The 56,196-nt window shown below is 66.5% G+C and carries 53 protein-coding genes and 1 pseudogene (1 of these 54 only partly in view); 22 read left to right on the top strand and 32 right to left on the bottom strand.

All coding sequences use genetic code 11. The features are described from left to right. The 3 genes in view from BST13_RS31590 to BST13_RS31580 are tightly spaced (at most 54 nt apart) and all read left to right on the top strand, a layout consistent with a single transcriptional unit that may run on beyond the window. Positions 1-804 carry the 3' portion of a phosphoribulokinase gene (locus BST13_RS31590; RefSeq protein ID WP_083169138.1) on the top strand. 72 nt of this gene lie to the left of the window's left edge, so only the last 804 of its 876 coding nucleotides appear in the window; its start codon lies beyond the left edge, outside the window; its stop codon occupies positions 802-804. Positions 805-858: 54 nt separating this feature from the next. Continuing rightward, the gene (gene gap, locus BST13_RS31585) at positions 859-1,866 is read left to right on the top strand and encodes a type I glyceraldehyde-3-phosphate dehydrogenase (protein ID WP_083169136.1); all 1,008 of its coding nucleotides are present in this window, start codon (positions 859-861) and stop codon (positions 1,864-1,866) included. Continuing rightward, the gene (locus tag BST13_RS31580) at positions 1,863-3,089 is read left to right on the top strand and encodes a phosphoglycerate kinase (RefSeq protein ID WP_245839882.1); all 1,227 of its coding nucleotides are present in this window, start codon (positions 1,863-1,865) and stop codon (positions 3,087-3,089) included. The genes gap and BST13_RS31580 overlap by 4 nt, the downstream gene beginning before the upstream one ends. Positions 3,090-3,433: 344 nt before the next feature. Here BST13_RS31580 and BST13_RS31575 read toward each other — a convergent pair whose 3' ends face one another. From BST13_RS31575 to rpe, 3 genes are read right to left on the bottom strand one after another with little or no spacing between them, the layout of a single operon-like run. Further along, positions 3,434-4,138 (bottom strand): HAD family hydrolase, encoded by a 705-nt coding sequence (locus BST13_RS31575; protein ID WP_083169135.1) that lies wholly within the window; start codon positions 4,136-4,138, stop codon positions 3,434-3,436. Beyond that, positions 4,135-6,066 carry a transketolase gene (gene tkt / locus BST13_RS31570; RefSeq protein WP_083169133.1) on the bottom strand — a complete coding sequence of 644 codons (1,932 nt, stop codon included), beginning with the start codon at positions 6,064-6,066 and terminating at the stop codon, positions 4,135-4,137. Before tkt ends, BST13_RS31575 begins: the two co-directional genes overlap by 4 nt. Continuing rightward, positions 6,063-6,752 carry a ribulose-phosphate 3-epimerase gene (gene rpe, locus BST13_RS31565; protein ID WP_083169132.1) on the bottom strand — a complete coding sequence of 230 codons (690 nt, stop codon included), beginning with the start codon at positions 6,750-6,752 and terminating at the stop codon, positions 6,063-6,065. The genes tkt and rpe overlap by 4 nt, the downstream gene beginning before the upstream one ends. A gap of 153 nt (positions 6,753-6,905) precedes the next feature. On the opposite strand from rpe, the gene BST13_RS31560 reads away from it, so the two are divergent. Both BST13_RS31560 and BST13_RS31555 read left to right on the top strand, forming a co-directional pair. After that, positions 6,906-7,583, top strand: coding sequence for a response regulator (locus tag BST13_RS31560; protein WP_083169130.1), 678 nt, complete (start codon positions 6,906-6,908; stop codon positions 7,581-7,583). Then, positions 7,580-8,773 (top strand): GAF domain-containing sensor histidine kinase, encoded by a 1,194-nt coding sequence (locus BST13_RS31555; protein ID WP_083169129.1) that lies wholly within the window; start codon positions 7,580-7,582, stop codon positions 8,771-8,773. The genes BST13_RS31560 and BST13_RS31555 overlap by 4 nt, the downstream gene beginning before the upstream one ends. Here BST13_RS31555 and BST13_RS31550 read toward each other — a convergent pair. Together BST13_RS31550 and BST13_RS31545 are read right to left on the bottom strand one after the other, a co-directional pair. Continuing rightward, a complete protein-coding gene (locus BST13_RS31550) occupies positions 8,770-9,765 on the bottom strand; it encodes a class I fructose-bisphosphate aldolase (protein WP_083169166.1) in 996 nt (331 codons plus the stop codon). The two genes, BST13_RS31555 and BST13_RS31550, sit on opposite strands and share 4 nt — an antisense overlap. Positions 9,766-9,800: 35 nt before the next feature. Then, complete coding sequence (locus tag BST13_RS31545) at positions 9,801-10,709, bottom strand: LysR family transcriptional regulator (protein ID WP_083169127.1); 909 nt, start codon at positions 10,707-10,709, stop codon at positions 9,801-9,803. Between the two features lie 108 nt (positions 10,710-10,817). On the opposite strand from BST13_RS31545, the gene BST13_RS31540 reads away from it, so the two are divergent. Genes BST13_RS31540 through BST13_RS31530 form a run of 3 tightly spaced genes read left to right on the top strand, consistent with a single transcriptional unit; the run spans position 10,818 to position 13,733 of the window. Continuing rightward, positions 10,818-12,287 (top strand): form I ribulose bisphosphate carboxylase large subunit, encoded by a 1,470-nt coding sequence (locus tag BST13_RS31540; RefSeq protein WP_083169126.1) that lies wholly within the window; start codon positions 10,818-10,820, stop codon positions 12,285-12,287. Between the two features lie 31 nt (positions 12,288-12,318). Continuing rightward, positions 12,319-12,744 carry a ribulose bisphosphate carboxylase small subunit gene (locus BST13_RS31535; protein WP_083169124.1) on the top strand — a complete coding sequence of 142 codons (426 nt, stop codon included), beginning with the start codon at positions 12,319-12,321 and terminating at the stop codon, positions 12,742-12,744. Between the two features lie 5 nt (positions 12,745-12,749). After that, a complete protein-coding gene (locus BST13_RS31530) occupies positions 12,750-13,733 on the top strand; it encodes an AAA family ATPase (RefSeq protein WP_083169123.1) in 984 nt (327 codons plus the stop codon). Between the two features lie 8 nt (positions 13,734-13,741). On the opposite strand, the gene BST13_RS39945 is transcribed toward BST13_RS31530, so the two are convergent. Both BST13_RS39945 and moaA read right to left on the bottom strand, forming a co-directional pair. Continuing rightward, positions 13,742-13,996, bottom strand: a complete 255-nt coding sequence (locus tag BST13_RS39945; protein ID WP_083169121.1) for a DUF6457 domain-containing protein — start codon at positions 13,994-13,996, stop codon at positions 13,742-13,744. A 26-nt stretch (positions 13,997-14,022) separates the two neighbouring features. After that, positions 14,023-15,156: a GTP 3',8-cyclase MoaA gene (moaA, locus tag BST13_RS31520; RefSeq protein WP_083169120.1), complete on the bottom strand. Its 1,134-nt coding sequence runs from the start codon at positions 15,154-15,156 to the stop codon at positions 14,023-14,025. On the opposite strand from moaA, the gene BST13_RS31515 reads away from it, so the two are divergent. Continuing rightward, positions 15,096-16,022, top strand: coding sequence for a hypothetical protein (locus BST13_RS31515; RefSeq protein WP_170064361.1), 927 nt, complete (start codon positions 15,096-15,098; stop codon positions 16,020-16,022). The genes moaA and BST13_RS31515 overlap by 61 nt on opposite strands. Positions 16,023-16,039: 17 nt before the next feature. Here the strand turns inward: BST13_RS31515 and fdhD are convergent, their stop codons facing one another. From fdhD to BST13_RS31490, 5 genes are read right to left on the bottom strand one after another with little or no spacing between them, the layout of a single operon-like run. After that, on the bottom strand, positions 16,040-16,876 hold the full coding sequence (gene fdhD / locus BST13_RS31510) for a formate dehydrogenase accessory sulfurtransferase FdhD (protein ID WP_083169117.1): 837 nt from the start codon (positions 16,874-16,876) through the stop codon (positions 16,040-16,042). Further along, positions 16,876-17,112 carry a formate dehydrogenase subunit delta gene (locus tag BST13_RS31505; protein ID WP_083169115.1) on the bottom strand — a complete coding sequence of 79 codons (237 nt, stop codon included), beginning with the start codon at positions 17,110-17,112 and terminating at the stop codon, positions 16,876-16,878. The genes fdhD and BST13_RS31505 overlap by 1 nt, the downstream gene beginning before the upstream one ends. A 1-nt stretch (position 17,113) precedes the next feature. Beyond that, positions 17,114-19,942, bottom strand: coding sequence for a formate dehydrogenase subunit alpha (fdhF, locus tag BST13_RS31500; RefSeq protein WP_083169114.1), 2,829 nt, complete (start codon positions 19,940-19,942; stop codon positions 17,114-17,116). Continuing rightward, the gene (locus BST13_RS31495; RefSeq protein WP_083169112.1) at positions 19,939-21,483 is read right to left on the bottom strand and encodes a formate dehydrogenase beta subunit; all 1,545 of its coding nucleotides are present in this window, start codon (positions 21,481-21,483) and stop codon (positions 19,939-19,941) included. Before BST13_RS31495 ends, fdhF begins: the two co-directional genes overlap by 4 nt. Further along, complete coding sequence (locus BST13_RS31490; protein WP_083169111.1) at positions 21,480-21,950, bottom strand: NAD(P)H-dependent oxidoreductase subunit E; 471 nt, start codon at positions 21,948-21,950, stop codon at positions 21,480-21,482. The genes BST13_RS31495 and BST13_RS31490 overlap by 4 nt, the downstream gene beginning before the upstream one ends. A 187-nt stretch (positions 21,951-22,137) precedes the next feature. Between BST13_RS31490 and BST13_RS31485 the strand changes: the two genes are divergently transcribed. Next, on the top strand, positions 22,138-23,460 hold the full coding sequence (locus tag BST13_RS31485) for an L-lactate MFS transporter (RefSeq protein ID WP_083169109.1): 1,323 nt from the start codon (positions 22,138-22,140) through the stop codon (positions 23,458-23,460). 34 nt (positions 23,461-23,494) lie between these two features. On the opposite strand, the gene BST13_RS31480 is transcribed toward BST13_RS31485, so the two are convergent. The 3 genes from BST13_RS31480 to BST13_RS31470 all read right to left on the bottom strand — a co-directional run bounded on the left by BST13_RS31480 (position 23,495) and on the right by BST13_RS31470 (position 26,797). Beyond that, positions 23,495-25,390 carry a glycoside hydrolase family 15 protein gene (locus tag BST13_RS31480; RefSeq protein WP_083169108.1) on the bottom strand — a complete coding sequence of 632 codons (1,896 nt, stop codon included), beginning with the start codon at positions 25,388-25,390 and terminating at the stop codon, positions 23,495-23,497. A gap of 115 nt (positions 25,391-25,505) precedes the next feature. Next, positions 25,506-26,165, bottom strand: a complete 660-nt coding sequence (locus BST13_RS31475) for an enoyl-CoA hydratase-related protein (protein WP_083169106.1) — start codon at positions 26,163-26,165, stop codon at positions 25,506-25,508. Further along, positions 26,162-26,797: a TetR/AcrR family transcriptional regulator gene (locus tag BST13_RS31470; RefSeq protein WP_083169104.1), complete on the bottom strand. Its 636-nt coding sequence runs from the start codon at positions 26,795-26,797 to the stop codon at positions 26,162-26,164. Before BST13_RS31470 ends, BST13_RS31475 begins: the two co-directional genes overlap by 4 nt. A 126-nt stretch (positions 26,798-26,923) precedes the next feature. Here BST13_RS31470 and BST13_RS31465 point away from each other — a divergent pair, with 126 nt between their 5' ends. Beyond that, positions 26,924-29,488 (top strand): ABC transporter ATP-binding protein/permease, encoded by a 2,565-nt coding sequence (locus BST13_RS31465; protein WP_083169103.1) that lies wholly within the window; start codon positions 26,924-26,926, stop codon positions 29,486-29,488. Continuing rightward, positions 29,485-31,221 (top strand): ABC transporter ATP-binding protein, encoded by a 1,737-nt coding sequence (locus tag BST13_RS31460; RefSeq protein WP_083169102.1) that lies wholly within the window; start codon positions 29,485-29,487, stop codon positions 31,219-31,221. Before BST13_RS31465 ends, BST13_RS31460 begins: the two co-directional genes overlap by 4 nt. An 89-nt stretch (positions 31,222-31,310) precedes the next feature. On the opposite strand, the gene BST13_RS31455 is transcribed toward BST13_RS31460, so the two are convergent. Continuing rightward, a complete protein-coding gene (locus BST13_RS31455; protein WP_083169100.1) occupies positions 31,311-32,573 on the bottom strand; it encodes an amidohydrolase family protein in 1,263 nt (420 codons plus the stop codon). A gap of 24 nt (positions 32,574-32,597) precedes the next feature. On the opposite strand from BST13_RS31455, the gene BST13_RS31450 reads away from it, so the two are divergent. After that, on the top strand, positions 32,598-33,434 hold the full coding sequence (locus tag BST13_RS31450) for an AraC family transcriptional regulator (protein ID WP_211296230.1): 837 nt from the start codon (positions 32,598-32,600) through the stop codon (positions 33,432-33,434). On the opposite strand, the gene BST13_RS31445 is transcribed toward BST13_RS31450, so the two are convergent. Together BST13_RS31445 and BST13_RS31440 are read right to left on the bottom strand one after the other, a co-directional pair. Then, positions 33,431-34,192, bottom strand: coding sequence for a DUF2127 domain-containing protein (locus BST13_RS31445; protein WP_083169099.1), 762 nt, complete (start codon positions 34,190-34,192; stop codon positions 33,431-33,433). The genes BST13_RS31450 and BST13_RS31445 overlap by 4 nt on opposite strands. A 36-nt stretch (positions 34,193-34,228) precedes the next feature. Next, positions 34,229-34,888, bottom strand: coding sequence for an O-methyltransferase (locus tag BST13_RS31440; protein WP_211296229.1), 660 nt, complete (start codon positions 34,886-34,888; stop codon positions 34,229-34,231). A gap of 57 nt (positions 34,889-34,945) precedes the next feature. Here BST13_RS31440 and BST13_RS31435 point away from each other — a divergent pair, with 57 nt between their 5' ends. Beyond that, positions 34,946-35,635, top strand: a complete 690-nt coding sequence (locus tag BST13_RS31435; protein ID WP_095533788.1) for a histidine phosphatase family protein — start codon at positions 34,946-34,948, stop codon at positions 35,633-35,635. Here BST13_RS31435 and BST13_RS31430 read toward each other — a convergent pair. Then, a complete protein-coding gene (locus tag BST13_RS31430) occupies positions 35,619-37,058 on the bottom strand; it encodes an NHL repeat-containing protein (protein WP_083169094.1) in 1,440 nt (479 codons plus the stop codon). The two genes, BST13_RS31435 and BST13_RS31430, sit on opposite strands and share 17 nt — an antisense overlap. A gap of 225 nt (positions 37,059-37,283) precedes the next feature. On the opposite strand from BST13_RS31430, the gene BST13_RS31425 reads away from it, so the two are divergent. Together BST13_RS31425 and BST13_RS31420 are read left to right on the top strand one after the other, a co-directional pair. Continuing rightward, positions 37,284-37,652, top strand: a complete 369-nt coding sequence (locus tag BST13_RS31425) for a hypothetical protein (RefSeq protein ID WP_425437079.1) — start codon at positions 37,284-37,286, stop codon at positions 37,650-37,652. A gap of 89 nt (positions 37,653-37,741) precedes the next feature. Next, positions 37,742-38,650: a DMT family transporter gene (locus BST13_RS31420; RefSeq protein ID WP_083169091.1), complete on the top strand. Its 909-nt coding sequence runs from the start codon at positions 37,742-37,744 to the stop codon at positions 38,648-38,650. Here the strand turns inward: BST13_RS31420 and BST13_RS31415 are convergent. After that, positions 38,640-39,794, bottom strand: a complete 1,155-nt coding sequence (locus BST13_RS31415) for an MCE family protein (RefSeq protein ID WP_245839886.1) — start codon at positions 39,792-39,794, stop codon at positions 38,640-38,642. The genes BST13_RS31420 and BST13_RS31415 overlap by 11 nt on opposite strands. A 339-nt stretch (positions 39,795-40,133) precedes the next feature. Between BST13_RS31415 and BST13_RS31410 the strand changes: the two genes are divergently transcribed. Next, the gene (locus BST13_RS31410) at positions 40,134-40,694 is read left to right on the top strand and encodes a carboxymuconolactone decarboxylase family protein (RefSeq protein WP_083169089.1); all 561 of its coding nucleotides are present in this window, start codon (positions 40,134-40,136) and stop codon (positions 40,692-40,694) included. A gap of 9 nt (positions 40,695-40,703) precedes the next feature. Here BST13_RS31410 and BST13_RS31405 read toward each other — a convergent pair whose 3' ends face one another. From BST13_RS31405 to BST13_RS31395, 3 genes are all read right to left on the bottom strand, one after another. Beyond that, entirely contained in the window at positions 40,704-42,881 is a 2,178-nt protein-coding gene (locus BST13_RS31405; protein WP_083169088.1) for an elongation factor G-like protein EF-G2, read from the bottom strand. Between the two features lie 73 nt (positions 42,882-42,954). Beyond that, entirely contained in the window at positions 42,955-43,374 is a 420-nt protein-coding gene (locus BST13_RS31400; protein WP_083169086.1) for a TIGR03668 family PPOX class F420-dependent oxidoreductase, read from the bottom strand. A gap of 27 nt (positions 43,375-43,401) precedes the next feature. After that, a complete protein-coding gene (locus tag BST13_RS31395; RefSeq protein WP_083169085.1) occupies positions 43,402-43,923 on the bottom strand; it encodes a hypothetical protein in 522 nt (173 codons plus the stop codon). A 296-nt stretch (positions 43,924-44,219) separates the two neighbouring features. On the opposite strand from BST13_RS31395, the gene BST13_RS31390 reads away from it, so the two are divergent. The 4 genes from BST13_RS31390 to BST13_RS31375 are packed head-to-tail and all read left to right on the top strand — an operon-like array spanning position 44,220 to position 47,989. Next, a complete protein-coding gene (locus BST13_RS31390) occupies positions 44,220-45,290 on the top strand; it encodes an ABC transporter substrate-binding protein (protein WP_083169152.1) in 1,071 nt (356 codons plus the stop codon). A 7-nt stretch (positions 45,291-45,297) separates the two neighbouring features. After that, positions 45,298-46,158, top strand: coding sequence for an ABC transporter permease (locus tag BST13_RS31385; RefSeq protein WP_083169083.1), 861 nt, complete (start codon positions 45,298-45,300; stop codon positions 46,156-46,158). Beyond that, entirely contained in the window at positions 46,155-46,925 is a 771-nt protein-coding gene (locus tag BST13_RS31380) for an ABC transporter permease (RefSeq protein WP_083169082.1), read from the top strand. The genes BST13_RS31385 and BST13_RS31380 overlap by 4 nt, the downstream gene beginning before the upstream one ends. A 35-nt stretch (positions 46,926-46,960) precedes the next feature. Further along, positions 46,961-47,989 carry an ABC transporter ATP-binding protein gene (locus BST13_RS31375; RefSeq protein ID WP_083169080.1) on the top strand — a complete coding sequence of 343 codons (1,029 nt, stop codon included), beginning with the start codon at positions 46,961-46,963 and terminating at the stop codon, positions 47,987-47,989. An 8-nt stretch (positions 47,990-47,997) separates the two neighbouring features. On the opposite strand, the gene BST13_RS31370 is transcribed toward BST13_RS31375, so the two are convergent. From BST13_RS31370 to BST13_RS31360, 3 genes are all read right to left on the bottom strand, one after another. Beyond that, the gene (locus BST13_RS31370) at positions 47,998-48,576 is read right to left on the bottom strand and encodes an orotate phosphoribosyltransferase (protein WP_083169079.1); all 579 of its coding nucleotides are present in this window, start codon (positions 48,574-48,576) and stop codon (positions 47,998-48,000) included. Positions 48,577-48,609: 33 nt separating this feature from the next. Next, positions 48,610-49,356, bottom strand: coding sequence for a HugZ family pyridoxamine 5'-phosphate oxidase (locus tag BST13_RS31365; RefSeq protein ID WP_245839885.1), 747 nt, complete (start codon positions 49,354-49,356; stop codon positions 48,610-48,612). A 109-nt stretch (positions 49,357-49,465) separates the two neighbouring features. Continuing rightward, positions 49,466-49,855, bottom strand: coding sequence for a hypothetical protein (locus tag BST13_RS31360; protein ID WP_083169150.1), 390 nt, complete (start codon positions 49,853-49,855; stop codon positions 49,466-49,468). 336 nt (positions 49,856-50,191) lie between these two features. Between BST13_RS31360 and BST13_RS31355 the strand changes: the two genes are divergently transcribed. Continuing rightward, complete coding sequence (locus tag BST13_RS31355; RefSeq protein WP_083169149.1) at positions 50,192-51,421, top strand: maltokinase N-terminal cap-like domain-containing protein; 1,230 nt, start codon at positions 50,192-50,194, stop codon at positions 51,419-51,421. 16 nt (positions 51,422-51,437) lie between these two features. On the opposite strand, the gene BST13_RS31350 is transcribed toward BST13_RS31355, so the two are convergent. From BST13_RS31350 to BST13_RS31325, 6 genes and pseudogenes are all read right to left on the bottom strand, one after another. Then, on the bottom strand, positions 51,438-52,538 hold the full coding sequence (locus BST13_RS31350; RefSeq protein ID WP_083169077.1) for an acyl-CoA dehydrogenase family protein: 1,101 nt from the start codon (positions 52,536-52,538) through the stop codon (positions 51,438-51,440). Between the two features lie 8 nt (positions 52,539-52,546). After that, a complete protein-coding gene (locus BST13_RS31345; RefSeq protein ID WP_083169147.1) occupies positions 52,547-53,707 on the bottom strand; it encodes an acyl-CoA dehydrogenase family protein in 1,161 nt (386 codons plus the stop codon). 97 nt (positions 53,708-53,804) lie between these two features. Beyond that, positions 53,805-54,557: an ABC transporter permease gene (locus BST13_RS31340; RefSeq protein ID WP_083169076.1), complete on the bottom strand. Its 753-nt coding sequence runs from the start codon at positions 54,555-54,557 to the stop codon at positions 53,805-53,807. Between the two features lie 52 nt (positions 54,558-54,609). Further along, the gene (locus BST13_RS31335; protein WP_083169075.1) at positions 54,610-55,437 is read right to left on the bottom strand and encodes an ATP-binding cassette domain-containing protein; all 828 of its coding nucleotides are present in this window, start codon (positions 55,435-55,437) and stop codon (positions 54,610-54,612) included. After that, positions 55,434-55,916 carry a MarR family winged helix-turn-helix transcriptional regulator gene (locus tag BST13_RS31330; protein WP_083169146.1) on the bottom strand — a complete coding sequence of 161 codons (483 nt, stop codon included), beginning with the start codon at positions 55,914-55,916 and terminating at the stop codon, positions 55,434-55,436. The genes BST13_RS31335 and BST13_RS31330 overlap by 4 nt, the downstream gene beginning before the upstream one ends. Before the next feature lie 95 nt (positions 55,917-56,011). Then, a pseudogene (locus BST13_RS31325) lies at positions 56,012-56,196 on the bottom strand (HNH endonuclease); the annotation flags it as partial.

The raw sequence follows: 56,196 nt of genomic DNA, 5'->3' as shown, positions 1-56,196 counted from the left end.
TTCGAGCAGATCTTCCGGCGCGAGGACGTCAACGCCGCATTCGTCGAAGGTGACAGCTTCCACCGCTACGACCGTGCAGGCATGAAGCAGGAGATGGCCCGGGCTCTGAACGAGGGCGATCACACCTTCAGCCACTTCGGCGCCGACGCAAACCTTTTCGAAGAATTGGAGGCACTGTTTCGCGTGTACGGCGAGACCGGTAGCGGAAAGGTGCGCAAGTATCTGCACGACGATCAGGAGGCGGCACCCTACGGCCAGCCACCCGGGACGTTCACATCCTGGGAGGACATTCCGGCCGGCACCGACCTGCTCTTCTACGAGGGGCTGCACGGCGCGGTGGTGACCGAGAAGGTCGACGTCGCCCAATACGCCGACCTGCTCATCGGCGTCGTTCCCGTGATCAACCTGGAGTGGACCCAGAAGTTGCACCGCGACAAGGCCAAACGCGGCTACTCGACCGAGGCGGTGACGGAGACGATCCTGCGCCGAATGGACGATTACGTGCACTACATGTGCCCGCAGTTCTCGCGGACCCATGTCAACTTCCAACGGGTGCCCGTGGTGGACACGTCAAACCCGTTCATCGCCAGGACGATTCCATCGGCCGACGAGTCGATGCTCGTCATCCGCTTCGCCGACCCACGGGGCATCGACTTCCCCTACCTGCTGTCGATGCTGCACGACTCGTTCATGTCGCGCCCGAACACCATCGTCTGCCCTGGCGGAAAGATGGATCTGGCGATGCAGCTGATTTTCACTCCGATGCTGTGGCGGCTTCTCGAGCGTCGCAACAAAGCGCAGTGACGGAACGTCGAAAAGCGCCGGGAAGCAATCAGATAACCGCAGAGGAGAGCTGACGTGACAGTCCGTGTCGGAATCAATGGCTTCGGCCGGATCGGCCGCAACTTCTACCGTGCCGTGCGTGCGTCGGGCGCCGACATCGAGATCGTCGCCGTCAACGACCTCACCGACAACACCACACTGGCGCACCTGCTCAAGTTCGACTCGATCCTGGGTCGGCTCGACGCCGATGTGACCGCAACCGGCGACGCGATCGAGGTCGGCGGCAGGCCGATCGTCGCGCTCGCCGAACGCGATCCGGCCGACCTGCCGTGGAAGGACCTCGGCGTGGAGATCGTCGTCGAGTCCACCGGGTTCTTCACCGACGCCGAAAAGGCAAGGGCACATGTCGATTCCGGTGGTGCGAAGAAGGTGGTCATATCCGCTCCGGCGACGCGCGACGACGTGACCGTGGTGATGGGCGTCAATCAGCAGCAATACGATCCGCAGACGGACACGGTGATCTCCAACGCCTCCTGCACCACGAACTGTCTGGCGCCGATGGCCAAGGCGCTCAACGACGGACTCGGCATCGTCAAGGGTCTGATGACCACGATCCACGCCTACACCGCCGATCAGAACCTGCAGGACAACCTGCACAAGGATCTGCGCCGGGCCCGCGCGGCCGCACTCAACGTCGTGCCCACCTCGACCGGCGCTGCCAAGGCCATCGGCCTCGTACTCCCTGAATTGAAGGGCAAACTCGATGGCTACGCGATCCGAGTACCCGTGCCCACCGGTTCGGCCACCGACCTGACCTTCGAGGCGCCGCGCGACACCACGGTCGAGGAGGTCAACTCGATCGTCGAGGCGGCCGCCGACGGTGATCTCAAAGGCTACCTACGTTATTCGACCGCACCGATAGTGTCCTCGGACATCGTGACCGACCCCGCATCGTGCATCTTCGACGCGCCATTGACCAAAGTGATCGGCAATATGGTCAAGGTGGTCGGCTGGTATGACAACGAGTGGGGTTACTCCAACCGACTGGCCGATCTCGTCGCCTACGTCGGGCGCTCGCTGTGAGTGAGATCGCGGACTTGGCGGCCGAGTTGGGTGGCCTGCGGGGGCGGACTGTGCTGGTGCGTTCGGATCTCAATGTGCCGCTTGACGAGAGCGGGACGATCACCGACGACGGCCGGATCCGGGCCGGCCTGCCGACCATCGAGCGGCTTTCCGCGCAGGGCGCACGTGTCGTCGTGATGGCGCATCTCGGCAGACCGCAGGGGGCGCCTGAGGCGAGGTATTCGCTGCGCCCCGTGGCTGAGCGCATGAGCAAGTTGCTCGGTCGACCCGTCAGCTTCGCCACCGACACCGTCGGCGAATCCGCGTGTAACACCGTGCTGGGCCTGGCCGACGGCGGGATCGCGCTGCTGGAAAACGTTCGGTTCAACGCCGCGGAGACCGCGAAAGACGACGGCACCCGGATGGCGTTCGCCACGCAACTCGCTGCGCTCGCTGATGCTTTCGTCAGTGATGGGTTCGGTGTGGTGCACCGCAAGCAGGCGTCGGTGTACGACGTTGCGCGCTGTCTGCCGTCGGCGATGGGCGGCCTGGTGGCGTCGGAGCTCGCGGTACTTGAGCAGCTGACCGGCGAGCCGGCGAAGCCGTACGTCGTTGTGCTGGGTGGATCGAAGGTTTCCGACAAGCTCGCGGTGATCGACAATCTGCTGCAGCGGGCGAACAAGTTGCTGATCGGCGGCGGGATGGCGTACACATTCCTTGCTGCACAGGGGTTCTGCGTCGGCACCAGCCTGCTCGAGCCCGATCAGATCGACACCTGCCGCACCTACATCGACAGAGCCCGCGAGATCGGTGTCGAATTGCTGCTGCCGGTCGACATAATGGTGGCACAGCGGTTCGCGGCCGACGCGGTCGCGTGGGCGGTGAACGCAGATGCTATTCCGGCCGATGCGATGGGACTGGACATCGGACCGCGCACGGCACGTATGTTCGCCGCCGCGCTCGCGGACGCCAAGACGGTCTTCTGGAACGGGCCGATGGGGGTGTTCGAATTCGACGCATTCGCCCGCGGTACCCGTGCAGTCGCGCGGGCGCTCAGCGAGGTTGACGGGCTGTCGGTGGTCGGCGGTGGCGACTCGGCCGCGGCCGTGCGGCGGCTCGGGTTCGCCGACTCGGCATTCGGGCACATCTCGACCGGCGGCGGAGCCTCGCTGGAATACCTTGAGGGAAAGAAACTTCCCGGTGTCGACGTGCTGACATCGCACAACGCGGCGCACGCCGGGTAATCAGGCCCGCAGCGAGCGGCGACGGTGGGCCCGCCGGCAGGCGTCGAAGCCGTTGTCGCACTTTGTCCTAACCACACGTTATGCCGAGGATTGCAGTCACCCAGTGGCTGCAATCCGAGACGTAAGCACCGCGACACCCACTGCCTACCGCGAGCGTGAATCCTCTGCGAGTCTGAGCGCCGGATTTCGCAGCCAGTTCACACTCGTGGAGACGAATTCAGTCCAGCGCACCTGACCAGCGACGGTTTCACTGATAGCCAGGCACGATAATGGTGTGACAACCTCGCCACCGTCGGGGCGGCAACACCGCCGAGATTGCAACAGCTACATGGTGACCGCAAACTTCAGACCAAGCGCGTCGGCACCCGGCTGCGGACCCACTCGAGCAGTGGTGGGTCGTCGAGCCCGTCAGCGATCAGCACCGCGCCGGACAGGTCGTCGTCGCGGGTGTACGGGTTGCGGGCCGCGAGGCAACGCAAACCGGCGGCGACCGCCGCGTGCACACCGTTCGCGGAATCCTCGATCGCGACCGTGCGCTCGCGATCACATCCGGTGCGGCGCAACACCTCCAGGTAGGCGGCCGGGCTCGGTTTGAGATCGGCCACCTCGGTTCCGGTGATCACCGTGCGAAACCTGTCGGGGCCGAACGCGTGGTCGAGGAGCGGCCCGACCCACGCGCGGGTTCCGGTGGTCGCCACGTGGATCTGCACCCCGGCCGCATCGAGCTCGTCGATGAGTTCGCGCGCCCCGGGCCGGGGTTGCACTCGGCCGTCGGCGATGAGCCTGCGCATAATCTGCGTCTTGCGTGTGTGCAGCCTGCCCGCAAGCTCGCGCGCCTCGTCGGGGTTGCGCCCACGCTCCTCGAACCAGTGTGCCAACCGCCGTGCGCCGCCGGTGATCTTCACCAGTCGCCCGTAGGTGTCGACATCCCAGTAGTCGGAAAGCCCGGCCTCCTCGAATGCCTCGTTGAAGGCGACGCGGTGGCCGTCCCGTTCGCTGTCGACGAGGGTGCCGTCGACGTCGAAGATGACGGCGTCGAGACGGTTCACGTGTCGTGTTCGGAGAGGTGCGCGCGGAGCCGGGCAAGCAGACCCTGCCCGGTGAAGCCGTGGTGGGCCATGACTTCGTCGCCAGGGCCGCTGTGGCCGAACCCGTCGATGCCGATGGCGAGGTCGACGAGCCCCTTCCAGCCGTCGGTACTGCCGGCCTCGATGCTGACGGTGGTCGCGGACGGATCCGGCGTGTAGTGCGAGCGGTCGAGTGCCGACACCACGCGGACGCCGTATCCGTCGGCCCGCAGGTCATCGGCGACCTGCGCGGCCAGCGACACCTCCGAGCCGGTGGCCACGATCTCGACCGACACGGCCCCGTCCCCGTCGAAGCGGTCGGGGTTCAGTTGCGGAAGTGCCTGGCGCGACAGGATGAGCGCTGTCGGGCCGTCGGTGCGTTCCAGCGCGTGCAGCCAGGCCTGCGCCGTCTCGCGGTCATCGGCCGGCCGCAGCACCTGCAGCCCCGGAATGATGCGCAACGACTCGATATGCGCGACGGGTTGATGCGTCGGACCGTCTTCACCCACGGCGATCGAGTCGTGGGTGAAGATGTAGATGACCGGTTGACCCATCAACGCCGACAACCGTAGTGCGGGCCGCAGGTAATCCGCGAACACCAGGAACGTACTGCCGAAAACCCGGAAGCCGCCGTGCAGGCTGATGCCGTTGAGGATTGCGGCCATGCCGAATTCACGGATTCCGAACGCGATTGCGCTCCTGGAGTAATCGTCGCGGGAGACCACGTCGCCACACGCGGTGCCGGTGGACCCGGCCAAGTCCGCTGACCCGCCGACCAATTCGGGCATCAACTCGCGCGCGACGTTCAGGCACGCCGGGGAGGACTGCCGGGTGGCCCGGGGTTTCTCGCCCGAGATGCGTTGCAACACGTCGGGCAGGCCACCCGGCAGTCTCCGTTCGCGGGCCCGGATGTACTCGGCGGCCCGCTGCGGGGAAGCAGCCTCGAAGTTGGCGAATTCCTCATCCCAGGCGGCGTGCTCGGCAGCGCCGATCTCGGCCAGCTTGGCGCAGGCAATCCGTACCGGCGTCGGCACGCTGAACGGTGGAAAACCCCACCCTGCAAGCTCTTTGGCTCGCGCGAGCAATTGCTCGCCCAGCGGCGATCCGTGCGCTTTCGATGTGCCTTCCACCCCGGGGGCGCCGCTGCCGATCACGGTGCGCACAGCGATGAAGCTGGGCCGCGGATCGGCCTTGGCGAGGGTGAGCGCCTGGTCGATCGCGGCGACATCGGTGCCGTCGAGCACGGCTTGGGTGTGCCATCCGTACGCCGCGAACCGGGTCAGCTGGTCGTCACTGCAGGAGCGATCGACGCTGCCGTCGATCGTGATCGCGTTGTCATCCCACAGGACAACCAGCCGTCCGAGACCGAGATGCCCGGCGAACGACGCGGCCTCGTGGCTGATTCCTTCCATTAGGCACCCGTCACCCACGATCGCGTAGGTGTGGTGATCGGTGATCTCGGGGTAGCGGGCCTGTTCCATGCGTTCGGCCAGCGCCATACCCACGGCCATTGCCAGGCCCTGACCCAACGGTCCGGTCGTGCATTCGACGCCCGGGGTGTGCCCGAACTCGGGATGACCGGGTGTGCGGGAGCCGAGTTGACGGAAGTTGCGCAACTCGGACTCGGGCAGGTCATAGCCGAAGATGTGCAGCAGCCCGTACAGCAGCGCCGAGCCGTGCCCGGCCGACAGCACGAAGCGGTCGCGGTCCGCCCAGTCCGGTGCGGCCGGGTCATGGCGCAGGTGCCTGCTCCACAAGGTCCAGGCCATCGGAGCGGCGCCCATCGGCATGCCGGGGTGTCCGGAGTTGGCGGCCTGCACCATATCTGCCGCCAGGAAGCGCAGCGTGTCGACGGCCAGCCGGTCGGTTTCGACCGACGGCACAAAGGTGGAGTGCAAAACGTCAGTCATCGGGCTGCCTCTCCGTTGGGTGCGTTCTCGAAAGCGATGGCGCGCAATTGTTTGACGGCCGCGGCCTTTCCGTCCGGGTACGCATACATCCAGGAGCCCGAGATGAACACGTCAGCGCCCGCGGCGGCCGCCCCCGCGATGGTCTTGTCGGTGATGCCGCCGTCCACCTCGAGCTCGATGTCCAGACCGGATTCGTCGATCATGCGCCGGATCTTGGCGACCTTCGGCTCCACTGCGGCGATGTACTTCTGGCCGCCGAAACCCGGGTTGACGGTCATGGCCAGCACCATGTCCGTCTCGTCGAGCACGTGCTCAACCACCTCGGCGGGGGTGTGCGGGTTGAGGGAGACCCCACTGCGCGCCCCGAGTTGGCGGATGCGCGCGAGCGTGCGGTGCAGATGCGTGCACGCTTCGGCGTGAACGATGACGAGTTCGCATCCCGCGTCGACGTAGCGCCCCAGCAGCTCATCGGGATTGACCACCATGAGGTGAGCTTCGAACCCCACGGTGCTGTGTGGCCGGCATGCTGCGATGACATCTGGGCCGAAGGTGAGATTGGGGACGAAGACGCCATCCATGACATCCCACTGGATGCGGTCTACGCCCGCATCGCACAGTTCGGCGACCTCATCGCCGAGACGCGAGAAGTCGGCAGGTAACACCGAAGGCACGATGAGCGGCTGCATGGTCGTGACCTTTCTGACGAGAAGCGTGCGTAGTTCATCCGACCGCGGCGGGCCCCGCGGACACTCACCCGCCCGGGTGGAGCGGCGGGTGAAATTCGGCAAAAGTGCTGTTGATGCCCCGATGCGCGCGTTCGCTCGCCGTACGCTGAAGACATGCTGGTGGCACATCCGGCTCCTGCGGCGCCGTTGCGTCTCGTGCTCGTCGACGACCACGAGATGGTTCTGCATGGTCTCGACACCATGCTCGGCCACTTTCCTGACGAGGTCGTGATCGTGGGGCAGGCGACCGCGGGTGCAGTGGCGCTGAGGATGGTCGCAGAGGAGAAACCCGATGTCGTGATGTCGGACATCCGCATCGGGAAGGAGAGTGGCCTGGATCTGTGCCGCCAGATCACCACGCAGTACCCGGACACCAAGGTCGTGCTGCTCACGGTGTACGACGACGAGCATTACCTCTATCAGGCCTTGCGCGTGGGTGCCTCGGGTTACATCCTCAAGCGGATCGACGGCCAGGAGCTCGTCAGCCACCTGCGTCGGATCCGGGAAGGGGAGATCGTCGTCGACCAAGGGTTGGCCGGCCGGGTGGCGCTGTCCGCGGCGCACTTGAATCGCGGGGAGTTCTGGTCGGGTGTGCACCTGGGTCTCACCCAGCGCGAGTCGGAAGTGCTGGAGCTCTTGGTTTCCGGGCACTCCAACAAGGCGGTCGCAAGCAAGCTCGTGGTGAGCGAGGACACCGTCAAGACCCATATCCGTGGGCTGTACCGCAAGCTCGGGGTGGCCGACCGGAGCGGCGCAATCGCTGTTGCATTGCGGGAAGGGCTGTTTCGTTGACCAGCGGGCCCGCACGCACAACCTCGCCCAACGCGGCGGTACCCACCGCGGCGGACTTGGTCGAGCGACTCGACGCCCGCGGCGTGCTGATCTTCGCCCTCAACGACCAGGACCTCACGGTCGTCGACATCTGGCCGGAGCACCCGGCGGCGGAGACGCTGACGCTGCCCATCGGCTTCGGGGTCACCGGCATGGTGGCGCGGACCGGCGACCCGGTGATGCTGCGGGCCGATTCGCCGCGCAATGAGCTGCACCGCCGGCTGATGGGCCTGGATTCGTCGACGCAGACCGTGGCGCGGTTGTGTGTGCCGCTTCGGGGTCTGAGCAACAACATCGTCGGTGTGCTGACCGCCCACCGCAGCCCGCATTATCCGTTCGACGAGTCCGATCTTGCCACTGCGGAGACGGTTGCACCGGTGCTCGGGTTGGGCCTGCACGCCGAGCAGTTGTGGCGGGCGGTCAACCATCACAGCACCGAACGCGACCGGCTCATCCGGCAGGCGGTGTCGGCTCAGGAGGCCGAGCGACGCAGGATCGCGTTCGATCTGCACGACGGCGTCACTACCGCGCTCGCCTCCATGGCATTTCACCTTTCGTCGGCGGATCTCACCGTCTCGGCGCTTGCCGCCCGCGACGATTCGGACGACCCGGCGCGTAAACAGAACTTCGAGCGTGCCCGAGCCGAACTGGTCAATGCCCGCGAGCTCGCCGACCTCGCCTACAACCAGACCCGGGCGGCGATCTCGGGCCTGCACAGCCTGGTGCTCGACGACCTCGGTCTCGTCGCCGCAATCGAGTCGCTGGTCCAGAACGTGGCCGGGGAGAGCGGTCCGTCGATCGAAGTGCACGTCGACCCCGCCGCCGGAGTCGAGGACATCCCTGACCATGCCGCTGCCGCGCTGTACCGCATCGCGCAAGAGGCTTTGGCCAATGCGATCAAGCACGCCGAAGCCGAGCGGATCGTGCTGTCGCTGCGCCGGGTTGGCGACTCGATCGTGCTCGGCTGCAGCGACGACGGGAAGGGTTTCGACCCGGCGGAACGCCGTGCCGCGCGGGCGGGAGACGCCGGCGGGGCGCAGCACTTCGGCATGAGCTCGATAGCCGAGCGTTGCGCCATCATCGAGGCATCGCTACGGGTCGAGTCCGGCCCGGACCGGGGCACGATCGTATTGGTCGAGCTGCCGATCTAGCGGGCCGCGCTTGCTGCCTCGGCGCAGTTGGCGAGCAGCACGTCCTGGGCGGCGCGAACATTGGCGGGGGACCCGGCCCACGTGTGCAGTGCTGCGCTGACCAGTGCCCGGCCGAACGAGAATGTGACATCCCAAGGGCGGTCGGGGATTTCGTGCAGTTCGTGCAGGAATGCGCACACGTCCGCCGTTCGGTGGCCGCCGGACAGGAACGCGATGCCGGGCACCGCTGCGGGCACGGTGGCACGCAGCACGTTGAACGTCGTTGCGGCGACGGTCGTTGCCGCAACAGGTGTGGCGTCCAGGCCGGGTGTGACAAAGTTCGGCTTTAGCACGATGCCGGTCAGGTCGACTCCCGCCTGGTCGAGTTCGTCGAACAGTGATCCCAACGCCATTCGTGATGCGCGCTCGGATGCTGCCAAGTCGTGGTCACCGTTGCAGAGGACTTCCGGTTCGACGATCGGGACGATCCCATGGTCCTGGCACAGCGCTGCGTAGCGGGCCAGCGCATGCCCGTTGGCTCGTGCGCCGTACGGCGTGACGGTGTTCACGTCGAAGACGGCTCGCCACTTGGCGAAAGCTGCTCCGCGCTCGGCATAGGACGCGAGCCGGTCGCCGAGCCCGTCCAGTCCCTCGGTGATGAGCGCACATGCTTGCCCCGGAAGAGGTTTGGTGCCGGTGTCGACTTTGATACCGGGCAGGATGCCGAGTTGGCTTGCGGCGGTGGGGAAGTCGCGGCCGTCGGCGAGCTGCTGACCGAATGTCTCGTCACACAGGATGATTCCGCTGACAGACTCCGAGAGACCCGCAGCGGTGAGCAGCAGCTCGCGATAGTCGCGGCGGGAGGTGGCGCTGGCCGCGATGCCTTCACCTTCGAGCCGGGCCGACATGGTCTTGATCGATTCGTCGGCGGCCAGGATGCCACGACCGCCGCTGGTCATCTGCACCGCGATCCGGCTGAGGTGGGACTGGTCGGTGCGAAGAGTGGTCGTCATGGCAACGAGCATGTGCCTGACGCAATTCGACGTACTCACCCCTGAGGGCGATGCCGGGTGTGAAACGCCGCCGCGCCAACCCGGCCTGGGTCGCACACATGTGCCAGGAACAGCCGGGTCGCCGAGGTCGGCTCCGACGTCGTGCACAACTGCCACGGGCGGTCCATCGGTGTGCCGGGAACGGTGTACGACACGAGCTCGCCCGAGTCGAGTTGCGCGCGTACCGCCGCCTCGTGCACCAACGTGACGCCCAGGCCCTGGCAGGCGGCGGCCACCACCGCGCCCGAGGTGCCGAGCGTGAGCAACGGCGGCGACGCCTGCAGCCGGGTGAGCAATGACAGCGCGGTGTCCCGGGTGCCCGACCCCAGACCGGTGAGCAACCACGTCGCGGTCAACGGATCTGTTTTCAAGCCCGGCCGGCCGACGAGCACAAGGCGGTTGGGCCGCCGCGCATTCGTCACGAGTCCGGACAGTCGCGGCGGTCGGCCGGCCAGTACCAGGTCGACAGCGTGGTCACGGGCGCGCGCGAACAGCTCGTCGCGGGGCAGCACCGACAGGGAGAGTTCGACGTGCGGGTGCTCGTCGATGAACGATGCCATCAACGGGGGAAGGACGTACTCGCTGGCGGTGGCCACGGCACCGATACGGACGCGCCCCCGATCGGCATCACGCACGGCGCCAGCGGCTTCGGCGAGCAGGCCGAGCATCTTGCGTACATAGCCGGCGAAGGTCTCCCCGGCGTCGGTGGGGATGATGCCGCGACCCGACTTGCCGAACAGCGGTGTGCCCAACGCCGCGTCCAGGGCAGCGATTGCCGCCGAGACCGCGGGCGGTGTGACGTGCAGTTGATCGGCAGCCGCGCGCACGCTTCCGGTCTCGTAGACCGCCAGGAACGTCGTCAGCCGACCCCAGGTGGCCGCCGCGGGGAGATCCAGGCCAGGCATCGTTAAATGATCCTTTATCAGTAATCAGAATAGTTTCAATTGTAGTTGATCTATTTGGCCCGCAGACTTTGTTTCGACCGCCGATTGAAACGGAAAGGATGCAACGCCATGACGATCACCGAGAACGGTGCAGACACCGGCACCGAGGCCAAGGAGCGCTGGGATCCGGGTGTGCAGAGCTACGCCGGGATGGGCTACTGGAATCCGGACTACGTCCCCAAGGACACCGATGTACTCGCGGTGTTCAGGGTGACTCCGCAGGATGGAGTCGACCCGATCGAGGCCGCGGCCGCGGTTGCCGGCGAATCATCCACTGCGACATGGACTGTGGTCTGGACCGACCGGCTCACCGCGAACACGCACTACCAGGCCAAGGCGTACCGGGTGGACGAGGTGCCGGGACGTCCCGGCGAGTATTTCGCCTACATCGCCTATGACATCGATCTGTTCGAAGAGCGGTCCATCGCCAACCTGACCTCATCGATCATCGGCAACGTGTTCGGGTTCAAGCCTCTCAAGGCACTTCGCTTGGAGGACATGCGGATTCCGGTTGCCTACACCAAGACCTTCCAGGGCCCGGCGCACGGGATCGTGATGGAGCGCGAGTATCTCAACAAGTATGGTCGCCCACTGCTGGGCGCGACGATCAAGCCGAAGCTGGGTTTGTCGGCCCGCAACTACGGCCGGGTGATCTACGAGGCCTGCAAGGGTGGGCTCGACTTCACCAAGGACGACGAGAACATCAACTCGCAGCCCTTCATGCGGTGGCGTGACCGCTTCCTGTTCGCGATGGAAGGCGTCAACAAGGCGATGGCCGAGACGGGCGAGAGCAAGGGGCATTACCTCAACGTCACCGCGGGCTCGATGGAAGAGATGTACGAACGAGCGGAATTCGCAAAGGAACTCGGCTCGGTGATCGTGATGATCGACCTCACGATCGGGTACACCGCCATCCAGTCGATGGCCTACTGGGCCCGTAACAACGGGGTGCTGTTGCATCTGCACCGCGCCGGTCACTCGACTTACACCCGGCAGAAGTCCCACGGCGTCAGCTTCCGGGTGATCTCCAAATGGGTTCGGCTCATGGGCGTCGACCACGTGCACGCAGGCACCGTCGTCGGCAAGCTCGAAGGTGACCCCGCCACCACCCGCGGCTTCTACGACACCCTCCGTGAGAACAAGGTGCCGACGAACCTGCAGAACGGCATCTTCTTCGACCAGGACTGGGCTTCCATGCCGGGCGTGATGCCGGTGGCCTCAGGCGGCATCCACGCCGGCCAGATGCACCAACTGCTCGACCTGTTCGGCGACGACGTGATCCTGCAGTTCGGTGGCGGCACTATCGGTCACCCCTACGGAATCGCTGCCGGCGCAGAGGCCAACCGGGTTGCCCTTGAGGCAATGGTCAAGGCCCGCAACGAAGGTCGCGACCTGTTGAAGGAGGGGCCAGGAGTGCTCCGCAACGCCGCCAAGCACTGCCAGCCCCTGGAGGCCGCCCTGTCCACCTGGGGCGACGTGACCTTCGACTACACCAGCACCGACGCGCCCGATTTCGTGCCAACGGCCACCCCGTCGTAACCGAACCCACCATCCAACAAAGGGAGCAATCATGAAACTCCGGTACGGGACCTTTTCCTACCTGCCCGATCTCACCGACGAGGAGATCGCCGCGCAAGTCCGTTACGCGCTGGACAACGGATGGCCGGTGTCGATCGAATACACCGACGATCCGCATCCACGCAACATCTACTGGGAGATGTTCGGCTTGCCGATGTTCGACCTGGCCGAGCCCGACGGTGTCGTGGCACCGATAAACGAATGCCGGGCCGCGTTCCCGAATCACTACATCCGGGTGCTGGCCTACGACGCGAGCCTGGGCCGACAGTCCACGGCGATGTCGTTCCTGGTCCAGACTCCGCCCGAGGAACCCGGCTTCCTGCTGGAACGCATCGAGGGACCTGACCGTACCCAGCGTTACGCGGTCAAGTCGTACGCGACGACCAGGCCTGCAGGCCAGCGGTACCCAGGCGAGTGATCTCAATGGAGAAGCCGAAAGGATTCGGGTACCACCGGCCGTCGACCAACGGTCCGGCGAACGCCACGACGGAAACCGAGGAGCCGGTCACCGAGCCGGCGATCCTTGACGACGACGCGGTGCTCGACCTGTCGGCGGACGAGGCGGCGGCCAGGGTCTCGGCGACCCTGGCCGCGCTCGACGCCGAGTTGATCGGCCTGACGCCGGTCAAGCGACGCGTCCGGGAGATCGCCTCCCTGTTGCAGGTCGACCGGGCGAGGCGCCAATTCGGTTTGGTGACATCCAAACCCACCCTGCACATGAGCTTCACGGGCGGCCCGGGCACCGGCAAGACCACGGTCGCCATGAGGATGGCGGCCATCTTGCATGCGCTCGGATACATCAGGGCGCCGCGCGTCCACGCGGTCACGCGCGACGATCTGGTCGGCCAGTTCATCGGGCACACCGCGCCGAAGACCAAGGAGGCCCTCGCCCGGGCTGCCGGAGGAGTGCTGTTCGTCGACGAGGCGTACTTCCTGTTCCGCCCCGAGAACGAGCGCGACTACGGACAGGAGGCCATCGAGATCCTGCTGACGGAAATGGAGAACGAACGAGGCGACCTCGTGGTCATCTTTGCCGGCTATCCCGACCGGATGGCCACGTTCTTCTCGGCGAATCCAGGCTTGAGTTCGCGCGTGCCCCATCACATCGCCTTCGAGGATTACAACCACGAGGAGCTGATGCACATCGCCGATCTCATGCTGGCCGCGGAGGGTTTCCAGTTCGAGGACAACGCCCGGCAGGCGTTCGCCGAATACCTCACGCGTCGGATGGAACAACCGCGATTCTCCAACGCCCGCAGCGTCCGCAACGCCATCGAGCGCTGCCGGCTGCGTCAGGCTCGTCGATTGGTCTCCCTGGACCGGCCGCTGGGCAAGCAGGACCTCGTCACGCTCACAGCCGAGGACATCTACGGCAGCAGTGTGTTCGCCGAGGAATCGAACGGCTGAGGCGCGATCTAATCGCCGTCGGTCGAGCCGCCCTGCCGTGCGGCCAGCGCGGCCGCCTTGCGGCTTGCCGCGACCACCGCCGCCGGGCCGCCACCGGCCCGGGCGGCGGCGTAGCCGACCAGGAACGCGGTGAGCGGGGCCGCGGGACGTGCCACGTTGTGGGCGACCTCCTTGGTCATGTCCAGCAATTCATCGACGTCGACCTCGATGTCGATCCCCAGCTCGGCCTTGGCGGCGACCAGCCATTGCTCCAGCGTGCTCATAACTGGCCCCTCCGGTAGGTCTGGCGTCAACCGCCGATGGCCGACATCGGCCGCTGCGGGCGGCGAAACGTTGCACTGTTGATGGTATGGCCCGGGCCCTTGCGGGCAACCGAAATCCGCCATGCGTGCTCGACCGCATCGTCGTGCGCGCCGCCACGCAGCAACGCGCGCAGATCGGATTCCTCTGTCGCGAACAGACAGTTGCGCACCTGTCCGTCCGCGGTGAGCCGCACCCGGTCACAGCTTCCGCAGAACGCGCGGGTGACGCTGGCGATGACACCGACGGTGCTGGGGGTCCCGACGATGCGCCACTCCTCGGCAGGCGCATTCCCGCGGCGCTCGATCGGCGCCAGCGTGAAACGTTCGCCGAGACGATCCAGGATCTCTTCGGCGCTGATCATGCTGTCCCGGTCCCACTCCTGCTGGGCATCCAGCGGCATCGACTCGATGAACCGCATCCGATAGCCGTTCTCGATCGCGAATTCGGTGAGGTCGACGATCTCGTCGTCGTTGACACCTCGCACCGGCACCGCGTTGATCTTCACAGGGTTGAGCCCCGCGGCCTGGGCCGCCCGCAGACCGGCAACGACATCGGTGAGTCGATCACGACGGGTGATCGCGGTGTACCGCTCGCGGCGGAGGGTATCCAGGCTGACGTTTACGCGCCGCAATCCGGCCGTGTGCAGCGCGGAGGCCATGCGCGCCAGCGCAATTCCGTTGGTCGTCAACGACAGCCCGATGCGTGGGTCAACCTGGTGGATCCGCGTGACGAGTTCCGGTAGCCCACGACGAAGCAGCGGTTCTCCCCCGGTGAGTCTGATCTTGCTGATGCCGAGACGCCGTACCGCTATCCGCACCAGCCGCAGCACCTCGTCGTCGGTGAGAATCTCCGAGCGCGGCAGCCATGTCAGCCCCTCGGCAGGCATGCAGTACGTACAACGCAGGTTGCATCGATCGGTCAGGGACAACCGAAGGTCGGTGTGTACGCGGCCGAACCGGTCGACGAGCGCGGGTGAAGACGCGCCTGTCACGGTGCGATCCCGTGATCGGTGATGCCTATTGTGTGATCTGCTGCCGCTCTTTGACAGTGACGGCGCACGTGACGGACGCTTGTCTGACTGTGGAACGCGAAGCCGGGTACCTGTACACCAATCTGACATCGGCGATCGCCGACAAGCACTCGCCGCTCCGACGGTACTTCGATGTGCGGTTCCCTCACGTGCGTGGAATCCAGGCGGCGTATCGGGCGGCGGCGGGACCGCTGCTGGTCCCCGGTGGCACCGCCAATCCCGGAATTCTCGGCGCTGCTTTCGATTTCATGATCAGGCTGACCTTGGACAGCACCTGCGTCCCCGATGTGGCCATCGCGGCGTTTCGGCACCATGCCAGTTGCGTGGCAGCCATCACCCGGGTAGCACACATCGGCGGTGCCGCCGCGTGTGGCTGCCGGGACTCGGTGCTGCCGGTCGAGACGGCCCGGGCGAGTTGGGCACTGGCCCTGTGTACCGAGATCTACCGTGCCGGACCGCAACCCGGCTCGCCGCTCCAAAGCTTGTACCGCCGAGGACGTTTCACCCCGGCAGGACTTCTCGACGCCGCGCCGAAGGACGCGATCGCGCAGCTGTGCGCGTTGCACACCGTCGCCGTCGAGCACCTGTATCCCGCCCTGCCGTATTCGAGAATGGTGCTGGGTCCGGTTTTCGCAGGGTCCGTGTTGTGCAAGGCGGATGCGGACCTCATCGCCGACGGGCATCTGATCGACGTGAAAACCCATCTCGGCGCGCTGAACAGGGCCACCGGTGCCCGGTCGGACCGTCTCCCGCTGAGCACCATCTACCAGCTTGCGGGCTATGCCCTGTTCGACTACGCCGACACCTACGGCATCACGGCGGTCGGCGTGTACTCCGCGCGGTACGGGGCGCTGTGGACCCGCGACTTCGCCGAGTTCCTGCAGGAACTCGCTGGAGGCGTGGTTGACATCGCTGCGGAGCGGGCCGCGGTCTGGAACCGATTGGGTGGCCGGTGAGTACCGCATCTTGGCCGTCACCCCACTGGAATCGGTTGTAGGCGCTCGCATCCCGTGTAGACGTTCATCGACGTGCCACGCAGGAAGCCGATGAGCGTCAGCCCGTTCTGTGCGGCGAGGTCGACCGCGAGCGACGATGGGGCGGATACCGCAGCCAGCATCGGGATTCCCGCCATGAGCGCCTTTTGTACGAGCTCGAATGATGCCCGGCCGCTGACCATGAGGATGGTCTCGCGCAGCGGCAGCATCGATTCCCGCAGCGCGTGGCCGACGACCTTGTCCACGGCGTTGTGGCGACCGACGTCCTCCCGCAGGAACACCAACTCGCCGTCTGCGGTGAACAGTCCGGCGGCATGCAATCCACCGGTGCTGTCGAACACCCGCTGGGCTGCGCGTAGCCGATCAGGCAGGGCAGCAAGGGTTTCCGGTGAGATGCAGATCGGGTCATCGGCGACGGCCCAGGTGGCGGAGGTCCGCACCGCCTCGAGGCTGGCTTTGCCGCACAGCCCGCAGGACGAGGTGGTGTAGAAGTTGCGTTCGAGCGAGGGGTCCGGCGGTGCGACACGGTCCGCAAGTGTCACGTCGACGACGTTGTAGGTGTTGGTGCCATCGGCGGTCGCGCCCGCACAGTACCGAATGCCGGCTATCTGGCCGGATTCCGACACCACCCCCTCGCTGACCAGAAACCCTGCGGCGAGGTCGAAATCGTGACCCGGTGTGCGCATGGTGACGGTGAGCGGGCGTGCGCCCACCCTGATCTCCAATGGCTCCTCGACGGTCAAGGTGTCCGGCCGACGTACCTGATGGCCGTCGCGGATGCGCAGGACCGGCCGGCGCGCGGTCACCCTGCCCATCATTCGCCCATGATCTCGGCGGGCTCCGAGTCGATCAAGCCGGTTGCCGCCGCGACGAGGGGGTCACAGTTCGCACCGGCCTGGGCTACCTGGACTTTCAACTGGGCCCGCATCCGGGGGTCCCAGAAGGAGTGGATGTGCTTGGCGATCGTGTGAGCCGCCTGATCCTGGGGTATGTGCCGGAACTGGGCGGCGATCTCGGTCGCAAGCCGCAATGATGTTGACGCGGTGGCCATCTCACCTCCCTTCGCCGGTGTGGACCAAGTCGTCGGATTCCGCGTGCTGCGGCGCGTCGGGAACACGTACGGAACGCAGGGCCACCTGCACGGCGGTGACCTTGTATTCCGGGCAGTTGGTGGCCCAGTCGGAGTTGTCGGTGGTCACCACGTTGGCGCCGCATTCGGGGTAATGGAACGTGGTGTACACGACGCCGACCGGCATTCGATCCGAAAGCATGGCGTGCAGACGGGTTTCGCCGACCCGGCTGGTCAGCACCACCTCATCGCCGTCGTCGATGCCGCGCACCTCGGCGTCGTGGGGATGGATCTCCAGGACATCCTCGTCGTGCCACAGGACATTCGGGGTGCGGCGGGTCTGCGCACCCACGTTGTACTGGGACAGGATGCGTCCCGTGGTGAGGACCAAGGGGAACTTCCGGGTGGTCCGTTCGGTAGTCGGCACGAAGGTGGTGACGATGAACCTGCCCTTGCCCCGGACGAATTCGTCGACGTGCATGATGGGCGTGCCCTCGGGAGCCTCGTCGTTGCACGGCCACTGGACACTGCCGAGCCGGTCGAGCTTGTCGAAGGACACGCCCGTGAACGTCGGGGTGACTGCGGCGATCTCCGCCATGATCTGGGCCGCATTCTCGTAGGACATCGGGTAGCCCATGGCGGTCGCGATCTCGCAGGGGATCTCCCATTCGTGCTTGCCGATCCGTGATGCCATCACCGGGCGCACCCGATTGATCCGGCGTTCGGCGTTGGTGAACGTGCCGTCTTTCTCCAAGAACGAGGTGCCCGGCAGGAACACGTGTGCGAACTTGGCGGTCTCGTTGATGAAGAGATCCTGCACCACCAGCAGGTCCAGCGATTCCAGCGCCGCGAAGACATGTCCCGTGTTCGGATCTGACTGCGCGATGTCCTCGCCCTGGACGTACAGACCGCGGAACGAGCCGTCGATGGCCGCGTCGAACATATTGGGGATGCGCAGACCCGGTTCGGTCAATACCGGCCGCTGCCATAGAGTTTCGAACACGTTGCGGACCGCGTCGTCGGACACGTGGCGGTAGCCGGGCAGTTCGTGCGGGAACGAGCCCATGTCGCACGAGCCCTGCACGTTGTTCTGTCCGCGCAGCGGGTTGACGCCGACTCCGTCCCGGCCGATGTTGCCCGTCGCTATGGCCAGGTTGGCCATCCCCATCACCATGGTCGAGCCCTGGCTGTGTTCGGTGACTCCCAGGCCGTAGTAGATGGCCCCGTTGCCGCCCGTCGCGTACAGCCGTGCGACGGCGCGCACGTCGGCGGCGGGCACCCCGGTGATGGGCTCGACGGCCTCGGGGCTGTGCTCCGGGCGGGCGATGAACTCCGCCCACACGTCGAACTCTTCGCAGCGGGCGTCGACGAACTCCCGGTCGACCAGCCCCTCGGTCACGATCACGTGGGCCAGCGCGTTGACCATCGCGACATTGCTGCCCGGCCGCAGCGGAAGGTGGTAGGCGGCCTCGATGTGTGGCGATCGCACCAGGTCGATCCGGCGTGGGTCGATGACCACGAGCTTGGCGCCCTCGCGCAGACGACGCTTCATGCGGGAGCCGAAGACGGGGTGCGCGTCGGTCGGATTGGCACCGATCACCACGATCACGTCGGCCTTTGCGACGGACCGGAAATCCTGGGTGCCGGCCGATTCGCCGAAGGTTTGCCGCAGACCGTAGCCGGTGGGGGAGTGGCACACTCGCGCGCAGGTGTCGATGTTGTTGTTGCCGAACGCTGCTCGCACCATCTTCTGCACCACGTAGACCTCTTCGTTGGTGGTGCGCGACGAGCTGATGCCGCCGATCGCCCCGGCGCCGTACCGCGCCTGGATTTCGCGCATCTTGGTGGCCGTGTAGTTGATCGCGGTGTCCCAGTCGACCACTTGCCAATCGTCGGTGATGTTCTCGCGGATCATCGGTTCGAGTTTGCGATCGGGGTGTGTGGCGTAGCCGAACGCGAACCGGCCCTTGACACACGCGTGGCCCTCGTTGGCCCCGCCGTTCTTGTCGGGAACCATCCGGACCAGTTCGTCGCCGCGCAGCTCGGCCTTGAACGAGCAGCCGACGCCGCAGTACGCGCACGTGGTCGCCACCGTGCGGGTCGGGATACCGAGCTCGACAACGGATTTCTCCTGCAGGGTCGAGGTGGGGCACGCCGCCACGCAGGCGCCACACGACACGCACTCGGAGTCGAGGAATGTCTCGGCCGCGCCGGCGGAGACCTTGGACGCGAATCCTCGTCCCTCGATGGTCAGCGCGAACGTGCCCTGGATGTCGCCGCAGGCCCGCACACAGCGTGAGCAGGCGATGCATTTGGCCGGATCGAAGTCGAAATACGGGTTGCTGGTGTCTTTTTGCGCGTCAAGGTGATTGGCGCCGTCGTACCCGTAGCGCACCTGGCGCAGGCCGACAACACCGGCCATGTCCTGTAGTTCGCAGTCACCGTTGGCCGGACAGGTCAGGCAGTCCAATGGGTGATCGGAGATGTAGAGCTCCATGACGCCTTGACGCAGCTTCTCCAGTTTCGGCGTCTGGGTGCGTACCTTCATGCCGTCGGTCACGGGGGTGGTGCACGACGCGGGAGTACCACGCCGCCCGTCGATCTCCACCAGGCACAGCCGGCAGGAGCCGAAGGCGTCGAGACTGTCGGTGGCACAGAGTTTCGGGATGTCGACACCGGCCAGCGCTGCCGCGCGCATCACCGAGGCGCCCTCGCCGACCGTCACCGGCAGGCCGTCGATCTCGACCGTCACGGGTTTAGCGTCGGCGGGTGGGGCGGGAGTGCCCAGGTCGCGGTCTACGGACAGGGTCATCGGTTCTCCTCTCGTGGTGTGAAGTCCTCGGGGAAATGCAGCAGCGCGCTACGTACCGGGTTGGGGGTCAGGCCGCCCATCGCACACAGGGAGCCTTCGGTCATCAACTCGCACAGGTCATTCAGCAGCGCAAGATTGCCGTCCGGATCTTCGCCGCCGACAATGCGATCGATCACCTCGACGCCGCGCACCGAGCCCACACGGCACGGTGTGCACTTGCCGCACGACTCCTCGGCGCAGAATTCCATCGCGAACCGCGCCATCGCGGCCATGTCCACCGTGTCGTCGAACACCACGATGCCGCCGTGTCCAAGCATGAAACCCGCGGCGGCGAACGCCTCGTAGTCGGTGGGCAGATCCAGCCGATCGGCCGGGATGTAGGCTCCGAGCGGACCGCCGACCTGGACGGCGCGCACCGGCCGGCCCGAATGGGTACCACCGCCGTAACGGTTCACCAACTCCGCGAGAGAGACACCGAACGCAGTCTCGAACACACCGCCCCGGGCAATGTTGCCCGCCAGCTGAAACACCTGTGTGCCACGCGAACGGTCGACTCCGAGTTCGGCATACGCCCTTCCGCTGTCGGCGAGCACAGCGGGGACGCTGACCAGGGTCAGCACATTGTTGACGGCGGTGGGCTTGCCGAACAGACCGGTGATCGCCGGTATCGGCGGTTTGGCCCGCACCATGCCGCGCTTGCCCTCGAGACTTTCCAGCATCGAGGTTTCTTCACCGCAGATGTAGGCACCGCCGCCGATGCGCAGGTGGATGTCGAAGTCGAATCCGGAGCCGAGGATGTTATGCCCCAGCCAGCCCTGGGCGCGGGCGATCTCGATCGCCATGTGGGTGGTGGCCGCGGCGTCGGGATATTCGGAGCGCAGATAGATGTAGCCCTCCGACGCACCGACCGCGTACGCGGCGATGGTCATCCCTTCCAAGAGACAGAACGGGTCGCCCTCCATCACGACACGGTCGGCGAACGTACCGCTGTCGCCTTCATCGGCGTTGCAGCAGACGAACTTCAGATCACCCGGGCATTCGGCAACGGTCTTCCATTTGATGCCCGCCGGGAACCCCGCGCCGCCGCGGCCTCGCAGGCCGGATTCGGTGACCTCGGCCACCACGGCTTCGGGGCCAAGCTCGAAGGCGCGCCGCAGCCCGGTCAAACCGCCATGGCGCACGTAGTCGTCAGGCGACAACGGATCGGTGACACCGACCCGGGCCAGGCACAGTCGCTGCTGGTCACGCATCCACGGAAGGTCCTCGACGACACCGAGATACAACTCGTTCGGGGCGCCTTCCAGCATTCCGGTGGCCACCAGTTCGCCGACGTCGTCAGACCGCACCGGACCGTAACCGACACGGCCGCTCTCGGTTTCGATCTCGACCAGTGGTTCCAGCCACAGCATTCCGCGGGTCCCATTGCGAACCAGCCGGATTTCTCGGCCCGCGAGGCCCGCCTCGCGCTCGATCGCAACCGCCACCTCGTTGGCCCCAACCGATATCGCGGCCGAATCTCGCGGCACGTACACCGTGATCATGACGTCTCCGTCAGCAGCAGGGCCAGCACTCGGTCGGCGTTGAGCCGGCCGTACACCCGGCCGTTGATCTGTGCGGACGGACCCAGAGCGCAGTTGCCCAGGCAGAACACTTGATCCAGCGTCGTCGTGCCATCCGCGGTGGTGCCGCCCACCTTGATCCCGAGTGCCTCCTCGAGGGTGCCGACCAGTCGCTCGGCACCCACCGACTGGCATGCCTCGGCGCGGCACACCTGCAGTGCCACCGAGCCCGTGGGCTCCGAGCGGAAGTCCTTGTAGAAGGTGACCACTCCGTGCACGTCAGCCCGGGAGAGGTTGAGTTCCTTCGCGATGAGCGGTACCGCGTCGGGATCGATGTAGCCGAGCCGGTGCTGAATGTCGTGCAAGATCTCGATGAGCGGACCGCGCTCGTCTCGGTGCTGATCAACGACGGCCCGAACCAACTCCGGCAGATTCACTGGGTTCGCCATCACTGGAGCACACCAGTAGTGCCTGCCCCGGCAATCACCCCGAGGGGTGAGCGCGTGGGTGTATCAGCCACACAGGTGCATCAGGTCAGCGGAGACGCTGCGTAGTTCACCCCACGCTTCACCCCTCGGTTGCATCCGCCCCTCTCCGCTGTGACATCACACTGAGTCGCCTGCTGAGGAGGTTCGCATGACAAGAAATGAATGGACAGCACGTTCGACCTTAGATCCTGACGCGGTACCTGCCGCCAAGCGATGGGTGATCCTCGTCGGCGCGGTGCTGGTGCAGTTGGCGCTCGGTGCGGTATACGCCTGGAGTACGTTCGCCAAGGCGATGACCAGTCCTGAGGCGTTCGGATGGGAGAAAGCGCATGTCGCAATACCTTTCGAGACTGCCATCGGCATGATTTTCGTCGGCGCGTTCATCGGCGGCCGGATCCAGGATGCGAAAGGCCCACGCACTGTTGCCATGACCGGCGGGGTGATCTATGCCGTGGGCGTCATCCTCGCCTCGTTCGCGCACAAGGATACGTTCTGGGTGCTCGTCCTGGGCTACGGCGTGCTGGCCGGATTCGGCCTCGGGATGGCATACATCGTTCCGATTGCCATGCTGCAGAAGTGGTTTCCCGACAAGGCTGGACTGATCACCGGGATCGCCGTCGGCGGCTTCGGCTTCGGCGCGGTGATCACCAGCCCGCTCGGACAGGTTCTGATCGACGCCGACAAGACCGTCCCCACCGAGGCATTCCTGTACCTGGGAATCGCCTACTTGATCGCCGTGCTGATCGGAGCGAGTACCTTCGCCAACCCGCCGACGGGTTACCGTCCGGCCGGTATGCCGGCACCTGCGCAGAAGCTCGTGGGCGCCGCCGACGACTACACCGTCGGCGAAGCGCTGAGCACCCGCCAGTGGTATCTGCTCACAGCAATCCTCATGCTCGCGGTTCTCTCCGGTATCTCGGTGATCGCGACGGCAGCTTCGGCGGCAAGCGACATAGCCGGCTTCTCCAAGGCCGGTGCCGCGACGTTGGTCGGTGTCATCGGCCTGATGAACGGCGGTGGCCGGATCCTGTGGGCATGGATCTCGGACAAGATCGGCAAGATGCCCACCTTCGCGACTTTGCTTGCGATCGAAGGCCTTTGCCTGCTGGCCCTGCCACACGCGTCATCGGGACTGGCGTTCGCGATCTTCGCATGCGTGACGATCCTCTGCTACGGCGGCGCATTCGGCACCATGCCGTCCACCGCCGGCAAGTTCTTCGGGGTATCGCGGGCCGGCGCCATCTACGGTCTGATGCTCGTGGCGTGGTCGCTGGGCGGCATATTGGGACCGCTGATCGCCAACGGACTCATCGGTCACGACAAGAACTACACCACCGCCTTCACGGTCGTCGGCTGCATCGCCCTGGCGGCGATCACCTTGACCGTCATCACCAAGCCTCCTCACCACGCCGCGCGCAAGCAGGCTGCCGTCGTGCGACCGGTCGCGCCTGCGCGCCCACCGGCGGGATAGGTAGGTAGAACACCGGCAGGCGCGGGTCACGGTCTCAATCGCGGTTGGCCGCCTGCGCCCGCTCCGCCTTGATGACTGCGGTGACCGCATTGATCAATGCCAGATGCGTGAACGCCTGCGGGAAGTTGCCGAGGTGACGTCCGCTGTGCGGGTCGATCTCCTCGGCGTACAGCTGCAGGCTGCTCGCCGCCGCCAACAGCTTGCCGCACAAGGTTTTCGCCCGGGCCAGCTCGCCGATCTCGACCAGCGCCGAAACCAGCCAGAACGAGCAGATGGTGAACGTACCCTCCTCCCCGGTCAGTCCATCCTCGGTCTCGTCGACCCGGTACCGCAGCACCATGTCGTCTTCGGTGAGCTCCTCGGCGATCGCGAGGACCGTGTTACGCACCCGTTCGTCGCCGGCAGGCAGGAAGCCGAACAACGGTATGAGCAACACCGAGGCATCCAGCGCCAACGTGTCGTAGTGCTGGGTGAACACCCCGCGTTCGTCGACGGCATTGAGCAGGACATCTGCGCGGATTTCTTCTGCGGCGGTGCGCCATTCGGCGGCGAGCTTGCCTTCGCCTCGGCCTTCGGCGATCCGCGCGCCGGAGTCGGCCGCCACCCAGCACGCCACCTTGGAGAAGGTGAAATGCTGGGGTCCGGAGCGCACCTCCCAGATGCCCTGATCTGGTTCGCGCCAGTGCGTGAGCGCGCGGTCCACCTGAGTCCGCACAATGCGCCACAGCCGGTCGTTCACGCGATGATGCGGGCCGGTGTGCACGTCGATTGCGCGCACCATCGCACCCCACACGTCGTGCTGACGCTGGTTGTACGCCGCATTGCCGATCCGAACCGGTCGGGCGCCTTCGTAACCCGACAGATGGTCGAGTGTCGACTCGGGCAGGACCCGCTCCCCGTCGACGCCGTACATCAGTTGCAGGTCGCCGTTCTCGGCTTCGGCGACATCGGCGACGAAGCGAAAGAAATCGTGGGCTTCCCAGTCGAGACCCAGTTCGTTGAGCGCCCACAACGTCTTGGCGGTATCGCGTATCCAGGTGTAGCGGTAGTCCCAATTACGTTCGCCACCAGGCGTTTCTGGAAGAGAGGTGGTGGCAGCCGCGACCATGGCGCCGGATGGGGCAAAGCTCAGGCCCTTGAGGGTCAAGGCACTGCGTTGCAGATGCCCGCGCCACCGATGGTCGGGGAACGTACCGCGATCGAGCCAATGCTGCCAGTGATGGCAGGTCCACCGCAGCTGGGTTTCCGCGTCCTGCAGGGTTGCCGGCGGAGGGTGCTTGCTCCACGACAGTGCGACGAATCGACGTTGCCCCTCTTTGAGGAGGGTGCGAGCGGTGGCGGTCGGCCCCTCGAACCCGATGTTGAGATCGGTGGTGAGCCGCAGCCGCGGTTCCTCGCCTTCGGGTGCGGCGACCGCCTCGTGATAGGTGTCGCCGGTGTACGACCATTGCGGGGACAGCCGGCCGTAATCGAACGCGGGTGTGCAGTCCATGTCCACCTGCACCTGACCGTTGACGCAGCGCAGCACCCGCAGCAGCACGTGCGCCGCGTCGTAATCGGTTGGCGCGCGGCGATGTGTGCGGGATCGCTCGTCTTCGTGGTGCCACGGTCCCATGAGCAGCGCGTCGGTGACGACGAGCCAGCCGCCGGGCGTCCACCAGCTGGTCTCGACCGCCAGGGTGCCGGGGATGTAGCGGCGCGCCGACGGCACGTCGACTCCGGCTGGGCCGATCCGGAAGTGCCCGGCGTCGCGATCGAGCAGGGCACCGAACACGCTCGGGGAGTCCATGCGTGGCAGGCACAGCCATTCGACCGAACCGTCGGGTGCGATGAGCGCCGTTGTCTCGCAGTCGGAAAGAAACGCGTAGTCCTCGATCGGCGGGAAATGGCTTGGGTCCATCCCCGGCTCGTGTGTCAAAGAATCGGTCATCGCGGTGCACCTCCGTAGAGAATCAGGCTGCATGACCGCGAAACTGCGGGTCAAGCGGAATTACCGACCCTCTGATCGGCCGCGCCTATCACCGTCGGCGGACGGTGCAAACCGGCTATTGACCAGCCTTGAGCGCCTGCGCGGCAACGCCGAACATGACGTCCTTGATGGCACCGAGAGTGCCGGTGTCCTTGCCGTGCAACGGGCGCAACAGATCGGTGGCCGCGACGGTGACCCCGCCCTCCGGCGCGGTGGCGTCCACCAGTCCGTGCGTCAGAGCATCGTGGCCACCGAAGCGGCGGCCCGTTGTCATCGACGCGACGGCGGCCTGTGGCGTCAGTTTGGCTTGGATCAACGCTGCCATCCCTGGCGTGAACGGAATCCGGATGTCGACCTCTGGGAAGCAGAAGAAGCCGCGGTCGGCGCGCATGACGCGGAAGTCGTGTGCGATGGCCAGCATCGCTCCGGCCCCGAACGCGTGTCCGACCACCGCCGCCGCAGTCGGCAGCGGGAACGTCAGTAACCGGGCCAACAGGCCCTGGACGCGCCCGACATACCACGCGCCCTGATCACTATGTGCGCCAAGCCAATCCAGGTCGAGGCCGTTGGAGTAGAACTTGCTGTCGGCAGTGGTCACGAGGCCGTGTGCCTTCTTGGCGAGCACATGGTCCAGCTGGGCGTCGACTTCGTCGAGGAATTCGGGCGAGAACCGGTTCTCGTCATCCCCGAGGTCGAGGACCGCGATCTCGCCGTCGAAGTCGAGTGTTGTTGTCATGGTGCACCTTTCGTTGTGGTGGGGCTGCTGTGTCGGATGAGTGGGCTTGGGCCGATTTCGAGTACGGCCTGCACGGCGGCACGCAGGTGACGCAATGCGGTGGGATCGCCGAGGCGGTCGCGGTGCAGCAGCACGGCGGTGGGCAGATCGACGATGCAGGTGGTGACGGTGTCCACGGCGGCGCGGTCGCGCCGGCCCCACGCGGACTCCGCCAGCTCGATCATCAATGCCAGCAAGTGCTTTTGGAGCGCGTCGAGTTCGTAGGCGAGATCGTCGGGTAATCCGACGGCGGCGATCTCGTGTGGTGGGAACAGCAGAACCAGCCGGGCTGATGCCGGGTGGTCCTCGGCGAATTGGGCGGGTGTCCGGGCGGCGGCGAGGATGGCGTCGGTACCGCTGGCCGCGGCGTCGACCAGCTCGCGTTGCAGAGCCAGGAATCTGCGACCCGCCCGCACCCAGGCGCGACCCAGCAGGCCGCCGCGGGATCCGAACTGGTGGTAGAGCGCGCCATTGGACACGCCGACGGCCGCGCTCACCGCGCGGATGGTCACCGAGGCGAGGCCCGAAGTCACCGCCAGCGATTCGACGGCGTCGAGCACCGTATCCGGATCGTGGACACGCGGGCGCGGCATGCCGCCACAGTAACAGAGCATGCGCTCTGTAACCGAGAGGTGGCCGCAGGGCCGTGTTGACAGTAGGTAAGGCTACCCATACTTTGTGGGATATCGTGGTCAGGACCAACTGGGAGGGGACCGTCGATGGCACGCGGATTCCAGGGCGCGATCATGCGGGGCTTCGGCGCCCGTGATCACCAGGCCACCGTCGTCGGAACCGAATGGCGAACACCGAATCTCCTGCGCATCCGCATGGTTTCACCCACGCTGTTCGAGGACGCGGTCGCGGAGCCGACGTCGTGGTTGCGCTTCTGGTTTCCGGATCCGGACGGGTCCAAGACCGAATTCCAGCGGGGCTATACGATCGTCGACGCCGATGCCGGCACCGGACACTTCGCCATCGACGTCGTGCTGCACGAGCCGTCCGGACCGGCGTCGCACTGGGCAAGGAGTGCGGCACCGGGCGCGACCGTGCCGGTGACGACCCTGGGCTCCGCCGGGTTCAGCGTGCCCGAGGAGCCCCCGGCCGGGTACCTGCTGATCGGCGATGCCGCCGCGACCCCCGCGATCAACGGCATCATCGAAGCCGTCCCGCACGACATCCCGATCGAGGTCTACCTCGAGCAGCACGACGAGTCCGACCTGTTGATCCCGATCGCTGCACATCCCAGGATGAGGGTGCGGTGGGTCGCCCGCACCGACGCCACGTCGCTCGCGGCCGCCGTGGAGGCCAGGGACTGGTCGGACTGGTACTGCTGGGTCACGCCCGAGGCCGGATCGCTCAAGCATCTCCGGGTCCGGCTACGCGACGAATTCGGATTCCCCAAGACGGAGATTCACGCGCAGGCGTACTGGACCGAGGGTCGGGCCATGGGGACCAGGCGCGGTGACACACCGCCAGAAGCAACCAAAGACGTTGCGGTACAACCCGACAAGCAACCGGAACCAGAACCGAGCGCACCGCGGGGGAACTGGCGGGCGCAGGCCGCGGGCCGCCTGCTGGGCCCCCTGCGCACCCCGCTGATCGTCTCCGGCGTGCTGCAGGCCGTCATCACGCTCGTTCAGTTGGCGCCCTTCGTGCTGCTCGTCGAACTGGCCCGGCTCCTGCTGGCCGGAGCCGACCGCGACCGCCTGTGGGCCTTGGGGCTCACGGCCGTCGGGCTGCTCGGCACAGGCACCTTCCTGGCCGCGGTGCTCACGTTGTGGCTGCACTGGATCGACGCGAACTTCGCTCGTGAGCTGCGCACCCGGTTGCTGACCAAGATGTCCCGGTTGCCGCTGGGCTGGTTCACCGCCCGGGGATCGGGCTCGATCAAGCAACTGGTGCAAGACGACACCCTGTCGCTGCACTACCTGGTCACCCATGCCATACCCGCCGCTGTAGCGGCGGTGATCGCACCACTGGCGGTGTTGATCTATCTGTTCAGCGTGGACTGGCGGCTGGCCGCGGTGTTGTTCGTCCCGGTGCTGGTCTATCTCGTGTTGATGTCGGTGATGACGATCCAATCCGGTCCCCGCATCGCGCAGGCGCAGCGCTGGGCCGAACGGATGAACGTCGAGGCCGGTGCCTACCTCGAAGGCCAGCCGGTGGTGCGGGTGTTCGGTGGTGCGGCAGCCTCGAGCTTCCGGCGTCGGCTCGACGAGTACATCGGGTTCCTGGTCGCCTGGCAACGGCCGTTCACCGGCAAGAAGTCGCTGATGGACCTGGTCACCAGGCCGGCCACGTTCGTGTGGTTGATCGTGGCCGTCGGCACCCCGATGATCGTCAACGGCTGGCTGGACCCCGTCGATATACTGCCGTTCCTGTTGCTGGGCACCACATTCGGCGTCCGGCTGCTCGGCATCGGCTACGGCCTCGGCGGGATCCGCGGCGGGATGATCGCTGCCCGGCGTATCCAGAACGCGCTGGACGAACCGGATCTTGCCATCGCAGATCCGGTGGCAGCTCAGGATGATTCCGGCGCGGTGGTGTTCGACCACGTGACGTTTGCATACCGCCCGGGTGTTCCGGTGATCGATGATGTCTCATTGACGCTGCGGCCCGGCACGGTCACGGCCTTGGTCGGGCCGTCCGGATCGGGCAAGTCCACGCTTGCTGCGCTGCTGGCTCGTTTCCATGACGTGGCCGACGGGTCGATCCGCGTGGGCGGCAGGGATATTCGCACCTTGCCCGCCGACGAGCTGTATCGCCGGGTCGGGTTCGTGCTGCAGGACACCCAATTGGTGGCGGGCACCGTCGCGGAGAACATCGCCCTCGCCGACCCGGAAGCGACCTTCGACCGGGTGCAGGAGGCGGCACGCGACGCGCAGATCCACGATCGGGTGCTGCGCCTGCCCGATGGCTACAACACGGCGCTCGGCGCGATGCCGGCCCTCTCCGGTGGTGAACGGCAACGACTGACCATCGCGCGGGCGATCCTGGCCGACACGGACGTACTGATCCTCGACGAAGCCACGGCGTTCGCCGATCCGGAGTCGGAATACCTTGTGCAGCAGGCACTCAACAGGTTGACCCGGGACCGCACGGTGCTCGTCATCGCCCACCGGCTGCACACCATCACCCATGCCGATCAGATCGTCGTGCTCGACGCGGGCCGGATTGTCGAAACCGGCACGCATGACGATTTGCTCGCCGCGGGCGGCCGCTACCACCAACTGTGGGAGACCGGACACCGCGACACCGTGACCGCCGGAGAGGCCACCCGATGATCCGCACGCTCATCGCCCTCGTCCCCGCCGACAAACGTGGCAAGTTCGGCGTTTACGCCGTGCTGACACTGATATCGGTGGTGATCCGCGCAGCGGGCACAGTGCTGCTCGTGCCACTGGTCGCGGCACTGTTCAGTGACGACCCCGGCGGCGCCGTGCCGTGGCTGGGCTGGCTGACCGCCGCGACCGTCGTTGGCTGGGTGATCGATACCGCCACATCGCGGCTCGGATTCGACCTCGGCTTCGCCGTGCTGGACCACACTCAGCACGACGTGGCCGACCGGCTGCCGAGCATCAGGCTCGACTGGCTGGCCGGTGACAACGGAGCGAACACCGCCAACACCCGCCAAGCGATCGCGGCGACCGGGCCGGAATTGGTCGGCCTCGTGGTCAACCTGCTCACGCCGCTGGTCGGAGCGGTCCTGCTGCCTGCGGCCATCGCTGTCGCGCTGATCGCGGTGTCACCGCCGCTGGGGTTCGCCGCGCTGGCCGGCGTGGTCGTCCTGCTGGGCGCGCTGTGGGCGTCAGGGCGGTGCAGCCGCAAGGCCGACGCCGTCGCCGATGAGACCAACCGGGCATTCACCGAGCGGATCATCGAATTCGCCCGCACCCAACAAGCTTTGCGGGCCGCGCGGCGGGCGGAACCGGCCCGCAGCCTGGTCGGTGATGCGCTGGCCGATCAGCACGGCGCGAGTGTGCGGCTGCTGGGCATGCAGATCCCCGGGCAGCTGTTGTTCAGCCTGGCCAGTCAGGTGGCGCTGATCGCGTTGGCGGGTATGGCAACCGTGCTGACCATGCGCGGGGCGTTGAGTGTTCCCGAGGCGATCGCGCTGATCGTCGTCATCGCGCGCTACCTGGAGCCGTTCACGGCGCTGAGCGAACTGGCACCGGCCATCGAGTCGACCCGCGCCACCCTGCGGCGGATCGGCGGCGTGCTATCGGCGCCGACGCTTACCACGGGAACCGTTGCAGTTCAACATGATTCCATACCGCGCATCGAGTTCGACGAGGTGAGCTTCGGCTACGGCGACAACCCGGTGCTCGACAAGGTCAGCTTCGTGCTCGAACCAGGCGGAACGACGGCCATCGTCGGCCCGTCCGGATCGGGCAAGAGCACCATCCTGTCCCTGATCGCAGGCCTTCACCAGCCCACGGCAGGCCGCGTGTTGATCGATGGCGTCGACGCCTCGACACTGGATGCCGAAACCCGCCGGGCCGCAACGAGCGTGGTATTCCAGCATCCGTATCTGTTCGACGGGTCCATTCGCGACAACATTGCGGTGGGTGATCCCGCCGCCGACGCAGACCGGCTCGCCGCGGCCATGCGACTGGCCCGGGTCGACGAGTTGACCGGGCGGATGGCCGACGGCGACGCCACCACGGTCGGTGAGGCGGGCACGGCGTTGTCCGGCGGCGAACGCCAACGGGTCAGCATCGCCCGGGCTCTCGTCAAACCTGCCCCGATCCTGCTGGTGGATGAGGCGACCAGCGCACTGGATACCGAGAACGAAGCCGCCGTCGTGGACGCGCTCACGGTTGACCTGCAGCCCCGCACTCGCGTGATCGTGGCGCATCGGCTGGCCAGCATACGGCATGCCGACAGGGTCTTGTTCGTCGACGGTGGTCGCATCGTCGAGGACGGCAGCGTCGACGAATTGCTCAGCGCGGGTGGCCGGTTCGCCGAGTTCTGGCGCCAGCAGCATGCCGCCGCTGAATGGCACATCGCACACTGAGCGCGCGGCTTCCCACGGCGAGCAGACACTGGGGTACGCGACACGCCGCGTTTTGGGTACCGCAGTGACTGCTCGCGCTGGGAAGGCGATCAGGCCTTGGCGAGTTGCTTCTGCTCGTAGAGCCGCGCCCACTCGGCCCGCGGCCGGATGGACACGTCGACGTCAGCACCTTTGGCGCGCAACGCCTTTACCGTGGCCTGCTCGCGCGGGGTGCGGGCGAACGGGTCCCAGCCGAAGAACCGGCAGGAGTTCTCCCAGGTGATCTTGTTGATGTCGGAATCGCTTGCGCCTGCGGCATTCAGCTCGGCCAGCACCTGCTCGGGCGCGTCGGGCCAGAAGCAATCCGAGTGCGGGTAATCGCACTCCCACGCGATGATGTCGATGCCGATCTCGTGGCGCAGTTTCAGCGAGGTCTTGTCGGTCACGTAGCAGGCCAGGGAGTGCTCGCGGAACACGTCGGACGGCAGCTTGTCGCCGAAGTCCCGGCGTAGCCACTTCTGGTTGGTGTAGTGCCTGTCGCTGCGGTCCAGATAGAAAGGTATCCAACCGATTCCGCCTTCGGAGAACGCGAACTTCAGGTCGGGGTAGTTGCGCATGGCCGGTCCCCACAGCAGGTCCTGGGCGCACATCGCCGAGACCTGGGTGGCGAGGATGATCAGGTTGTCGATCGGCGCGTTGGGAGCCATGCTGATGGCCCCGAAGCCGGTGCCGATGTGCAGGCACATCACGACGCTCTCCTCGGACAGGGTGCGGAACACCGGGCCCCAGTATTCGTCGTCGTGGTAGCTCGGAAGTCCTTCCAGGTGCGGCAGTTCCGGCATGGTGACGGCACGGCACCCCTTGGCGGCGACACGGCGGATCTCGGCGCACATGGCCTCTGGGTTCCATGTCGGCAGGATCGCGATCGGGATGAAGCGGTCCGGGTAGGAGCCGGCCCACTCGTCGATGTGCCAGTCGTTGTAGGCCGAAACCATCACCAGCGTCGCCTCTTCGCGATGCATGTTGAGGTGACGTGCGGAGAACCCCGTGAAGGTCGGGAAGCACATCGACGCCAGGATGCCGTTGCGGTTCATGTCGCGGACGCGCTCGTGCACGTCGTACACACCCGGGCGCATCTCGGCGAAGCCGGCCGGGTCACGGCCCCATTCCTCGGCAGGCCAGGACACCACCGCGTTGAGCCCGCTCACGCCCTGCGGACGGCCCTGATACATCCATTGATCGACGCCTTTGTCGTCGGTCACGACGATGGGCGCCTCGTCCTTGTACTTGGCAGGCACGTGGCGCAGGAACATGTCGGGCGGTTCGACGACATGGTCGTCGATGCTCACGAGGATCAGGTCATCGGTTTGCATATCCAACTAGTACCCTCGGAGAACGTGACCGTCTCTGCGCCTTCGGACAGAGATTTAGCCGAATCGGCCAAGATCTCCAGGCCGGTCATCGAGCTGCGCCGCGGCGGCCGGGCGTTGGCCGGGAGCTACCTCTACCAGGGCGAAGGCCTGATCACCGGCTGGCACTCCCATGAGGTGCACCAGATCGAATACGCCCTGCACGGCGTGGTGGAAGTGGAGACCGACGCCGCTCACTATCTGCTGCCACCGCAGCAGGCCGCGTGGATCCCGGCCGGTCTCGAGCACCAGGCCGTGATGAGTCCCGACGTGAAGACCATTGCCGTGATGTTCGACGCCCAGCTGATCGCGGAACCGGGCGATCGCGCGCGCATCATCGCGGTCTCACCGCTGATCCGGGAGATGATGATCTACGGGCTACGGTGGCCGATCGACAGGGTCCACGGCGACGACACCTCCGACACGTTCTTCGCGACCCTGGCGCATCTGGTCGGCGAGGCGCTCGATCATGAGGCGCCACTGAGCCTGCCGACCTCTGACCACCCGATCGTGGCGGCCGCACTGGCCTACACCAAGGAACATCTGGCCTCGGTCACGGCCGAGGAGGTCAGCCGCGCGGTCGCGGTCTCCGAACGCACATTGCGAAGACTTTTCGCCGAGACGCTCGGAATTTCTTGGCGGACATACCTTTTACATGCCCGGATGCTACGGGCGATGGCCCTGTTGGCGGCGCCCGATCAGTCGGTACAGGCCACCGCGACCGCCGTCGGATTCGACAGCCTCAGCTCTTTCACCCGGTCCTTCAATCAGTTCTGCGGCGAAACGCCGTCGGCCTACCGGTCGCGTGCACGCGACGAGCACTAGCCCGACGCGAGCCCGGCGCGTTCGACGCTGAGCAGGCTTTCGGTGTGATGCTCGGCCCGGTAGGCCGCACCGCCGCCGTTGATCCCGAACAGCCGTTTGCTCCACAGCAGCCAGATCACCGCGGCAACATTGATGAGGAACGCGCCGAGCCGCACCACGGTCACCTTCTCGGTGAGCTCGTAGATCTCCAACGGCAGGAACACGCTGGTGGCGATCACTGCGAAGTACTCACCCCAGCGCTGCGTGAGCCACAGACCGACCGCTTCGATCAGTTCGATCAGAGCGTAGAGCGCCAAACCGACGGCGATCCACAGGAGCGTCGTCGCCGACAGTGAGAAGGCGTGATCGATGGTCCGGATGATTCTGGAATCGTCCATGTTCCAACCGATTTGGTCGGCAAGCGGACGGATCAGCGGGATGTCCTTCTGGAACGCGTCGTGCAGCTGCGACCGCGTAGAGCGGACCTTGAGCACTCCGATTGCCAGCGCCACGAAAACCACGGCGCGGATCGCACGTTCGACGGCCAGTGCGCGCATGATCGTGCGGTCGCGTAGCAGCCGGCCCCGCGGGACTTCCGGGGCGGTGTCGGCGGGCCCGCGACCTTTCGGCGGGCCGACGACGAACGTCTCGCACCGCAGACAACGCCACGCCTCTCCGACGGGTGTGTCTGCGCGGAGGCGCACCCGCAGCTCGGGCTCGTCGGGGGCGAACGTGGCGTGGCCGCGCAGGCCGCAGGACCGCAGCGCGAAATTCACCATTTCAGCACCGTAGCGGAGCCGTGGGCGACGACTGCGCTATACGCGGCAGCTGATTTCCATGCTGTCGCTGTCGCGGGCCGAGAAGTTCACGCTGAGGTAACCGTTGTCGCTGTCCCGGACGTAATCGAGGTACGGCTGGGTGTCGGCCATCGACGTGTTGTCCGCGACCAGCAGCGCACCCGTCGCCAGCTGTGGCTCAAGCAGTTTGACGACGGGAAGGTACAGCTCTTTCCAGCCGTCGAGCAGAACCAGTCCGATCTCGCCCTCGACGGTCTTGAGGGTTTCCAGCGCGTCACCGGCCAGCACTGTGATGACGTCATCCAGGCCCGTCTCGGCGAACGTCTTGGTGGCGGCCTCGACCTTGGCCGCGCTGAGTTCCGTGGTGAAGACGCGGCCGAAACCGTTGTCGCGCACCGCAGAAGCCAGATGCAGTGCCGACAGCCCGAACGACATGCCGAACTCGACGACGATCCGCGGCTTGGTGGCCCGCACCAGGGAGTAGAGCAGCCGGCCTGCTTCGGGCGTCACCGGCATGTAGATGTCGCTGAGGGCATCGGCGCGTTCCTGTGAGGTCGCACCGGTGAGGTCGGCGAACCGACCGCCTCTGCCCTCGCGCAGTTTGGCGAACTGTTCGTCGGACGCGGCGTACATCCGCTCCAGGGCCGCGGCGACTGTGACATCGTGGAGGGTAGTCATGCTAATGAAACTACGCCCGATGGGATGTGGATGGTTCGCTCCGTAGCTGCACGTTTCATGTGCGTCGTGGTCACCGCGGTGTTGGCCGGGTGGTGCGTCGTCGTCACCCCGATCGCGACGGCGGGCGGCTATCGCACCATCACTATGACGTTCGTCCGGCACGCCCAATCCGAAGGCAACGCAACGGGGCTCATCGACACGTCGACCCCGGGCCCGCCGCTCACCGAGCTCGGGCGCACCCAAGCCGTCGCCAGTGCGCAGCGGCTGGCGGGCAACCACTACGACGGCATCTTCGCCTCGACCATGATCCGCACCCAGCAGACCGCCCAACCGATGGCCGACGCCCTGCACGAGCCCGTCACCGTACTGCCCGGGCTACGGGAGATCGAGGCCGGAAACTACGAAGGCCAACCCGAAGCCGACGCCGTCGGCACCTACTTCGCGGCCCCGCAGCAGTGGCTGCGCGGCGACCGATCGGCGCGGATTCCCGGTTCGATCGACGGCGACGAGTTCGATGCGCGATTCGACGATGCAGTGCAGCAGATCTACGACAGCGGTGACGTCTCACCCGTTGTCTATTCGCACGGTGGCGCGATCATGCTGTGGGTCGCGATGAACGTCACCAACTCGGACCCGGGACTGCTGCTCGCGCATCCGCTGAACAACACGGATTACGTTGTGGTTGCCGGTAACCCGACCAACGGCTGGCGACTGGTCGACTGGAACGGCGTCAAGTCAGCGGCGTGATGCGCTGAATACCGGTGACGGTGCCTTGGTAGATCGTCCCGCCCGCTGCGGTTGTGCCCGCGGTCTGGATGGGATCCGACGCGGTCGTGACGCCGATGAACTGTTCGGTCAGCACGTCTCCCGTGCCGGGATCCACCGCGGCGTAGAAGAACTTGTCGGCGGGTGTGGTGCCCAACTGATCGTTCACCGGATTGTGCCGCGTGACGGTGACGATCGTGCCGTCGGCCACCGAGAGCTTCGGCACGGCGGCCGAGCGCACCGTGTTGTTCCACGCCACATCGCAACCGGAGTTGTCGGGCCGGACGTCGACGCGCGTCATACCTCCGACAAACGGGGCTGTGGCGGGCACGGCGGGACCGGCATCGCCCGGCACGGCGGGATACGGATAGCCGTAGGTGCTGGCCGCGATCACCGTGCGTCCGGCGCCGATCGGCGAGTTCTCCGAGCCCGCTCCGCCCGCCGTGAGCACCGGGGTGGTGCACAGCACCGCACCCGACGCCGTGCTCACCACCAGCAGATGAACTTGGTTGTCGGCGTTGTCGATCAGCGTCAAATATTCGCCGCCGGTCACCGGGCCGAAGAACGTGGGCGTCGAGCCGCTGCCCCAGCTCAATTGCCCCGGCTTGCGGGCTGAACCCCGGTCGTAGCCGACCCGGTACTTCACCACGGGGTTACCCGTCGCATCCTCGGTCAGCAGATACAGCGCATGCGTGGTGACCACTGCGGTGCCCTGGGGCGCGGTCGCGATGCTGTTGGCGACCCGCTCGCCGCCCGGCAGCGCGACTGACGTGACTTTGCGAGAGAGAGTGTCGACGATCCCGATCGTGCCGCCTGCCGTGGCGTACCAGACCTTGCCGTTGTAGGCGGGCGCGATGCTCGTGACGGAGTCGCCGGACGGCAGTCCGGCGCCCAGCGGCGTCGACTCGACGATGGAAAGGCTCCACAACCCCAGCTTGTTGCGGATGTGGGCGATCCGGAGAAGGTTGCCGTCGCCGTCGACGAGCACGAGGCGGTCGTTGTGGTCCAGATAGGCGTAGACGCCGCCCAGGAGGCTGCCCGCTGCCACGGCCATGCTGGTCAGAGGTGTGCCGGATGCCTTGTCCAACAGGTACACGCGTGGTGTACGGCCGAGGATCTGGGTGCACAGTGCCACGGGCAAACCGTCGGCACCGATCAGAATCGTCGGGCAGGCCGCGGCCAGGCCGATGGGCTGGGCCAGGACCCGGCGGGTGCCGGGGCCGGGTAGCGGCGTGGTGTCGGAGGCGCCGCTGTCGCCGTGCATGGACGCGGTGCCCGTCGGACCGTCGTAGGGATTGTCCGGCAACTGCGGACCGTACTGGCTGGCGGCGCTGGCCGGCGGGGACGTCAGTGCTGTGACCAGCACCCCAGCCAGGAGCGCTGCAAGCCATCGGCTTACCGACATCGTCAACTCCTGGTGGCGGGCGGAACCGTACGGGTCCCGAACGCTACGGCCGCCGGATCACGAAACCGCATCCGCAGTAACTCGGTTGAGCCAAGAACCCCGACACGCCGTGCCACGTGCGTAGCGGGTGCCCGATGGGTACTCGAGATGTGACGCGCACAGCACCGAGTGCGGGCTGCGGCACCGGTCACGTCCGGCTCCCCAGCCTGGCATTACGGCGCTACTGTGAGCTATGACATTCCGGCGATGGGAGCGGGGCAGATGAGATTTCGGCTGTTGCCATACGTCACCGTCGAGGTCGACGATCGCTTGCGGCGTCGCGCCCGCAATGCCGGCGAGCGGCTGCGGATCAACGTCAGGGCCTACCTGCGCAGCGCCGCCGACGACGTGGAGACGGCCAGTGGCCGGGTTCGCGACATGTGCGACAACGCGGTGAACCGCGTCGACTCCGCGGTCGCCACGGTGAACGACAAGATCGCCCCCGAGACCCGGCTTGAGGCCAAGCCGGAGCCCGCGGCCGCGCCCGAACCGGATCCTGCGCCAGACGCTGCGTCACCGCAGAAGCCTGAGCAGCAACATCTGGAAGTCGGATAGACCCGGACCGGCGCGAGGGCGTCAGGCACTCTACGGTTGAAGGTGACTGGCGTTCAGGGGCCGACCGGCCCGAAAGGGGTTGACGAGGCTTGCTCGGCAACGGTCTGGCGGTGCTGTTCGCGTTGTGCGCAGCGGTTTTCGCGGCGGTCGGCATCGTGGTCCGGCAACGCGCCACCATGGATGTCCCGGCCGAAAAGGGTGTCAGCACCGTCATGCTGCGCACCTTGCTGCGCCGCAGGCTGTGGTGGCTCGGCACTGCGTCCGCAGTAGCCGGATACGCGTTTCAAGCGCTGGCTCTCGGCTTCGGATCGTTGCTGTTGGTGCAGCCGGTCCTGGTGTCGGCGCTGTTGTTCGCCCTGCCACTGAGCGCCCGGCTGGCGGGACGCCGGGTCAGCCGTGCCGAATGGCTGTGGGCCCTGTTGCTGACGGCCGCGTTGACGGTTTTCGTCGTTCTCGCCAGGGCGAGCACCGGCTCGTACCAGGTGCCCGTATCCACCACGCTGATCGTCGCGGTGGTATGTGCCGCCGGGGTGACCCTCTTCGTCCTGGCTGCGACACGCAGCACCAATTGGCGTCGCGCCGTGCTGCTGGCCGTCGCGGTCGGCGTGATGTTCGGTGTGGTCGCCGTGCTCACCAAGATCGTCATGCATCTGGTCGCCGAGGGCAGCGTGCTGGCGGTGTTCACCACACCTGCCCTCTACCTGGTGCTGATGCTCGGCGTGGTGGCGACACTGTTGCAGCAGTCGGCCTTTCATGCCGGGTCCCTGCAGACCTCGGTGCCGACCATGCTGGTGCTCGAACCCGTTGTGGCGGTGGTGCTCGGTTCGATCGTGCTCGGCGAGCACATGTCGATAACCGGGCTGGAGCCGATCGCGCTGTCACTGGCCATCTGCGCGATGGCCGCGGCGACCATCGCGCTGGGCCGCGACGAGGGCGCCTACGAGGAGAAGCTCGAAGCCCAGGTGGGCCGGCGGTCGGTGAGCACCGTCACGGATTGATGGTGTGCTCGCCGATCTGGCGCCCCCAGACGTACTCCGATGTCAACGGTTGGCCGAGCTCGAAGTGGTTGTACGGCGCGATCGATGCGCCGGTGTCGAACACCAGGTACGGCGCGGGCCACAAGTCGCGGGTGATGGGCTGCCAGCAGCCGGGCCGTCCCTCGGGGCCGCCCTTTGCGTTTACCCGCGGCAGGTTGTCCGGGTACACGTATGCGTTGCCCGCCCCCACCAGCGAGTCGTGCAACAGGAACGAGTAACCGTTGCGGGTCTGCTGCGCGAACGCGGGCGCGGCCTCGTAGTAGTTGTGGATCATGCAGTACAGCGCAGGACTGTTTCGGTCGAACATCGCGCTGACCGGCAGTAGGTCTTGGGCGCCGCGGACCAGGTAGGGGCCGCCGCGTTCGAAGATGTCACCACCGGTGTTGCCGAAGCCGACCGCGGCGACGAGGGCCTGGTCGAGGTTGCCGCGTTGATCGTTGAGGGTGTGCGCGGTGGTGACGGCGTTGGTCAGGCCGTTCCACAGATCGGGTGAGGCGGTGGCGTAGATGTCGGCGAGGTCGGCCAGGGCCGTGATGTCGTGGCGGATCTGGGGCATGCGGGGGTTCAGGTCGGCCAGGATCACGTTGCCGTTGACGATCGACTGCCCGAACTTGTCGCCGAGGCCGTCGAGGGCCTGGGCGGTGGCGGTGAGGGTCTCGTTGAGCTTGATCGGGTCGACTTGTTCGGAGATCGCGGTGATGGTCTCGAACAGCGTGTTGAACTCCGTGGTCACACCTTGGGCCTGAATCGGGGTGTCGGCCGACAATCGCTGCGTCGACGGGTGGTCCGGCGAGACGAACGAGATGTACTTGTTGCCGAACACCGTGGTGGCCCGCAATTCGGCGTGCACATTCTCCGGAATGAGATGCAGGTATTTCGGATCGACGTCCAGCAGCAATCTCGCTTCGGGGCTATCCCCGACGTCCACCACATCGACCGAGGCCAGTCGGCCGATCGGCACACCGTTGTAGGTGACTTTCGAACCCGGGTCCATCGACAATCCGGCCCGGCCGGACATCACCGTCAGCTGCGTCTTCGGCTCGAATGCGCCGCGAAACTGCATCCACGTCAGTGCCAGGATCACCACAATGGCCGTGGCGAAGATGAAGAAAGTCGTCTTGTACGGCGGGTCATAGCGCCAATGCCTGAACCGCTGTTCCAAGCCGCCCCGCAACCCGGCCGAGGATGAGGCCACGCGCAAACCTCCGATTATTGACGCAGCCAAAAGATAAGCTTGTCAAACTTTCTCAAATGAGTGGAGATAAAAGCAACTCATTGGGACCGATTGCGGCGGATATCAAAGCCGCCGGGCAACGAGACGCCGGTCACGTCGCCGATAACGCCCCGGACCGCGGCCGGCGTGTGTATGTTTAGCTCATCTATGTTGTGATCGGTCGGGGAGATCGGTCGCCGTGCGGTGATGCGGTCGCAGAAGGGATCAACAATGCTGACGCCACTACCGGCCGAAGACTGGGACGACCATGCGCGTGACGCGCTGGCCGGCACAGTGCCACCGGAGCGCCGAAACGCCGACGACGTGGGCAACGCGTTGGCCACCCTGGTCAGGCATCCCGAGTTGGCCGGCCGCTTCCTGCCTTTCAACACCTATCTGCAGAAGTCCTCACGGCTACCCGAGCGCATCAGGGAACTGGTGATCCTGCGGACCGCGCACCACCACGGTTGCGGATACGAGTGGGGTCACCACGCCGTCATCGCGCGTCGGCTGGGGCTTAGCGAAGAGGATCTCGCCGCGGCCCAAAGTGGTTTTGCTGCAGACGAATTCGACCAGGTGGTGCTGCACGCGGTCGATGAACTGCATTCCGGTTCGCGAATCTGCCCGGCCACCTGGACCGCTCTGGGCGAACGCCTCGACGATCAGCAGCGTATGGATCTGATGTTCACCGTCGGCGGCTACGGCACACTCGCGTTGGCGCTCAACACTTTCGACGTCGAGCTCGAAGCCGATGCCGGCAACGAAGAGCTGTACGCCGAGATGGGCGGCTGAGGCGGTCGATCAATCGCCGCTGCGGACCCGGGCTGCCGCCGTCTCGGGCATCGGTTCGTACCGGGCGAACGTCCGGGTGAACGAACCCGAGCCGTGCGACAACGAGCGCAGATCGATGGCGTACCGGGTCAGTTCGATCTCGGGGATCTCAGCCTTCACCGCGGTGTGGTCCTCGCCGACCTTGTCGGTACCCACCACGCGGCCGCGGCGGCTGGAGAGGTCGCTCATTATCGAGCCGACAAGGTCGTCGGGCACCACGACCGTAACGTCGTCGACGGGCTCCAGCAGGTTCACCCGGGTGGTGGCGGCAGCCTCCCGCAGGGCCAGGCCGCCCGCCATCTGGAAGGCGAAATCCGATGAGTCGACGCTGTGCGCCTTGCCGTCGACCAGGGTGACCCGGATATCGACGACGGGGTAACCGAGTTCCGAACCGACCCCTTTCTCCATCTGGGCGCGCACGCCCTTCTCGACGCTCGGGATGAACTGGCGCGGAACGGCGCCGCCCACCACCTTGTCGACGAACTCGAAACCGGAGCCTTCAGGCAACGGCTCCACCTCGATATCGCACACCGCGTACTGACCGTGCCCACCGGACTGCTTGACATGGCGACCATGGCCTTTTGCCTTGCCGCCGAACGTCTCTCGTAACGGGACCCGCAAAGCGACGGTGTCCACCGATACGCCGTACCGCCGGGACAGGGCGTCGAGCACGACCCCAGCGTGCGCCTCACCCATGCACCACAACACGATCTGGTGGGTTTCCGGGTTCTGCTCGATGCGCAGGGTCGGATCCTCGGCGGCCAGGCGCTGCAATCCGACCGACAGCTTGTCCTCGTCGGACTTCGCGCGCGGTTGCACGGCCACCGGCAGCAGCGGATCAGGCATGGTCCACGGTCGCAGCACCAGCGGATCGGCCTTGTCGCTCAGCGTGTCCCCGGTCTCGGCCCGGCTGAGCTTGCCGATCGCGCAGATGTCACCGGCCACCACCACCGGTGCGGGACGCTGCTGCTTGCCCAGGGGGAAGGACAGCGTGCCGATGCGCTCGTCCTCGTCGTGGTCGGCGTGCCCGGTAGTGGCGTGCGCGCTCGCCTCGGCGCCGGCGGTGCCGCCATTGGGTGCGAAGGCCGAAAAATGGCCCGACACGTGCACTGTCGCGTCGGGCCTGATGGTTCCGGAGAACATCCGGACCAGGCTGACCCTGCCGACGTAGGGATCCGACGTGGTCTTCACCACCTCGGCCAGCAGCGGTCCGGACGGGTCGCAGGCCAAGGCCTTGCGCGGAGCGCCCGCAGGAGTGAACACCTCGGGCAGACGATGGTGCGGCGGAGCCGGGAAGCCGCGGGTGGCGACCTCGAGCAGCTCCAGCGTGCCGATGCCTGAACCGCTGCACACCGGGATCACCGGGAAGAACGAGCCGCGCGCGACGGCCTTCTCCAGGTCTTCTATGAGGGCGTTCTGGTCAATGTCCTCGCCGCCGAGGTAGCGCTCCATCAGCGTCTCGTCTTCGGACTCCTCGATGATGCCCTCGATGAGCGAGCCACGGAGTTCGGCGATCTCATCGGAGTACGACTCGGCAGGCGCGTGCGACGAGTGCTTGCCGTCGGTGTAGTCGTACTGGGTCCTGGTGATCAACCCGATGACGCCTTCGCCCGCCGGAAAGTACAGCGGCAGTACCTTGTCACCGAACGCCTGCTGTGCGGTGGCCAGCGCGTTGGCATAGTTGGCCCGAGCATGGTCGAGTTTGGTGATCGCCACGGCACGCGGCATGCCGACCGCGCTGCACTCCTGCCACAACGCCTTGGTCGGTTCGTCCACGGTCTCGTTGGCTGCGACGACGAACAACGCGCAGTCCGCCGCCCGCAAGCCTGCGCGCAGCTCTCCGACGAAGTCGGCGTACCCGGGGGTGTCGATGAGGTTCACCTTGATCCCGTTGTGCTGCAACGACGCCAGTGCCAGCCCCACCGACCGCTGCTGGGCGACCTCGGCGTCGTCGAAGTCGCATACCGTCGTGCCGTCGAGCACCGAGCCGACGCGGGTCAGCACGCCGCCTGCCATCAGCAAGGCATCGACGAGTGTGGTCTTACCTGCGCCCGACGGCCCGACCAGTGCGATGTTGCGGATCGCCTCCGGGCGTTCCGCGGTAGGTAGGGCCCCGTTGCCGGCCGCAGCGGCCGTCCTGTCCGCCATGACATGTCCTCCTGAGATCCCTTTCCACCATTCCCCGATGTGACCTACAGCACAAGGGCTGGGTGGTGGGTGTTCAGGCCTGCCAGGACGACCAGCGCGTGACCTCGATCGTGACGACCGGTCCGTCGAGCGCGATCCGTTCGTACTGACGGTATTTGGCGCGCAGGAGGGCATACCCGGTGGCCATCTCGTCGCCGCTGTAGTGGGTCGTTGCCCGCCCGTCAGCCCGCACCCACCACAGCTGGGACCAGTCGTCGTCGTAGTGGTCGGCGAGCAGGCTCACCCGCGGGTCGTGTTCGATGTTGGCCAGCCTGCGCAGCTTCTGCGTCGACTTTCGTTTCGCGTCGACGGCGGTGTAGATGGTGACGCCGTCGGTCCCGCGATGCACCGCGAACACCACCGGCACCAGGTGCGGGGCGCCATCGGGTCCCAGGGTGGCCAGGACCACGGTGGGCGTGCCGGCGAACTGCTCGATCACCTCGAACTCGGCCATAGGTTCAGCGTAGGAGCAACGCCTGCCTCAGTGGGTGTGTCTGGGCTGCGGCGCCACGCTGTACGGCGTTCGGGTGACGTTGATCTCGGGCCGCTTGGTGGGCGTCTGCTGATACGTCGGCCGATAGGCCGGCGCCTGGCTGGGTGGCGGCGCGGCAGGCGGCGGTGGTGGTGGTGGTGGAGGCGGAGCAGGCGAGAGTCCGGCTCGCAACGGAGGCGATGGGGGCACGGTGGGGCTCGACGCGGTCGTCGTCGCCGACGAGGGGGTCCGGTCGACGGTGGATGACGGATTGCGAACGATCAACAGCACCAGCGACACCACGATCGCGGCGGCGGCCAGCGCAGCCGCGCAGAGTGCCACAGCGGCCCTGCGGGTGCGGTACCACGGCACCGGCGCGGGCTTGAAATTCCAGGTCGTGGCGTCGAACGCATCGAAGGCGTCCGCCTCCGGCTGGGCTGTGCCGTCGGGCCCTGTGTCCTCGCCAGGGGTTTCCGGCGCAGCGTCGGCCCAGAGGTAGTCGAAGCGACCAGCTGCCTCAGGTTCGGCCACGTTCTGATGTTAGCGGCACGACCTGCATGAACGCGTGATGATCGCAATGTCGACACAAGGATGAAACCCGGCGATGACGGAATGGACCCCGGTCGGTGGTCGGCCACGGTAGGGTTCGGACGTCCCGGAGCCATTCACCGCAGCGACCAGTGTCGGTAACCGCGGCGCCATTGCCGCGCATTCTGATCATCGGAAGGTTGGCAATGCTTTCCAGAACAGCACCCACGAGAACCTCGCAGCCCAAACTGATCCCGGGCATCCTGGCCGCCATCGCGGCCCTGGTCGCCACCGGCGTGGTGGCATGCGCTCCACCGCAGAAAGACAACGGTGGCGCGCAGACCCAATCGGGGGTCAAGGCCGCCGAGGCCACCTCCGCCGAGGCTTTCGGCGGCATGGACGGCCTGGTTACCGCGGCCAAGGCCGAGGGTGAACTCAACGTCATTGCGCTGCCCCCGGATTGGGCCAACTACGGCGCGATCATCAAGGCGTTCTCGGACAAATACGGCATCAAGGTCAATTCGGCGCAGCCCGATGCGTCCAGCCAGGAAGAGATCAACGCCGCCAACCAGCAGAAGGGCAAGAGCGCGTCGCCCGACGTGTTCGACCTCGGACAGGCTGTGGCACTGGCGAACACCTCGATGTTCGCGCCGTACAAGGTCGCGACGTTCGACACCATCCCGGCGAAGTTCAAAGATCCGAACGGGGTTTGGGTCAACGGCTATGGCGGTTACATGTCGATCGGGTTCGATTCGGCCAAGGTGCCTCCCATCACCAACGTCGACGACCTGCTCAAACCCGAGTACCACGGAAAGGTCGCGCTCAACGGCGATCCCACTCAGGCCGGTGCCGCGTTCTCCGGAGTGGTGATGGCGGCGCTCGCCCAGGGCGGGTCGGCCGATAACATCGCCCCGGGCGTCGACTTCTTCGGAAAGCTCCACCAGGCAGGCAATTTCCTGCCCGTGGATCCGACCCCGGCCACCATCGAGTCGGGCCAGACTCCCGTGGTGATCGACTGGAACTACACCAACGCCGCCGAAACCCGCAAGTTGCCCAGTTGGCAGGTCGTGGTGCCGCCGGACCATGCCGTCGCCGGCTACTACTTCCAGGCGATCAACAAGGAGGCCCCGCATCCGGCCGCGGCGCGGCTCTGGCAGGAGTTCCTGTTCAGCGACGAAGGTCAGAACATGTTCATGGTCGGCGGTGTTCGCCCGGTGCGTGCCGACCAGATGGCCGTCGCGGGCACGGTAGACAAGGCCGCGTTCTCCAAGCTCCCGTCGATCGACGGGCAGGTGGTCATACCGACCCCGGCCCAAACCGAGGCGGCCACCAAGTATCTGGCGGACAACTGGGCCAAGGCGATCGGCTGAGCGACCGATGCCGGGTGCCGTGGTGATGCGGCGGGTCCGCGAAAGCTTGCCGCTGCTGCCGTTTCTCGTGGTCGTCACCGTGTTCTTGATCGTGCCGACGGTGACGGTCGTCGTCATGGCGTTCTTCGCCGACGGGTCGTTCTCGTTCGGCCGGATCACCGCGCTGTTCTCGCCGACGGCCCTGGCCGCACTGGGCAAGAGCGTGCTCCTCTCCGGGAGCACCGCATTGCTCGGGGCGGTGCTGGGAGCCGTGTTGGCCTGGCTCATCGTGAGCAGTCCGCCGTCGTCGATGGTCCGGCGTTCGGTGCTGGCCCCGTGTAGCGTGCTGGCCCAGTTCGGCGGTGTCGCACTGGCTTTCGCGTTCCTGGCCACCATCGGGCTCAACGGTGTGCTGACTGTCTGGGCCCGCGAGCACCTGGGCTGGGACCTGGCGGGATCGGGCTGGTTGTACGGGCTGCCCGGGTTGATCCTGGTGTACACCTACTTTCAGATTCCGCTCATGGTGATCGTGTTCCTGCCCGCCCTGGAAGGCCTGCGCGAGCAGTGGCGGGAAGCCGCCGTCAGCCTCGGTGCGTCCACGTGGCAGTACTGGCGTGAGGTGGCGGCGCCGTTGTTGACGCCTGCCTTCCTCGGATCGGCGTTGCTGTTGTTCGCCAACGCCTTTGCCGCCTATGCGACCGCAGCGGCGCTGGTCAGTCAGGGTGCTCCGATCGTGCCGCTACTGATCCGGGCCGCGCTGACCAGTGAGGTGGTGCTCGGCCAGTCCGGGTTCGCCTACGCGTTGGCGCTGGAGATGATCGTCGTGGTGGCAGCGGTGATGCTGGCCTACAACGCACTGGTGCGGCGCACGGCAAGGTGGCTGAAATGACCCGCGCGAGAACGGCACTGCGCGTCGTGCTGTGGCTGCTGTTCGGACTGTTCTTCTTGTTCCCGCTGTACGCGATGGCCGTCTTCTCGACACGCAACCTGATCGAGGGCGGGCGCACCCTGGCGGCGTGGCACAACCTGGTGGCCGACGAAGCGCTCTACCAGGCGATCGTGGTCTCGGTGCTGCTGGCGGTCTTCACCGTGGTCGCGATGCTGGTGCTGCTGGTTCCGACGATGATCTGGGTGCGGTTGCGCGCGCCGTGGGCGCGACGGGCGATCGAGTTTCTGTGCCTGCTGCCCTTGACGATTCCGGCGCTGGTGATCGTGGTCGGGTTGCGCAACGTCTACCTCTGGGTCACCTACTTTCTGGGCGAGTCGGCGCTGACGCTGACGTTCGTCTACGTCGTCCTGGTCCTGCCGTTCGCCTACCGGTCCCTCGACGCGGCGCTCGCGGCGATCGACCTGCAGACGCTGTCGGAGGCGGCGCGGTCGCTCGGTGCCGGCTGGGCCGCGACGATCACCCGGGTGATCGTGCCGAACATCTGGCCGGGAATCCTCTCCGCTGCCTTCATTTCCATCGCAGTGGTGCTCGGCGAGTACACCATCGCGTCGCTGAGTGGTTATCAGACGCTGCAGGTGCAGATCGTCGCGATCGGCAAGAGCGACGGTCCGACGTCTGTCGCGGCCTCGCTGGCGGTGCTGCTCTTGGGTTTCGTGTTGTTGCTGGCGCTGGCGGTCGTCACCCGGGGCCGGCGGCGGAGGGCGTGAGGAGCAATGTGGGCACCGCGCACGCGAGGAGCAATATGGGTACTGCGGTAGAACTCAACGACCTCACGCGGGTTTACGGCAATGTCAGAGCGCTCGACGGGCTCACCTTGCACATCGAACCCGGCGAGCTGGTGGCGCTGCTCGGACCCTCCGGATGTGGCAAGACGACCGCGTTGCGCATCCTCGCGGGCCTCGATGAGGCCACGTCGGGCACTGTGCTGGTCGGCGGCCGCGACGTGAGTTCGGTGCCCGCCAACAAGCGCGACATGGGCATGGTGTTTCAGGCCTACAGCCTGTTCCCGCACCTGACGGTCTTGGACAACGTCGCCTTCGGGTTGAAGATGCGAGGTAAAGCCAAGGCCGACAGGATGTCTCGGGCCGCTGACATGCTCGACCTGGTGGGCCTGGGTGCGCACAAGGACAAGTACGCCGACGAGTTGTCGGGAGGTCAGCAGCAGCGTGTGGCGTTGGCCCGCGCGCTCGCGATCCAGCCGGGCGTGCTGCTGCTCGACGAGCCGCTGTCGGCGCTCGACGCCAAGGTGCGGGTGCAGTTGCGTGACGAGATTCGCCGGGTTCAGCTCGAAGTCGGCACCACGACGTTGTTCGTCACCCACGATCAGGAGGAGGCTCTCGCTGTTGCCGACCGGGTCGGTGTGATGAGCCAGGGCAAACTCGAACAGCTCGCCGCCCCGGCGGATCTATACGCGAACCCCGCGACACCGTTCGTCGCGGAGTTCGTCGGACTGAACAATCAAGTACCGGCGGAGGTTTCGCAGGGCCGCGCTCACCTGCTGGGTACCTCGGTCCCGACGCTGGCCGGCTCGGTGAGTTCAGGTGCGGGAACGGCGCTCGTGCGGCCCGAGTCGATCACGGTGACCGCCGACGCCGATGGCGTCGCGCACGTCAGTTCGGTGGCGTTTCTGGGACCCATCTCGCGTGTCTATGTCGCGATGCCCGACGGGGCGGTGTTGCACGCCCAGTCGGCAAGCTCGGTCGCCGCGGCGTTCAGCCCGGGAGACCCGGTGCGTGTCGGAGTACAGCCCGCGCCGGTTCTGGTGATCTGAACCGGGGCTCAGACGTCCTTGACTGGTTCGATCCCGAGATCGCGGTAGGTCACCAGCGCCGCGAACGGTACCCCGCGCTTGGCGAATCGCCCTGTCGCGACGTCGCCGCGGTCGACCATCGGGATCACCCCGGTCACCACCACACCGAGTGGGACGATGCGCTCGTAGGCGATCTCGGTGGATCCGCCGGTGCTGATCACATCGTCGACCAGTAGGACCTTCATGCCGGGCTGCAGGCGAGTGCCTTCGATCCACTGCTCGCGACCGCGGCTCTTCTGTTCCTTGCGCACCGAGAACCAGGCCTTGCCGGTCACCATCGCGACGCCGTGCGCCAGCGGATCGGCACCCATGGTCAGGCCGCCGACAGCGTCGAACTCGATGCCGCGGGCGGCGGCGAGGTCGGCGACGGCGCGGCTGACGATCGTCATCCGCTCGCCGGTGTCGATGGCGTACTTGCCGTCGATGTAATCGTGGCTGAGCTGGCCGCTGGCGAGCCGGAACGGTTCCTCGCGGTGCTCGTAGCCGCGGGTGCGGATCAGATCGAAGGCAGCTTGCCAGGTGTCCGGGCGCTCGGTCGCATCAGGCATAACGGCGATCGTATTGCACCTGCTCGCAGGGCCCTATCCCGCCTGGGCGCGGCGGGCCAACTCGACTGTGGCAGCCCGTAATTCGTCGAATGAGCTGATGGGGGAGGCGTAGCCGACGCGGGTGTATGCAACGCCGCGATCAGTGGTGACCCGCAGGTCGAGGCCGTAGCGGTCGGCGCCGGTGCACACCGCGGTGGTGGTGTCGGGATAGCCGCCGAGCGTGCGGGCCATCGCGAGCAACGACGCGGCGTGATCGGCGTTGAGATGCTCGACGGCGCCGGCTGCGCGTGGGGACACCGGATCGGGTTCGGCCGCGGTGTAGTCCTCGCCGGAAGCCGAATCCATCCGCCCGTAGCCGCCGACCCACCGCACGCGATGCACGCGCAGCACCCACAGTGAGAAATCGCTGTAGTCGATGTAGTACTTCGCCGCTGCGACCGCCGCGAGGTGGGCGGCGCGGGCTGCGGCGGCCTCGGCTCCCGATGGGCGTTCGGCGACACCGGCCAGGGTGACGCGCGCGCTGGCCAATGGGTCCGCGTCGGCTCCGGGTGCCACGATCGCGATGCTCGCCCGTTGATCGCCTGCGAGATTGCGGCCGTGCTCGGCCATGTTCGACACGCACAGCACCGGTGCCCCGTCGAGCAAGCCGTACGTGACGAACGATGCCCACGGGTCACCGGCGGCGGTGAGGGTGGCCAGCGTGCCGCTGTTGGTCGACGCGGCCACGGTGCGGGCTTCCTCGGCCGCCGACGGCCGGGTGGCCTCGACGGGCGGGGTCAGCGGTGGTGGGACCGAGGGGGCGGCGCCCGGGGCGCCATGGGCGCGTGAGCGACGCGTCCCACCTGAGTCGCGTGAGCGACGCGTCCCACCTGAGTCGCGCGTCAGAGGATCAACCGCCCAGCGCGGCGATCAGATCCTTGATCTGCGCGGTCTCGGCTTCGGTCGCCGGTTCTTCGGCTTCGACGGCTTCGATGAGGTCCTTGCGCAACCCGACGCCGTTGGCGGCTTCCCGGGTGGACAGCTTCGCGCGGCCGCGCGCGACGTAGAGGCGCTGTCCGAGAGTGGCGCTCGGCCCCTCGGCGGCGGCGGTCATGAGCTCGTCGTAGCGGCTGCGGACACCGCTGAGCGCGACGATGACCGACGGTGTCACCCGGCTGCGGGCGGCCGCCTCGGACAGCGAATTCTGCAGCTTGCGCAACCCGCTCAGCACAACCGAGGCCCGTTCGGGGAACTCGGGATCGCTGACGGGCGGCAGTGCGTCGATCGCGGCGGAATACATGTGCATCGCCGCATCAGACAGACCGACGATTACCGGTGCTTCGCCATCGTTAGGCGCCGACTCACCCACAGGGCCATCCCTCAATCGATTGTTGGGGCGATCTCTCCGGCAGACCGCCACGGACAAGATCAAATTCGGGGAAAACGTAACCCGTCCTGGGCTCTTATTCAACCGTTAGTTTTCCCGCAAACTCGCGCGTGGCAGCGAATCATGTTGCTGGCGGCTGGGATCGGCAGAGGCACAGGCAATCGTGACGTCGCTCGGCGGTTCATCGGGCCGTTCAGTGGGTACGTTTGAGATCTGATGGACGACATCGACGGAGTAGCCCTGGAGATTTTGGACATCCCGTTCGACGCGTGGTTACCGCGGCAGCGGTGGTACGCCGGGCGGGGCCGCACGCTCAGTGCTGCCAAACCGGTGCTCACCGTGGCACTGCGCGACGACTTGTATCTGGTGCTGTTGGACGCGTCGTATGTCGACGGCACCGTTGAGCGCTACCAGCTGATCATGGGCGTCGGCGCGCATCCGGGCCATGCCGGCGCTGCGATCAGTTCTCATGACGGCCGGACCGCGTACGACGGATTGTTCGACGCGGATGCGGCGCGCTATCTGCTCAAGCTCATCGATGACGCGACCACGGTCGGGCCGGTGGAGTTCGCGAAGGAACCGGGAGCGCGGCTTCCGTTGGATGCCCCACCACGCGTTTCGACGGCCGAACAGAGCAACACCAGTGTGGTGTTCGGGCGCGGCGCGATGCTCAAGGTGTTCCGTAGGGTGACCGCAGGCGTGCATCCCGACATCGAACTCAACCGTGCGTTGGCGCGGGCGGGCAATGAACATGTCGCGCGGCTGCTCGGCTCTATCGAAACCCGGTGGGACGGCGAGCCATGTGCGCTGGGTGTGGTGTCGGAGTTCGCTGCCGACTCCGTAGAGGGCTGGCACATGGCCACCACCGGCGACACGGATTTCACCGACGAGTCCCGCCTGCTCGGCGCAGCGGTGGCCTCGGTGCACACGTGCCTGGCCGACGTGCTCGGCACGGACAGTGTCCCGTTCCCGGTCGACGTCATGGTGGGCCGGCTGACGACGGCCACGCAAGCAGTGCCCGAGCTGTACGACTATGCCCCGCGTATCAAGCAGCGCTACCGGGACCTGTCCGGTCGGCAGATCACGGTGCAACGCGTGCACGGCGACCTGCACCTCGGCCAGGTACTGCGCACCCCGCACCGCTGGCTTCTGATCGATTTCGAGGGCGAGCCCGGAAAACCCTTGCAGCAGAGGCGTCGTCCCGATTCCGCGGTGCGTGACGTCGCAGGCATGTTGCGGTCGTTCGACTACGCGGCCTACCAACGGCCGGGGGTTGCCGCCCAAGCCTGGGCAGACCGAAATGGGACAGCTTTCTGCGACGGGTACGCGGCTGAATCCGGCACTGACCCCCGCGATTCCGCGGATCTGCTGGCGGCCTACGAGTTGGACAAGGCGGTGTACGAGGCGGCTTACGAGGCCAGGCACCGGCCGGATTGGTTGTCCATCCCGATGGGCTCCATCGATCGGCTACTGCGCTGAGTTCTCCCCGGGAAAACTACAGCGTGACGATCTGGTAGTCGGCCAGACCGCCCATCAGGGTGTGCAGCTGATCCTGCGACGACCCGAGGGTGTGCTCGATCGCGGTGAGCCGGGCCGCGTAATGCCCGACGGGATACTCCGCGGTGATGCCGATGCCGCCGTGCAGCTGGATGGATTCCTGCGAGATGTGCCTGCCCGAGCGGCCGATCTGCAGCTTGGTGCGGGCCGCGATCACAGGATCGAAGTCGCCGTCGGTGATCGACATCGATGCGTAGAGGCCCATGCTGCGGGCCAGCTCCAGCGACACGTACATGTCGGCGGCACGCTGGGTCAGGGTCTGGAACTTGCTCAGCGTGACACCGAACTGCTTGCGCGCCTTGAGATAATCGGTGGTCAGCCGTAGCGACTCCTCCATGGCGCCGACCGCCTCGGCGCACAGGCCCGCCGACGTGCGGATCAGGGCGCGGGTGATGGTCGTGCCGGCGTCGACCGCGTCGCCGAGCGGCTCGGCGGCCGTGTCGGCCAGATCGATCTGCGCGCCCCGCTGCCCGTCGAACGTGCGGTAGCCCTGCCGGGTGACCGCTGCGGCATCGACCAGGAACAGCCCGGTCCCGCCGTCGGGCAATGCCGCGCTGACGATCAGGGTGTCGGCATTGTCACCGGCCAGCACAGGGTTCTTGCGGCCGGTGAGAAGCCACGAATCACCCTGGCGCACAGCCTTTGTCGCAACAGCTCCGGACGCCCGCATGCCGGGCTCGGCATGGGCGAAGGCCAGCAGGCGCTGTCCGGCGGCGACCTCGTCGAGGAGTTTCCGTTGGGCTTCGGTGCCTGCCTCGGCGATGATCGACCCGGGTACCAGCGCGGCGTGCAGCACCGGCTCGGGTGCCAGCCTGCGCCCGATCTCGGCCTGCACCACCATGATCTCCAGGGGCCCGCCGGCGTCTTCTTCGAATCCCAGTCCGAGAACGCCGATCTCAGCGAGCTGGGCCCACACTTGCGGGCTGTAGCCGGGATCGGTGTCGACGACCTTGTTGCGCTTTTCGGTGTCGTAACCCGACAGCACGTCGCGGGTGGTTTCGGCCAGCAGGGTCTGCTCTTCGGTCAGCTGAAAGTCCATGATTCAACTCACAATCCGAGAATGGTGGACGCGATGATGGTGCGCTGAACCTCGTTGCTGCCGCCGTAGATCGAGGTTTTGCGGTAGTTCAGGTAGTGCGGTGCGGCCTCTTGGGCCCATTCGGGCGATGCGATGGCGTCGCCTGCCTCGTACGGCAGCGCGTCGGCGCCTGCGACCTCGACCAGCAGTTCCGTTGCGGTCTGCTGCAATTGGCTGCCGCGCAGCTTCAGGACCGACGACGCCGGGTTGGGCTTGCCGTCGGCGGAGTCCGACGTGACCCGCATCTGGGTGAGTTCCAATGCCAGCACGTCGTTCTCGGCCTCGGCCAACCGGACGGCGAACAAGGGGTCCGACAGCAGCCCATTGGCGGCGGCACGTTCCTTGGCCTCGGCCAGCCGCACCTTGGTGCGGGCCACCTGCGCGATGCCGGTGCGCTCGTTGCCGAGCAGGAACTTCGCGTAGGTCCAACCCTGGTTCTCTTCGCCGACGAGCTGGTCGGCGGGCACCCGGACGTCCTCGAAGAACACCTCGTTGACCTCGAAGCTGCCGTCGACGAGCTTGATGGGACGCAGCGTGATGCCCGGGGTGTTCATGTCGATGAGCAGGAACGAGATGCCCGCCTGCTTCTTGGGGGCCTGCGGGTCGGTGCGGACCAGGCAGAAGATCCAGTCGGCGTACTGGCCCAGCGTGGTCCAGGTCTTCTGGCCGTTGACCACGTAGCTGTCCCCGTCTCGCACCGCGGTGGTGCGCAGCGAGGCCAGGTCGGAGCCGGCCTCGGGCTCGGAGAAGCCCTGGCACCACCAGATGTCCAGCGCAGCGGTCGGCGGCAGGAAGCGTTCCTTGATGGCCTGGGAACCGAACTCGGCGATCACCGGGCCGACCATCCGGGCGTTGAAGGTCAACGGCTCCGGCACGCTGGCCAGCTGCATCTCGTCGAGCCAGATCTGGTGCTGCGTGGGCGTCCAGTCCTTGCCGCCCCACTCGACCGGCCAGTTGGGGACCGCCAGGCCGTGATCGTTGAGGATCTTGTGTGCGGTGACGATGCCGTCCTTGCCGAGTGGCTTACCCAGCCGGTTGCGTTCGCGAATCTCGGCGGGAATCTGGGTGGTGTAGAAGGTGCGCAGTTCGTCGCGGAACGCGGCTTCCTCCGGTGTGAGCGCCAGTTGCATGACCATCTCCCTGCTCCGTGGATCTGACAGCACACTAAACCACCGGTTGGTTGGGTAGCGAAACGGCCAGGTCAGGACGCTGCGCGCATCGGACGAGTCAGCGCACCAACCGGCGGAGCAGCGCCGAGGCGGCCGCGATACCGAGCACCGCGGCGACGATCAGCACCGAGACGTCGACGACCCAGTTGGTCGGCGTGCCGATCAGCAACCCCCGCAGGGCGTTGACCTCGTAGCTCAGTGGATTGATCGTGGACAGCGCGCGCAGCCAGCCGGGCATGATGTCGACGGGGTAGAGCGCGTTGGACGCGAAGAACAACGGCATGGTGATGGCCTGGCCGATACCCATCAACCGGTCCCGCTTGCGGACCAGGCCGGCCAAGGTCATCGACAGGCACGCGAAGAACGCCGCGCCGAGCGCGACGATGGCCATCGCGGCGAGGATTCGCAGCGGATTGGCCGTCATCGGGATGCCCATCAGGTAGGCGAGCACCACGACGCCGACCACCTGCACCACTGAACGCACACCGGCCGCGAACGCCTTGCCGGTCACCAGTGCCGACGCCGGTGCCGGGGTCACCATGAGCTTGGCCAGGATGCCCGCGTCGCGGTCCCAGATGATCTGGATGCCGTAGAAGATCGAGATGAACAGCGCGGACTGGGCGATGATGCCCGGCGCCAGGAAGGTCAGGTACGGCACACCGCCGGTGTTGACGACGTGCAGCCGGCTGAAGGTCTGCCCGAAGATCAGGAGCCACAGCGCGGGCTGGATCAGCCGGGTGAACAACTCGGTGCGGTCGTACCGCAGCTTCTGCAACTCCACGAGCGCGAAGGCGCCGACGCGTATGGCCATGCCGCGTACCCGGCGCCATCCGCGCGGTGCGAGGACCAGTGCGGTCGAGGAGTCAACTGACACGGCGCGCCGTCCTTCGGCTCGAGCGGACCTCGCGGATGCCGGAACGGCGGGTGTCCTCGCCGAGTTCGGAGCCCGCATAGTGGCGGAAGACGTCTTCGAGGGTGGCGCCGTCGCCGTCGCCGGACACCGACTCTTTGAGAGCGTCCGGAGTGTCGACGGCCTGCAGCCGGCCGTGGTGCATCAATGCCACGCGGTCGCACAGGGCGTCCGCCTCGGCCATGTAGTGGGTGGTGAGCAACACGGTCATGCCGAATTCAGCCTGCATGCGCTGCACCTGTTCCCAGACACTGTCGCGAGCAATCGGATCCAGCCCGACCGTCGGTTCGTCGAGGATCAGCAGCAGCGGCCGGTTGACCAATGCCTGCGCCAGCTCCAGGCGCCGCACCATGCCGCCGGAATACGTTCCCGCGGGTTCGTCGGCGACGTCGAGCAGCTGCATGCCCTCCAAGGCGATGGTGACCCGGTCATGCAACTCGGCACGCGGCACGTCGTAGAGCCGAGCGAACAGCTCGACATTCTGCCTGCCGGTGAGTGCGGACTCGATCGAGAGTTGTTGTGGCACATAGCCGATGTTGTGGCGGATGTCCATGGTGTGGCGACGGGTGTCCAACCCGAAGATGCGGACCTCGCCGTGCTGGACCGGGGTCAGTGTGGTCAGCACCCGCACCACAGTGGTCTTGCCTGCGCCGTTGGGGCCGAGCAGGCCGAGGGTCTCGCCTTGGCGCACCTGCAGGCTCACGTCCTCGACGGCGGTGAACTGCCCGTAGCGATGGGTCAGGTGACGGCAGTCGATGGCGAGCAGATCGTCGGTTGTCACACCTTCACCTCCTCGGGGGTGTCGCGGAGTTCGGCTTCCTCGTGCAGCAGCCGGGTCAATTCGGACAGCACGTCCAATCCTTTTGCCAATGCGGCAATTTGGTCGGGTTCGAGCTTGGTCAACACGGCCGACAGCGCGGCGCGCCGGGCGGCCCGGGATTCGTCGGCGATCCGCTGTGCCGACTCCGTGAGTGCCAGGCGTCCGACGCGGCGGTCGGCGTCGTCGACGGTCCGGATCAGCAGTCCGTCGTTGACCAGCCGCGACACCAGTGTCGATGCGGTGTTGGGCACCAGGCTGAGTTCGGCGGCAGCTTCCCGCACCGAGATGCCGGGCCGGCGACCCACCAGGCGTACGAGTTCGGCCTGGGACTGCGTCAGCCCCGCCGCGTCGAACCCGCCGCCGGTCGATCGACGCAGCTGCCGCCGAAATCGGCCGACGACACTGAACAGATCGCTGATCAGATCTCCGTGCGCATCCACCACGTGCCCACAATACCTCTGTAACAGAGGTATTGCAGACGCCTGGGGAGTACGCCGGCCGGTTTGGTGGCTGACGTCGTGTGACTGCTGCGCTTTTAGAAGGGTGGTGGTTGGTAGTTGGTGGCGAGCCAGGCTTGGTGTTGGCGTTGTTGTTCGGTGTTGAGGGTGGCGCGGTGGCGGCGTTCGGCGGTGATGCGGTCGCGGCGGTCGTGCTCGCGAGTGTGGGTGCGTGTGGGCATCATCAATGCCCGGTAGGGGCTGGGTTCGGCGGGGGTGGCGG

This window comes from Mycobacterium aquaticum, assembly GCF_002086485.1.
Lineage (GTDB): Bacteria > Actinomycetota > Actinomycetes > Mycobacteriales > Mycobacteriaceae > Mycobacterium > Mycobacterium aquaticum.
This window is presented reverse-complemented; position numbering and strand designations above follow the sequence as displayed.

Bases quoted from the DNA above. Each gene is read 5' to 3' on its own strand.
- BST13_RS31445 (WP_083169099.1), bottom strand. From the start codon at position 34,192: ATGGTGAATTTCGCGCTGCGGTCCTGCGGCCTGCGCGGCCACGCCACG.
- BST13_RS31345 (WP_083169147.1), bottom strand. From the start codon at position 53,707: ATGCAACTGGCGCTCACACCGGAGGAAGCCGCGTTCCGCGACGAACTG.
- BST13_RS31535 (WP_083169124.1), top strand. From the start codon at position 12,319: ATGAAACTCCGGTACGGGACCTTTTCCTACCTGCCCGATCTCACCGAC.
- BST13_RS31400 (WP_083169086.1), bottom strand. From the start codon at position 43,374: ATGGCCGAGTTCGAGGTGATCGAGCAGTTCGCCGGCACGCCCACCGTG.
- BST13_RS31550 (WP_083169166.1), bottom strand. From the start codon at position 9,765: ATGACGACCACTCTTCGCACCGACCAGTCCCACCTCAGCCGGATCGCG.
- BST13_RS31410 (WP_083169089.1), top strand. From the start codon at position 40,134: ATGCTGACGCCACTACCGGCCGAAGACTGGGACGACCATGCGCGTGAC.
- BST13_RS31485 (WP_083169109.1), top strand. From the start codon at position 22,138: ATGACAAGAAATGAATGGACAGCACGTTCGACCTTAGATCCTGACGCG.
- BST13_RS39945 (WP_083169121.1), bottom strand. From the start codon at position 13,996: ATGAGCACGCTGGAGCAATGGCTGGTCGCCGCCAAGGCCGAGCTGGGG.
- BST13_RS31465 (WP_083169103.1), top strand. From the start codon at position 26,924: ATGGCACGCGGATTCCAGGGCGCGATCATGCGGGGCTTCGGCGCCCGT.
- BST13_RS31475 (WP_083169106.1), bottom strand. From the start codon at position 26,165: ATGACAACAACACTCGACTTCGACGGCGAGATCGCGGTCCTCGACCTC.
- BST13_RS31545 (WP_083169127.1), bottom strand. From the start codon at position 10,709: ATGCCTGGCCTGGATCTCCCCGCGGCGGCCACCTGGGGTCGGCTGACG.
- tkt (WP_083169133.1), bottom strand. From the start codon at position 6,066: ATGACTGACGTTTTGCACTCCACCTTTGTGCCGTCGGTCGAAACCGAC.
- fdhD (WP_083169117.1), bottom strand. From the start codon at position 16,876: ATGGGCAGGGTGACCGCGCGCCGGCCGGTCCTGCGCATCCGCGACGGC.
- BST13_RS31490 (WP_083169111.1), bottom strand. From the start codon at position 21,950: ATGGCGAACCCAGTGAATCTGCCGGAGTTGGTTCGGGCCGTCGTTGAT.
- BST13_RS31470 (WP_083169104.1), bottom strand. From the start codon at position 26,797: ATGCCGCGCCCGCGTGTCCACGATCCGGATACGGTGCTCGACGCCGTC.
- BST13_RS31505 (WP_083169115.1), bottom strand. From the start codon at position 17,112: ATGGCCACCGCGTCAACATCATTGCGGCTTGCGACCGAGATCGCCGCC.
- rpe (WP_083169132.1), bottom strand. From the start codon at position 6,752: ATGCAGCCGCTCATCGTGCCTTCGGTGTTACCTGCCGACTTCTCGCGT.
- BST13_RS31455 (WP_083169100.1), bottom strand. From the start codon at position 32,573: ATGCAAACCGATGACCTGATCCTCGTGAGCATCGACGACCATGTCGTC.
- fdhF (WP_083169114.1), bottom strand. From the start codon at position 19,942: ATGACCCTGTCCGTAGACCGCGACCTGGGCACTCCCGCCCCACCCGCC.
- BST13_RS31435 (WP_095533788.1), top strand. From the start codon at position 34,946: ATGTGCGTCGTGGTCACCGCGGTGTTGGCCGGGTGGTGCGTCGTCGTC.
- BST13_RS31430 (WP_083169094.1), bottom strand. From the start codon at position 37,058: ATGTCGGTAAGCCGATGGCTTGCAGCGCTCCTGGCTGGGGTGCTGGTC.
- BST13_RS31370 (WP_083169079.1), bottom strand. From the start codon at position 48,576: ATGCCTGATGCGACCGAGCGCCCGGACACCTGGCAAGCTGCCTTCGAT.
- BST13_RS31480 (WP_083169108.1), bottom strand. From the start codon at position 25,390: ATGACCGATTCTTTGACACACGAGCCGGGGATGGACCCAAGCCATTTC.
- BST13_RS31385 (WP_083169083.1), top strand. From the start codon at position 45,298: ATGCCGGGTGCCGTGGTGATGCGGCGGGTCCGCGAAAGCTTGCCGCTG.
- moaA (WP_083169120.1), bottom strand. From the start codon at position 15,156: ATGTCAGATTGGTGTACAGGTACCCGGCTTCGCGTTCCACAGTCAGAC.
- BST13_RS31530 (WP_083169123.1), top strand. From the start codon at position 12,750: ATGGAGAAGCCGAAAGGATTCGGGTACCACCGGCCGTCGACCAACGGT.
- BST13_RS31405 (WP_083169088.1), bottom strand. From the start codon at position 42,881: ATGGCGGACAGGACGGCCGCTGCGGCCGGCAACGGGGCCCTACCTACC.
- BST13_RS31380 (WP_083169082.1), top strand. From the start codon at position 46,155: ATGACCCGCGCGAGAACGGCACTGCGCGTCGTGCTGTGGCTGCTGTTC.
- BST13_RS31540 (WP_083169126.1), top strand. From the start codon at position 10,818: ATGACGATCACCGAGAACGGTGCAGACACCGGCACCGAGGCCAAGGAG.
- BST13_RS31350 (WP_083169077.1), bottom strand. From the start codon at position 52,538: ATGGACTTTCAGCTGACCGAAGAGCAGACCCTGCTGGCCGAAACCACC.
- BST13_RS31440 (WP_211296229.1), bottom strand. From the start codon at position 34,888: ATGACTACCCTCCACGATGTCACAGTCGCCGCGGCCCTGGAGCGGATG.
- BST13_RS31560 (WP_083169130.1), top strand. From the start codon at position 6,906: ATGCTGGTGGCACATCCGGCTCCTGCGGCGCCGTTGCGTCTCGTGCTC.
- BST13_RS31340 (WP_083169076.1), bottom strand. From the start codon at position 54,557: ATGGCCATACGCGTCGGCGCCTTCGCGCTCGTGGAGTTGCAGAAGCTG.
- BST13_RS31495 (WP_083169112.1), bottom strand. From the start codon at position 21,483: ATGATCACGGTGTACGTGCCGCGAGATTCGGCCGCGATATCGGTTGGG.
- BST13_RS31360 (WP_083169150.1), bottom strand. From the start codon at position 49,855: ATGTATTCCGCCGCGATCGACGCACTGCCGCCCGTCAGCGATCCCGAG.
- BST13_RS31375 (WP_083169080.1), top strand. From the start codon at position 46,961: ATGGGTACTGCGGTAGAACTCAACGACCTCACGCGGGTTTACGGCAAT.
- BST13_RS31460 (WP_083169102.1), top strand. From the start codon at position 29,485: ATGATCCGCACGCTCATCGCCCTCGTCCCCGCCGACAAACGTGGCAAG.